This window comes from Methylocystis sp. (genome assembly GCF_050251305.1).
Taxonomy (GTDB): Bacteria; Pseudomonadota; Alphaproteobacteria; order Rhizobiales; family Beijerinckiaceae; genus Methylocystis.
Genome location: NZ_JBFWNB010000008.1, coordinates 1 through 56866, shown reverse-complemented (window position 1 = coordinate 56866; position 56866 = coordinate 1). Strand labels below are relative to the sequence as shown.

At 63.3% G+C, this 56866-nt stretch carries 51 protein-coding genes and 2 tRNA genes (1 of these 53 cut by a window edge); 25 read left to right on the top strand and 28 right to left on the bottom strand.

Annotated features, from left to right (window positions below; all coding sequences use genetic code 11):
- The 3 genes in view from AB7F41_RS04635 to AB7F41_RS04625 are tightly spaced (at most 17 nt apart) and all read left to right on the top strand, a layout consistent with a single transcriptional unit that may run on beyond the window.
- Nucleotides 1–4181, top strand: the 3' portion of a protein-coding gene (locus AB7F41_RS04635; protein WP_428383529.1) for a hypothetical protein. The gene continues 916 nt to the left of window position 1, outside the view; the window shows 4181 of its 5097 coding nt (coding positions 917–5097); its start codon lies off the left edge, out of view; its stop codon occupies nt 4179–4181.
- A gap of 17 nt (nt 4182–4198) precedes the next feature.
- A complete protein-coding gene (locus AB7F41_RS04630) occupies nt 4199–10021 on the top strand; it encodes an MG2 domain-containing protein (protein ID WP_428383530.1) in 5823 nt (1940 codons plus the stop codon).
- 4 nt (nt 10022–10025) lie between these two features.
- Complete coding sequence (locus tag AB7F41_RS04625; protein ID WP_428383532.1) at nt 10026–12260, top strand: transglycosylase domain-containing protein; 2235 nt, start codon at nt 10026–10028, stop codon at nt 12258–12260.
- Nucleotides 12261–12923: 663 nt separating this feature from the next.
- On the opposite strand, the gene AB7F41_RS04620 is transcribed toward AB7F41_RS04625, so the two are convergent.
- From AB7F41_RS04620 to AB7F41_RS04595, 6 genes are all read right to left on the bottom strand, one after another.
- Nucleotides 12924–13679, bottom strand: coding sequence for a hypothetical protein (locus AB7F41_RS04620; RefSeq protein WP_428383534.1), 756 nt, complete (start codon nt 13677–13679; stop codon nt 12924–12926).
- Nucleotides 13680–13793: 114 nt separating this feature from the next.
- The gene (locus AB7F41_RS04615; RefSeq protein ID WP_428383536.1) at nt 13794–14441 is read right to left on the bottom strand and encodes an imm11 family protein; all 648 of its coding nucleotides are present in this window, start codon (nt 14439–14441) and stop codon (nt 13794–13796) included.
- 35 nt (nt 14442–14476) lie between these two features.
- Nucleotides 14477–14773: a DUF4261 domain-containing protein gene (locus AB7F41_RS04610; protein WP_428383538.1), complete on the bottom strand. Its 297-nt coding sequence runs from the start codon at nt 14771–14773 to the stop codon at nt 14477–14479.
- A 134-nt stretch (nt 14774–14907) separates the two neighbouring features.
- The gene (locus AB7F41_RS04605) at nt 14908–15687 is read right to left on the bottom strand and encodes a hypothetical protein (RefSeq protein ID WP_428383539.1); all 780 of its coding nucleotides are present in this window, start codon (nt 15685–15687) and stop codon (nt 14908–14910) included.
- Nucleotides 15672–16055, bottom strand: a complete 384-nt coding sequence (locus AB7F41_RS04600) for an imm11 family protein (RefSeq protein WP_428383541.1) — start codon at nt 16053–16055, stop codon at nt 15672–15674. The genes AB7F41_RS04605 and AB7F41_RS04600 overlap by 16 nt, the downstream gene beginning before the upstream one ends.
- The gene (locus AB7F41_RS04595) at nt 16052–16537 is read right to left on the bottom strand and encodes a DUF4261 domain-containing protein (RefSeq protein ID WP_428383542.1); all 486 of its coding nucleotides are present in this window, start codon (nt 16535–16537) and stop codon (nt 16052–16054) included. The genes AB7F41_RS04600 and AB7F41_RS04595 overlap by 4 nt, the downstream gene beginning before the upstream one ends.
- A gap of 1102 nt (nt 16538–17639) precedes the next feature.
- Between AB7F41_RS04595 and AB7F41_RS04590 the strand changes: the two genes are divergently transcribed.
- Entirely contained in the window at nt 17640–17816 is a 177-nt protein-coding gene (locus tag AB7F41_RS04590) for a hypothetical protein (RefSeq protein ID WP_428383544.1), read from the top strand.
- Between the two features lie 97 nt (nt 17817–17913).
- Nucleotides 17914–18951 carry an AI-2E family transporter gene (locus AB7F41_RS04585; protein ID WP_428383545.1) on the top strand — a complete coding sequence of 346 codons (1038 nt, stop codon included), beginning with the start codon at nt 17914–17916 and terminating at the stop codon, nt 18949–18951.
- Nucleotides 18952–20179: 1228 nt separating this feature from the next.
- Here the strand turns inward: AB7F41_RS04585 and murA are convergent.
- From murA to galU, 4 genes are all read right to left on the bottom strand, one after another.
- A complete protein-coding gene (gene murA / locus AB7F41_RS04580) occupies nt 20180–21475 on the bottom strand; it encodes a UDP-N-acetylglucosamine 1-carboxyvinyltransferase (RefSeq protein ID WP_428383547.1) in 1296 nt (431 codons plus the stop codon).
- Entirely contained in the window at nt 21475–21675 is a 201-nt protein-coding gene (locus tag AB7F41_RS04575) for a hypothetical protein (RefSeq protein ID WP_428383549.1), read from the bottom strand. The genes murA and AB7F41_RS04575 overlap by 1 nt, the downstream gene beginning before the upstream one ends.
- A 205-nt stretch (nt 21676–21880) precedes the next feature.
- Nucleotides 21881–23101 carry a beta-ketoacyl-[acyl-carrier-protein] synthase family protein gene (locus AB7F41_RS04570; RefSeq protein WP_428383551.1) on the bottom strand — a complete coding sequence of 407 codons (1221 nt, stop codon included), beginning with the start codon at nt 23099–23101 and terminating at the stop codon, nt 21881–21883.
- 170 nt (nt 23102–23271) lie between these two features.
- Nucleotides 23272–24156, bottom strand: a complete 885-nt coding sequence (gene galU, locus AB7F41_RS04565; RefSeq protein WP_428383553.1) for a UTP--glucose-1-phosphate uridylyltransferase GalU — start codon at nt 24154–24156, stop codon at nt 23272–23274.
- A 218-nt stretch (nt 24157–24374) separates the two neighbouring features.
- Between galU and galE the strand changes: the two genes are divergently transcribed.
- The 8 genes from galE (at nt 24375) to AB7F41_RS04525 (ending at nt 29424) form a co-directional block, all read left to right on the top strand.
- Complete coding sequence (gene galE, locus AB7F41_RS04560; RefSeq protein WP_428383555.1) at nt 24375–25379, top strand: UDP-glucose 4-epimerase GalE; 1005 nt, start codon at nt 24375–24377, stop codon at nt 25377–25379.
- An 86-nt stretch (nt 25380–25465) separates the two neighbouring features.
- Entirely contained in the window at nt 25466–25822 is a 357-nt protein-coding gene (locus AB7F41_RS04555; RefSeq protein ID WP_428383557.1) for an ArsR/SmtB family transcription factor, read from the top strand.
- Nucleotides 25797–26264: an SRPBCC family protein gene (locus tag AB7F41_RS04550; protein WP_428383559.1), complete on the top strand. Its 468-nt coding sequence runs from the start codon at nt 25797–25799 to the stop codon at nt 26262–26264. Before AB7F41_RS04555 ends, AB7F41_RS04550 begins: the two co-directional genes overlap by 26 nt.
- Nucleotides 26265–26330: 66 nt before the next feature.
- Nucleotides 26331–26407: transfer RNA gene (locus AB7F41_RS04545), tRNA-Arg, on the top strand.
- 252 nt (nt 26408–26659) lie between these two features.
- Entirely contained in the window at nt 26660–26878 is a 219-nt protein-coding gene (locus AB7F41_RS04540; protein WP_428383561.1) for a hypothetical protein, read from the top strand.
- A gap of 334 nt (nt 26879–27212) precedes the next feature.
- Complete coding sequence (locus tag AB7F41_RS04535) at nt 27213–27407, top strand: hypothetical protein (RefSeq protein WP_428382063.1); 195 nt, start codon at nt 27213–27215, stop codon at nt 27405–27407.
- Nucleotides 27408–27460: 53 nt separating this feature from the next.
- Nucleotides 27461–27811, top strand: a complete 351-nt coding sequence (locus AB7F41_RS04530) for a DUF3147 family protein (protein ID WP_428382061.1) — start codon at nt 27461–27463, stop codon at nt 27809–27811.
- Nucleotides 27812–28848: 1037 nt separating this feature from the next.
- Nucleotides 28849–29424, top strand: coding sequence for a Yip1 family protein (locus tag AB7F41_RS04525; protein ID WP_428382059.1), 576 nt, complete (start codon nt 28849–28851; stop codon nt 29422–29424).
- 595 nt (nt 29425–30019) lie between these two features.
- Here the strand turns inward: AB7F41_RS04525 and AB7F41_RS04520 are convergent.
- Nucleotides 30020–30175 carry a NepR family anti-sigma factor gene (locus tag AB7F41_RS04520; protein WP_428382057.1) on the bottom strand — a complete coding sequence of 52 codons (156 nt, stop codon included), beginning with the start codon at nt 30173–30175 and terminating at the stop codon, nt 30020–30022.
- Nucleotides 30176–30527: 352 nt separating this feature from the next.
- Here AB7F41_RS04520 and AB7F41_RS04515 point away from each other — a divergent pair, with 352 nt between their 5' ends.
- The gene (locus AB7F41_RS04515) at nt 30528–30830 is read left to right on the top strand and encodes a hypothetical protein (RefSeq protein WP_428406448.1); all 303 of its coding nucleotides are present in this window, start codon (nt 30528–30530) and stop codon (nt 30828–30830) included.
- Nucleotides 30831–31414: 584 nt separating this feature from the next.
- Nucleotides 31415–32713: a hypothetical protein gene (locus AB7F41_RS04510; protein WP_428382053.1), complete on the top strand. Its 1299-nt coding sequence runs from the start codon at nt 31415–31417 to the stop codon at nt 32711–32713.
- Nucleotides 32714–33583: 870 nt separating this feature from the next.
- Here the strand turns inward: AB7F41_RS04510 and AB7F41_RS04505 are convergent.
- Together AB7F41_RS04505 and AB7F41_RS04500 are read right to left on the bottom strand one after the other, a co-directional pair.
- Nucleotides 33584–34369 carry a hypothetical protein gene (locus tag AB7F41_RS04505; protein WP_428382051.1) on the bottom strand — a complete coding sequence of 262 codons (786 nt, stop codon included), beginning with the start codon at nt 34367–34369 and terminating at the stop codon, nt 33584–33586.
- Between the two features lie 57 nt (nt 34370–34426).
- Complete coding sequence (locus AB7F41_RS04500; protein WP_428382049.1) at nt 34427–34627, bottom strand: DUF2905 domain-containing protein; 201 nt, start codon at nt 34625–34627, stop codon at nt 34427–34429.
- A gap of 570 nt (nt 34628–35197) precedes the next feature.
- On the opposite strand from AB7F41_RS04500, the gene AB7F41_RS04495 reads away from it, so the two are divergent.
- Nucleotides 35198–35881 (top strand): alpha/beta hydrolase, encoded by a 684-nt coding sequence (locus tag AB7F41_RS04495; protein WP_428382047.1) that lies wholly within the window; start codon nt 35198–35200, stop codon nt 35879–35881.
- 62 nt (nt 35882–35943) lie between these two features.
- Here the strand turns inward: AB7F41_RS04495 and AB7F41_RS04490 are convergent, their stop codons facing one another.
- Nucleotides 35944–36699 carry a class I SAM-dependent methyltransferase gene (locus AB7F41_RS04490; protein WP_428382065.1) on the bottom strand — a complete coding sequence of 252 codons (756 nt, stop codon included), beginning with the start codon at nt 36697–36699 and terminating at the stop codon, nt 35944–35946.
- A gap of 109 nt (nt 36700–36808) precedes the next feature.
- On the opposite strand from AB7F41_RS04490, the gene gloB reads away from it, so the two are divergent.
- The 3 genes from gloB (at nt 36809) to AB7F41_RS04475 (ending at nt 38963) form a co-directional block, all read left to right on the top strand.
- The gene (gene gloB / locus AB7F41_RS04485; RefSeq protein ID WP_428382045.1) at nt 36809–37585 is read left to right on the top strand and encodes a hydroxyacylglutathione hydrolase; all 777 of its coding nucleotides are present in this window, start codon (nt 36809–36811) and stop codon (nt 37583–37585) included.
- Nucleotides 37582–38037 carry a cupin domain-containing protein gene (locus AB7F41_RS04480; protein ID WP_428382043.1) on the top strand — a complete coding sequence of 152 codons (456 nt, stop codon included), beginning with the start codon at nt 37582–37584 and terminating at the stop codon, nt 38035–38037. The genes gloB and AB7F41_RS04480 overlap by 4 nt, the downstream gene beginning before the upstream one ends.
- Nucleotides 38038–38132: 95 nt before the next feature.
- Nucleotides 38133–38963 (top strand): DUF5765 domain-containing protein, encoded by an 831-nt coding sequence (locus AB7F41_RS04475; protein WP_428406447.1) that lies wholly within the window; start codon nt 38133–38135, stop codon nt 38961–38963.
- On the opposite strand, the gene AB7F41_RS04470 is transcribed toward AB7F41_RS04475, so the two are convergent.
- From AB7F41_RS04470 to AB7F41_RS04455, 4 genes are all read right to left on the bottom strand, one after another.
- Complete coding sequence (locus AB7F41_RS04470) at nt 38964–39962, bottom strand: biotin-dependent carboxyltransferase family protein (protein WP_428382039.1); 999 nt, start codon at nt 39960–39962, stop codon at nt 38964–38966.
- A complete protein-coding gene (locus tag AB7F41_RS04465; protein WP_428382037.1) occupies nt 39959–40702 on the bottom strand; it encodes a 5-oxoprolinase subunit B family protein in 744 nt (247 codons plus the stop codon). Before AB7F41_RS04465 ends, AB7F41_RS04470 begins: the two co-directional genes overlap by 4 nt.
- Before the next feature lie 5 nt (nt 40703–40707).
- Nucleotides 40708–41484: a LamB/YcsF family protein gene (locus AB7F41_RS04460; RefSeq protein ID WP_428382035.1), complete on the bottom strand. Its 777-nt coding sequence runs from the start codon at nt 41482–41484 to the stop codon at nt 40708–40710.
- A gap of 508 nt (nt 41485–41992) precedes the next feature.
- Entirely contained in the window at nt 41993–44242 is a 2250-nt protein-coding gene (locus AB7F41_RS04455) for an ATP-binding protein (RefSeq protein WP_428382033.1), read from the bottom strand.
- Nucleotides 44243–44547: 305 nt separating this feature from the next.
- Here AB7F41_RS04455 and AB7F41_RS04450 point away from each other — a divergent pair, with 305 nt between their 5' ends.
- Nucleotides 44548–44904, top strand: coding sequence for a phasin (locus tag AB7F41_RS04450; protein ID WP_428382031.1), 357 nt, complete (start codon nt 44548–44550; stop codon nt 44902–44904).
- Nucleotides 44905–44918: 14 nt separating this feature from the next.
- Nucleotides 44919–45401, top strand: coding sequence for a phasin family protein (locus AB7F41_RS04445; RefSeq protein ID WP_428382029.1), 483 nt, complete (start codon nt 44919–44921; stop codon nt 45399–45401).
- 59 nt (nt 45402–45460) lie between these two features.
- Here AB7F41_RS04445 and AB7F41_RS04440 read toward each other — a convergent pair whose 3' ends face one another.
- The 5 genes from AB7F41_RS04440 to AB7F41_RS04420 form a co-directional block, all read right to left on the bottom strand.
- Nucleotides 45461–46303, bottom strand: a complete 843-nt coding sequence (locus tag AB7F41_RS04440) for a shikimate dehydrogenase (protein ID WP_428382027.1) — start codon at nt 46301–46303, stop codon at nt 45461–45463.
- Between the two features lie 14 nt (nt 46304–46317).
- Nucleotides 46318–46617 (bottom strand): acylphosphatase, encoded by a 300-nt coding sequence (locus AB7F41_RS04435; protein ID WP_428382025.1) that lies wholly within the window; start codon nt 46615–46617, stop codon nt 46318–46320.
- Nucleotides 46614–47471 (bottom strand): pantoate--beta-alanine ligase, encoded by an 858-nt coding sequence (gene panC / locus AB7F41_RS04430; protein ID WP_428382024.1) that lies wholly within the window; start codon nt 47469–47471, stop codon nt 46614–46616. The genes AB7F41_RS04435 and panC overlap by 4 nt, the downstream gene beginning before the upstream one ends.
- Nucleotides 47468–47920, bottom strand: coding sequence for a gamma-glutamylcyclotransferase family protein (locus AB7F41_RS04425; protein ID WP_428382022.1), 453 nt, complete (start codon nt 47918–47920; stop codon nt 47468–47470). Before AB7F41_RS04425 ends, panC begins: the two co-directional genes overlap by 4 nt.
- An 81-nt stretch (nt 47921–48001) precedes the next feature.
- Nucleotides 48002–48397: a hypothetical protein gene (locus AB7F41_RS04420; RefSeq protein ID WP_428382020.1), complete on the bottom strand. Its 396-nt coding sequence runs from the start codon at nt 48395–48397 to the stop codon at nt 48002–48004.
- 338 nt (nt 48398–48735) lie between these two features.
- Here AB7F41_RS04420 and AB7F41_RS04415 point away from each other — a divergent pair.
- The 3 genes from AB7F41_RS04415 to AB7F41_RS04405 all read left to right on the top strand — a co-directional run bounded on the left by AB7F41_RS04415 (nt 48736) and on the right by AB7F41_RS04405 (nt 50910).
- Nucleotides 48736–48825 (top strand) — tRNA-Ser (locus AB7F41_RS04415).
- A gap of 425 nt (nt 48826–49250) precedes the next feature.
- Complete coding sequence (locus AB7F41_RS04410; protein ID WP_428382018.1) at nt 49251–50063, top strand: uridine kinase; 813 nt, start codon at nt 49251–49253, stop codon at nt 50061–50063.
- A gap of 13 nt (nt 50064–50076) precedes the next feature.
- Nucleotides 50077–50910, top strand: coding sequence for a molybdenum storage protein subunit alpha (locus AB7F41_RS04405; protein ID WP_428382016.1), 834 nt, complete (start codon nt 50077–50079; stop codon nt 50908–50910).
- Between the two features lie 45 nt (nt 50911–50955).
- Here AB7F41_RS04405 and AB7F41_RS04400 read toward each other — a convergent pair whose 3' ends face one another.
- Nucleotides 50956–51852: a radical SAM protein gene (locus tag AB7F41_RS04400; RefSeq protein ID WP_428382014.1), complete on the bottom strand. Its 897-nt coding sequence runs from the start codon at nt 51850–51852 to the stop codon at nt 50956–50958.
- 13 nt (nt 51853–51865) lie between these two features.
- The gene (locus tag AB7F41_RS04395) at nt 51866–52381 is read right to left on the bottom strand and encodes a superoxide dismutase family protein (RefSeq protein WP_428382012.1); all 516 of its coding nucleotides are present in this window, start codon (nt 52379–52381) and stop codon (nt 51866–51868) included.
- A 423-nt stretch (nt 52382–52804) separates the two neighbouring features.
- Here AB7F41_RS04395 and AB7F41_RS04390 point away from each other — a divergent pair, with 423 nt between their 5' ends.
- Nucleotides 52805–54922 (top strand): catalase, encoded by a 2118-nt coding sequence (locus AB7F41_RS04390; protein WP_428382010.1) that lies wholly within the window; start codon nt 52805–52807, stop codon nt 54920–54922.
- Between the two features lie 48 nt (nt 54923–54970).
- Here AB7F41_RS04390 and AB7F41_RS04385 read toward each other — a convergent pair whose 3' ends face one another.
- The 3 genes from AB7F41_RS04385 to AB7F41_RS04375 form a co-directional block, all read right to left on the bottom strand.
- Complete coding sequence (locus AB7F41_RS04385; protein ID WP_428382008.1) at nt 54971–55537, bottom strand: hypothetical protein; 567 nt, start codon at nt 55535–55537, stop codon at nt 54971–54973.
- A gap of 119 nt (nt 55538–55656) precedes the next feature.
- On the bottom strand, nt 55657–56589 hold the full coding sequence (gene speB / locus AB7F41_RS04380) for an agmatinase (protein ID WP_428382006.1): 933 nt from the start codon (nt 56587–56589) through the stop codon (nt 55657–55659).
- Nucleotides 56586–56866 (bottom strand): pyruvoyl-dependent arginine decarboxylase (locus AB7F41_RS04375; protein ID WP_428406446.1); only part of this gene is annotated, 281 nt, incomplete at its 5' end. The genes AB7F41_RS04375 and speB, both read right to left, overlap by 4 nt.

Below are 56866 nucleotides of genomic sequence, written 5' to 3'. Positions count from 1 at the left end.
GCACGCCTTCGGCAAATGTGAGGTTGTCGTCCGACGGCAGGACCAACGCGCGACTGGAGGTTTTCGGCTATGAGGGCCAGGCCTTCACGCTGCGCGGCCTGCGTCAGTCGAATCATGAGACATTCGAAGCGTCAGGACCTCATCTTGTCGGGGTCGACCTCGCCGGCGACGGCGGCGACGAAGCGCCCGCGACGGCGCTCTTCGCGCGGATCGAAAGCGACGGCAAGACGCGCGTCATCGCCTCGGATGCGCCGCGCATCGGCGCCGGACAGGCGTGGCGCGGGACATTCAATTTGTTCGGGCCAACGTCGATTCTCTTCGAGGCGACGCGCGATGGGCCGGTGGGGATTGTCGCCAAAGGCCTGAAGATCAACGCCTCGATCGAACCCGCGCTTGGCGCTCTGGCGCCCCGCGCCGACGGAAAAGACTCAACGCGCTACGATCTCCAGGCGGGCTACTATTTTCTCAACATAGCGCCGAAAGGCGACTCCGGCGGCGTTGTCGACATCACGCTCGGACCGCCCGGACTTTCTGTCTCCGCGCCTGCGACGCCCCCCTCGCGACCGAACATTTCCTTCGGGACGCAGACGCTCGACAAGAACGGCTCCTATCTCATCCTGACGAATGTCGCGCCGCAATTGCTGACCGGACCGCGCGTCGTTTCGCTTCCCGTCGAACTCGACAAGGCGCCGCTGGCGATCTGGCAGGATGCGGGCAAGGATATCGTATTGCCGGCGCGGCTCCCGAAGACCGGCACGGCCATTGCGCGCGATTCGCATGGCGCCGACGTCGCGCTGACGCTCGCCGACCAAAGGGAAGAAAACGAGCAGCGTCTCGCCACGATCAAGATCGGGACGACGGAGAAGCCACGCGCGCTCGGCCTCATCTTCGTTCCCGAGTCGGCGCCGGCGAACCCTGAAGAGTCGGGCAAGCCCGCGCCGGCGACGCTGTCCGCCGCCGTCGCGCGTCCAGCCTTCTTCGATCTCGCCCGCGACGAGACGAAACGCCTGCGTTTCGACGTGCCGCAAGGCGGACTCTACCGGGTCGAGACGCTGGGGCGCATGAAAACGGCGCTGCATGTCGGCGCCAATGTTTCGCCGCATCTTGGCGAAGGCGAAGCGAATGGGCCCGGCGCCAATGCGCTCGTAACGGCATTTCTGCGCGCCGGCGCCTATCGCGCAGCCGTCACCGCGAAGGATTCTTCCGGCCATCTTGGCCTCGCCGTGTCGCCAGCGACTCTCGCGCCGACGGCGAAACTCGTCGACGCCGGAATCGCGCGCGCAACGCTCGATTCCGGCAAGGGCGCGGTCGTGCCGATCGACATCACCGGCGACGGCGAATATCGCATCGAGCTTCTCGGCCTGAAGCAGAGGTGGCGCGCGCGACTCGAGGACGCCGATGGCTGGCCGCTCGCCGCCCCGGGCGAAATGCAGCGGCTGACGCGCAAATTTGACAAGGGCGCCTATCGGCTCGTCGTCATGCCGAGAGACGTCGAAGCCCGCATGACGGCGCGGCTGACGCCTGTCGTCGCCGCCAAGCCGCTGGACGGCCATGGTCCACATCCCCTGCCCTTCGGCAAAGCGCAGCGCCTGCAATGGCGCGAGCCGCAGGCGCGCGACGCGTCGCGGACGCCCGACGTCTGGCGCTTTTCGCTCGCTGGCGACGCGACAATCGATCTGTCGATCGGCGAGGGCATGGTCGGCGAGATCCTGAAGGGAGAGTCGGAAAGCGTCGGCAAAGTCGCTGCGGACAGGCCGTTCGCGTCGAAGCTGTCGGCGGGCGATTATCGCGTCGAGGCGCGCAGCCTCGCGCATGACGACCGTCTCGACTATGAGATTTCGCTCAACGCGCAGGAATTGCAGCCGGATGCGCCGCGCGCCGTCGAACCGCCGACGCGCGTCAATTTCTCTTTGGCGAAGGATAGCGTCGTCAATCTGGCGGGCTTCGGCGAGATCGAAACCATCGGCGCATTGAAGGACGAGAGGGGCGACGTCGTCGAGCGTCTGCAGCCGCGGGCCGACGACTGGAACGTCTCCCTGTCGCGGCGACTGCCCGCCGGGAATTACCGCCTTGAGCTTGAAACGCTTGGCGCCGAGCGGCGCGCGGCGCCGTCTGAAGAAGCGACGAGCGAGGAAAGCGAAGAGGCCTCCAATGACGATGGAGCCGCGGCGACTGAAGACGCGCCGCTGAAGGGCGTCGAATTGCTCCTGTCGCTGCTTGAGGAGAAGAATGACGGCGCTCTGCCGTTCTCGGGCGAAAAGACGCTGAGCGGCGCCGGCGCGCATATCCTTTCGCTGGCGCCGGCGTCAGCCGGACGTCTGGCGCTCGTCGCCGCGCGCTCGGACGGCGACGTCGCCATTTCGATCGAACGGCGCGGGTCTGACGGAAAATGGCGGTCGATCGGCATGGAGCGCGGTCGCGCGCCGGTCGCCGCATGGCCCGCCGCCGGCGACGCCGCATTGCGGGCGGTCGTCTGGGCGATCGGCGGCGACGCGCCGATAACGCTCTCTGCGCGCGCAATCGAAGGCCGTGCGCGCCGCCTTGGCGAGGTCGCCCTTGATCCGGTCGACGGCGTGGCCGGCGTCTGCGTCGCCAAGGTGACGACTCCCGACGCCACGCTCGTGACGCTCGCGACCCAGGCGGATCTCGCGGCCGGCTCGGTCGCCGGGAGCCTGCTGCGCGCGGCGGGCCCCGGACCGCTTGCGCCGCAGGCGCAGGAACTCTGGCTGATGAGTCGCGGCGATTGCGCGCCGCGCGTCGGCGTCGCCGCGTTCGATTGGCGGGGCGACGAGATTTCGCTCGACATCGGCGAAGGCGAGCGCGCGCATCTCGTTCCGCTCGCGCCCGCAGCCGGCAAATTGAGGTTGTGGCTGGCGCGTTCCGCCTTCGCCCAGCCGGCGCTTGACGGCGGACGCGGCGTCGGCGTGGCGAAGGGCGCCGCGCTGACGCTTGGCGGCGACGCCCCGCTCGCGCTTTGGAACGGAGAAGGAGGCGCGCCGATGCGCGTCGCGCTGGGCGCGATCGACGTCGAGACGCTGCCGACGACGAAAGGCGGCGCGCTGTTTTCCGGGATCGTCCCGCCGATGAGCGCGCTGCCCGTCGACATGGATGAAGCCGCCGGGCCGCTTGCGCTCGATCTTGCCGGAGGGCTCGCCGCCTTTACGCAGCCGCGCGTCGTCTTCGGCGACGGCGCCGCCACGTCGCGCATTCTGCACGGCGTCAAATCGCGCGCGCTTCTCGTCAATCTGACGCAGACGGCGGCGCCCGCCCGTATCGCCCGCGAGGCCGGCGAGAGTCGGCGACTCGACGCGACGCGCGCCTTCACGCGTTTCTTCCCTGCGTCGGGGCAAATTTCGCTGCCGCTCGACGCGCAGCTGAACGACAGGCTGGTCGTGAGCGGCGCGCAGGCGACGGTGATTTCGGCCAGCGGCCGGATCTCCCGCGGCGACGACATTGCGCTCGATGGCGCAGGCGAAGCGATCATCGATCACGGACCCGGGCTCGTCGCCTTCTGGATCGAACGGGCCGGCGCGACTCCCTGGCCCGCGCCTGCGGCCCGCGCGCTCAATCTGCCGCAGCGCGTCGCGCTCGAAGGCGCGGCGATGCGCTTCTCGGTCAAGAGCGACAAGCCCGTCCTGCTGAAAGCGTCGGGCGCCGCGCCGGCGATCGTCGGTTTCGCGCAGAATGGCAGGCGGGAGACGCTCGCCTTCGCCAATGGCGTCGATCTCAATCGCTATATGACCCCGGGTGAGGCGACGATCGACATTTACGCGCCCTACGACGGCGCGCTCTCCGGCGCGCTCGACGTTTCGACGCAGCCCGTCATCGAGGCGCATGAAGGCGTGAACGATGCGGTGGCGGTTTCGCCCGGCGCCAGCGCGCTGTTCAGCTTCGAGGCGAAGGAAGCGCGCGACGTCGGGCTTGGCGTGCGCGCCGAACCCGACCGCGTCAGCGCGCGGCTCACGGATGCGCAGGGCAAGACGCTCGGCGAAGGCGTCGCGCAGACGATGAAGCTTTCGCCCGGACGCTATTTCCTTGAGGCGCGGACGCCTGTCGACGCGGGCGCGACGACGGTTCGCGTCGCCATCGTCGGGCTGTCGCCGCCTGTGAATGCGCCGCCGGCGGAACTCGTCGCCGAGCTGCTCGACAAGGCCGGCATGAAGAAAAGCAAAGCGCAATGATTTCGAAAGGCGCGGCGATGAAAAAGATTCTGTTCCTGACTTTTTGCGCGTTTCTTGGCGCGGCGACGTCGCTGCGCGCGGAAACGCCGCCGGTCTTCGACCGCGTCCAACGCGCCGACGGCGCGCGCGTCGCGCCCGACAGATTTTTGCGCGCCTATGATCCGGTGACGCTCTTCTTCTCGAGAGACACGGGACCGAAGACCGGCGGCGTGGAGGATTCGCCGCAGAAATATGTGACGATGACGCCGCAGCCCGCCGGCGAATGGCGCTGGCTCGGTCCGCGCGCCCTGCAGTTTCGCCCCGCCGACGCCTGGAAGCCGCTCTCGCGCCTGAACGTCAAGCTGGGCGCTGCGGAAACGCAACTCGTCGCGCTGCTGCCGACGCCGCGTTCGACCAATCCCACTGAGAGCGCCGATCCGCAGCTCGAACTGACGCAGATCGCCCTCGCCTTCGCCGAACCGGTCGACGTCGACGCCTTGACGCGGCTGCTGACGATCGAAGTTCGTCCTTCGCCGGGCGTATCGCCGCAGGGCGGCCAGACGCTGAGCGCTTCGGCCTATGAAATCCGGCCGCTCGAGCGCGGCGCGCGCGCCGAGGATCAGACTTATGTCATTCGCTTCCGCGAAAGGATCGCCGACGGCCGCGTGGCGATCCTGCGGCTGCGCCTTTCCGACGAAGCCGGGCTGGACGACCAGACTTATGAACTGCGGTTGCGCACGGCGCCGCCCTTTGCGGCGACGGAGGCGAGCTGCGGCCGCGGCTGGAACGACGATCGCGGCGAAAACATTCTGCGCTGCGTTTCCTATCTCGTGGCGCCGGAAAGCAGCGACGAGGACAGCGCTGCGCCGCCCTACTCCGCTGCGAGCAAGCGGCAGCTCACGCTCGCTTTCAACGCGACGCCCGAGACGCTCGATATTCTGCACGCGCGCGAGGCGCTGCGGATCACGCCGCCCGTCGACGATCTTGCCGTCGAAACCGACGGCAAGCGGCTGCGCGTCGTCGGGAAATTCCTGTCGGATCGAGTCTATGAGCTGTCGATCGCCGAGGGCGCGCTGAAAGACTCGCAGGGCCGCGCGCTGGCGAGCGCGTTCGCGCAGCGTTTCGCCTTCACCCGCGACGCCCCGGCGTTGCGCTGGGACGCAGGCTATGGCGTCGCCGAGCGGCTCGGTCCGCAAATTCTGCCGCTGCGCGGCCGCGGCTATGACCGCACCGACATCCGCATCCACGCCATCGATCCTCTGTCGCGAAATTTCTTCCCCTTCCCTGCGCATGGCGTCGAGACAGGCGATTCCGACGCGCCGCCTCTGCCGGGCAACGAGCCGAAGTCCTGGAGCGAGACGGCGAACATCGAAGCCGACGCGATCAAGGAGCGCATCAAGTCGCTGGGATCGCCGGCAGTCTCGCGCCTCGTCGATCTGCCGATCCGCCGCAACGGCCCCGACGCGAAATTCGGCGTCGATCTTAAGGAGGATTTCGCCAAGATCAGCGGCCGCGATCAGCCGGGAACCTATCTCGTGGGCCTGCGCGCGGTCGACGAGGACACGCGCCGCTGGCTGCGCGTGCAGATCACCGATCTCTCGCTGTCGGCAGTCGAAGAGCCGACGCGGGTGCGTTTCGCGGTCACGTCGCTCGCGACGACGCAGCCTGTCAGCGGCGCGCAAATTCGCGTGGAAGGCGTCAAGGACGAGAAATTCGTCACGCTTGCGAGCGGAACCACCGACGCTTCGGGCTTCTACTCCTGGACGCCGGACAAGCGCGGCGGCGGCGCCGCGCGCCGGATCGTCGTCAACAAGGGATTGGACACGCTCGTCGTCGATCCGAACAGCGCGCCTTCTGAATATTCGCGGGAAATCTGGTCGAAGCCGGAATCGGAATGGCTCGCCTGGACAAGCGAGGCGGACCAGCCGCGCGCCGAAAAACCGCGAACGCTCTGCCATCTCTTCTCGGAACGGCCGATCTATCGCCCTGAGGAAGCCGCGCATATCAAAGGCTTCGTGCGCAGCTATCGCGGCGGCGCGCTGAGTCTGACCAAGACTGGCGGAACGCTCGTCGTGACAGGCCCAGGCAATCAGGAATGGCGGATTCCGGTGAAGCTCGACGCCTCCGGCGGCTTCTATCATAAATTCGACGCGCAAACGCCGGCGACGGGCGACTATTCGGCGCGGTTCGAACCGGATGCGCCTCAGAAAGCCAAGAAGCCGGAGGGGCAGAAGAGCGAAACCGACGAAGCGGCCGAGGGGGAAAGCGAAGCGGTCGAGACCGCGCAGGATGTTTCCTGCGGCCAGTTCACCTTCAAGAAAGAAGCCTATCGTCTGCCGACCTTCGAAGTCGTGCTCAACGCGCCGCAGACCGTGGCGCTCGACGGGACCTTCGACGTCGATCTCCTCGCCCGCTATTTCGCTGGAGGACTCGCGGCCGAGCGGCCCGTCAAATGGCGCGCGGCGCAATTTCCGCATGTCTTCACGCCGCCAGGTCGCGAGGGCTTTCTGTTCTCGACCGATGCGCGCTTCTCGGGCGACGGCAAGTTCAAATCGACCGCGGTGCTGGAGCGCGATCAGCGCACCGACGCAGGCGGCGCCGCGCGCATGACCTTCGACACGACGATCGAGCCGACGGCGCAGCCGCGCCGCTACTCCATCGAAGCGACGGTGACGGGCGACGATGGCGTCGAAGTGCGCAATGTGCAGAACGTGATCGCGCTGCCGCCCTTCGTGCTCGGCGTCAAGACGCCGCGCTATGTGGAGCGTCCCGGCGCCTTGACGCCGGAGCTCATCGCCATCGACGGCAAGGGCGACCCGGTCGTCGGCCTGGAGATGACGCTGCGGCTCATTAAGCGCAGCTGGATTTCGACGCTGCAGGCCTCCGACTTCGCCCAGGGCGCGGCGAAATATGTCACGCAGGCGCAGGACGACGTCCTGATCGAACGCAAGGTGACGAGCGCCAAGGAGGCGCAGAAGGTTCAACTCGAGGCCCGCGACGCCGGCGTCTATGTCGTGCAGTTGGAGGCCTATGACAGGCTCAAGCGCCGGCAACAGGTGAGCGTCGACTTTTTTGTCGGCGGCGACACGCCGGTCACCTTCGCGCGGCCGCCGGCGGAATCCGCGACGATCGCCGCCAACAAGGACAAATATGCGCCGGGCGAAACGGCGACGCTGATCATCCAGTCGCCGTTTCAGAATGCGCGCGCGCTGGCCATCGTCGAACAGCCGGGCGGCGTCTACGACTATAGTTTCGTCGACATCGCCAACGGTTTCGGCCGCTTTACGCTGCCAGTCAGGAAAGAGCAGACGCCGAAGCTCGCCGTGCATTTCCTGATCATGCGCGGACGGCTGAAGGACGCGCCGCCGCAGCCGACGGCGAGTTTCGATCAGGCCAAGCCCGTCACCATCGCGGCGACGAAATGGGTCGAGGTGACGCCGGTCAAGAACATCGTCAATGTGAAGCTCGACCATCCGTCCAAGGCGCGCCCGGGCGAGGCCATCGAGGTGGCGCTGCGGATTTCGGATGACGCGGGCAAGCCGCTGTCCGGCGAGGCGACCTTCTGGATGGTCGACCAGGCGGTGCTGTCGCTTGCGAAGGAACGGCCGCTCGATCCGCTGCCCGATTTCATCGTCGAGCGCGAAACAAAAATGGCGGCGCGCGACACGCGCAACATGGCCTTCGGCGTCATTCCGCTCGAGGAGATCGCCGGCGGCGACGGCGACGAACTGCAGGAATGGGGCGCGGAGAACAATATTTCCGTGCGCAAGAATTTCACCCCGGTGCCGATCTATCTGCCGAGCGTGAAGATCGGCCCCGACGGCGTCGCCAAAATCAAGGTGCAGCTGCCCGACACGCTGACCGTGTTCAAGCTGCGCGCCAAGGCCGTGAGCGGGCCCGACCGCTTCGGCGCCGCGGGCGGCGAAATGCTGATCCGCCAGGCGCTGGTCGCGCAGCCGGCGCTGCCGCGCTTCATTCGGCCGGGCGACTCCTTCGATATCGGTCTGGTCGCCCGTATCGTCGAAGGGCCCGGCGGCGCGGGCAAGGCGGCGATCTCGGCGCCGACGCTGACGCTCTCCGGCGACGCAAGCCGCAAGATCGACTGGACGCAGAACAAACCCGTGCGCGTCGATCTGCGCGCGCAGGCGCCGGCCCAGCTCGCAGGCGAAGCGGCGCTCGGCTTCCGCATCGAGCGCGACGCCGATCATGCGAAAGACGCCGTCGAAATCGCTTTGCCGGTGAAGGACGACCGCGAGGCGACGCGGCGCTTCGAACTGGTCGAGATCGCCCCGGGCGAAACCAAGACGCTTTCTCCCACAGGCGCGCAGGCGCGGCCCGGCACGTTCACGCGCGAGACGATCGTCGCCGCGGATCCCTCGCTCGTGAAGCTCGTCGCCGGATTAAACGCCCTCGTCGAATATCCCTATGGCTGCACCGAGCAACGCCTGTCGCTCGCGCGCGGCGGATTGGCGCTCAAGAGCTTCGCGCCGATTCTTGCCGCCGCAGGGCTCGAGGACCAGGTCTCCGCCAATGTGAAATCGACGGCGCAGATCATCGATCAGTCGATCGACGCCGACGGGCTCGTCGCCTTCTGGCCGCGCGCGCGCGGCACCGTGTCGCTCACCGCCTGGGCCTATGATTTCCTTGCGCGGGCCGAGCGCGCCGGGGAGCCGATCGACAAGAGCCTTTCGGATCGTCTCGCCAAAATCCTGAAACTGTCGTTGCGCTCCGATTATCCGCGACTGCTGTCGGGCGACGAATTGCGCGAACGCGTCGAAGCGCTTGCGGCGCTCGCCGAAGGCGGCAAACTCGACGAATCCTATGTCGCCGAATTTGCGCGCCGGGCAGACTTCTTGCCCAATATCAGCGTCGCGCAAATGGCCTCCGCCGCCGCGCTTCTCCCTAATGTCGATCAGCGCGCGCTCGCCGGGCTCGTCGACACGATGTGGAGCCGCGTCAAATTCGCCAGCCGCAATGGCGTGCAGGTCTATGCCGGACAGGCGGCGGAAAGCGCTTCGCCGATCATTCTGCCTTCTGAAACGCGCAGCCTCGCCGAAATGGTGCGCGCCGCGGCGCTGACGGCCTCCGGGGATCCGCGCGCCAATGCGCTGCGCGACGCGCTGCTGCGGCTGGGCGAAGGCGACGGCTGGGGCACGACCAACGCCAATGCGGCCGCGGTCGAAGCGCTCGCCGAAGGTTGGCGGCGGCCGGTCACGCCGATCGCCGTGACCGTCAATGACGACGGCGCGGATCGTGCGCTCACGCTCGACGCCAAGACCCCGGTGGCGCGGCATCTGTCGAACACCGACGCGCCGCTGAAGATCGCCAACGGCTCCAATGCGCCGATCGTCGCGATGATCGAGACGCGCTACACGCCGGTCGAACCTGGCGCGAAAGCTCAGCCGACGAGCGACGGCTTTGCCGTCACGCGGCAGAGCTGGCGCATCGAAAGCGGCAAGGCGCCCGAGAAGATCGAAGATCGCGACGGCGCGCTGCGGCTGAAGCAGGGCGACCTCATCGAGGAGACCGCGGAAGTGGTCAACCCCGAGGATCGCACGCATGTCGCGATCTCGATCCCGCTCGCCGCGGGCTATGAGCCGCTCAACCCCAACATCGCGACGGCGCCGGCCGAAGCGCAGCCCTCATTTGCGCCGACGCTGCAGCCGAGCTGGGTCTCCTTCGGCGACGACCGCATATTCTACGCTTACGATTCGCTGCCGAAGGGAACCTACCGCTTCGCGTTTCGCCTGCGCGCGCAAACGGCGGGCGCTTACACCCAGCCGCCCGCGGTTGTCGACGCGATGTACAAGAAAGGGCTTCGGGCGACGAGCGCCGGCGCGCGCGTGGAGATTGGGAAATAGGCGCATGTCGAGTCGATTCGCGCGAAGGATCGTCGCTGGCCTTCTTGCGGCACTGGCCGCAGGCGCCGCCTGGCTCTCGCATGAGGCGCTGTCGCGCGCTGAACTCGTGGCGCCGTGGGCAAGCGCCATCGTTTACGACCGCAACGGCGCCTTTCTGACGCAGATCGGCGAGACCTCCAAAGCCGCGCATGGCGGTTACGGCTACTGGCCGCTCGCCGCCATTCCGCAACGCGTGGCGCGCGCGACGCGCGCTCTGGAAGATCGCCGCTTCTACGATCACCCCGGCGTCGACGCGCGGGCGCTGCTGCGCGCCGCATGGCGCAATCTGACCTCGCGCGGCCGACGCGAAGGCGCGTCGACGATCGCCATGCAGGTCGCGCGGATGCAGACGGAACGGCCGCGCACCCTCGCCGAAAAGCTCATGCAGGCGGCGACGGCGTTCGCGATCGTCGCGCGTCACGGCCATGACGCGACGCTCGCCCATTATCTGCGGCTCGCGCCCTATGGCCTCAACGGGCACGGCGTCGGCTACGCCGCGCGCTTCTATTTCGACAGGCCGGTCGAAGACCTCTCCTGGGCGCAGGCGGCGTTGCTCGCCGCCATCCCGCAATCGCCGGGGCGGATGAACATCACGCGCGCGAGCGGCCTCAGACTGGCGACGGCGCGGGCGCGGCATGCCCTTGCGCGGCTCGAAGAGGAAGGCGCGCTCGACGCCGCGCAGGCGGCGCTGGCGCGCGTGGAGCTCGATCATATGCGGCCGCTCGACGCCAAGCGCCGTCCCGAGACGCTGCATCTGGCGCTGCGCTACGAAGCGCTGGCGCGCGAGGGCCTGGCGCGGCCGCGCGCGGACGACGATCGGCGCATCCAAGCGACGATCGATATGGACGTCGAACGGGACGTCCTGCGCCTCGCGCGCCGCTATCTTTCGAATTTCCGCCGCCGGGGCGCGCGACAGGTCGCCGTCATGGTCGTGGAGCGCGGAACCAACGCGGTCATCGCCGACGTCGGCTCGTCGGACTATAGCGATCCACAAGCGGGCGCATTCGATTTCACCCGCGTCCGTCGGTCGCCCGGTTCAACGCTAAAGCCCTTCATCTATGCGCTGGCGTTCGAGCGCGGCGTTCTCAAGACGACCGATCTCGTCAACGATATTCCCGAAGGCGCCTCAGGCGTCTCCAACGCCGACGGACTCTTTCTCGGGCCGCTGACGCCGCGTCAGGCGCTCGCCAATTCCCGCAACGTGCCGGCGACGAATCTGCTGCGGCGCGTCGGCCTCGAGGCGAGCTTCAATTTCCTGCGCGATCTCGGCCTGCACGATCTCGAAACGCCGGCGGAGAGTTTCGGGATTTCCATGGCGATCGGCGCGCTGCCGACCAGGCTCGAAGATGTGATGCGCGCCTATGCCGCGCTCGCCGACGACGGACTGATGCGCGAGCTTGCGTTCACGCGCGACGAAGCGCGACGTCCGGCGCGGCGCGTGCTGTCGCTCGACAGCGCGCGGCTGATCGCCTCGATGCTGGCCGACCCGCAAGCGCGGCTTCCGTCCTTTCCGCGTTACGGGCCGCTGGAATATCCCTTCGCCGTCGCCGTGAAGACCGGGACATCGCAAGGCTATCGCGACGCCTGGACGATCGCCTTTTCGCACAAATTCATTGTCGGCGTATGGCTCGGCCGCGGCGACGCCGGCCCGATGCGCGCGATGACGGGCGTTTCATCCGCGGCGCGGCTCGCCCACGCCGTGCTCGCGAAGCTGCATGACGCCAAGCCCGGCGACATCGCGCCGGAAACCTTCGCGCCGCCGCCCGATCGCATCGCCATCGACCTCTGCCGCGCCGGCGGCGCCGGCGATTGCGCGCAGACGCTGCGCGAATGGGTGAAGCCGGCGGAGATGCGGCAAGCGGAGACCCTGCAGCTCAGTCCGGCTCAGCCGCCGCGCATGGATGATGCGCCCCATTCTCAAACGGCTGGCGCCGCGCCGCTCGTGATCGCGACGCCGGAACACAACACGCATATCTGGCGAAACCCAGAGCAGCCGGCGCGCTTGAATCGTCTCGCGTTGAAACTCGCGCCATCAGGCGCGGAGGCGCAGATCGTCTGGACGATTGACGGCGAGCCCTTCGCCACGGCGCAGGCGGACGAGACCGTGTTCTGGCCGATGACGCCCGGCGCGCATCGGATTCAGGCGCGGCTGGCGCTCGCGCCGGTCGCATCGCGCGCGGTGAAGATCGTGATCGAGTGAGCTTGGGCGGCCGTCGTTGCAGAGCGCAACACGGCGCCGGAAGCCTCGTAGACGAGACTGACGGTCGCTGCCGTTCCCGTCGTCCCCATTGGTGCGCGTGGAAGTCGTCTCTCCGTCGATCGACAAGGCATCACGGTGAGGCGCTCATTAGCATCAGCATCCGAAATATCAGTATTAGAATAATGCTCGAAATAGCTAAAGGCGTCCAGAGATTCTGATAAGCGTCCACAAGCTGACAAGATAGCGCATTATTTTTACCGCATAGAAATAAAACTTTGTCTCCTGCTTTTAGGCGAAGATTCCCCGCATTTACTTTCACAGTTAACTGCTCACATCCATCAGAATACAGTACCAGCAACTCATACAAATAATTATTGTCACTGTACAATTCGCCTTTACAGTTAAGCACAACGCCTTCGCACTTTTTCCAATTGCGTAATCGAAAGGAGTATGTAACAATTCTGTACAATGACCATGTGAGACCCACTGACGCAAAAATTAGGAAAGCGACTAGTTGCAGCTCATTGGACATTTTCGATACTCTCTCATTCCGCTTTTTATCTGGCCCGCGCAGCAGCTTTTGCGGTCACTGGCCAGAGCGAGTCGGAACGCGCGCAACGAACGGCCACCTGTCTCAAGGCCGGACTTCCTAGCTTGGAAATGTCAGCCATCGTCATCCTCCAAATCAGCAGGAATTCCGGCGGAGCCATACAGCGTGGCCGGATCGCCGGCTTCGTATTCTCGAATTTTCGTTTCGAAAAACTCTGCCAAACTATTGCGCAGATCGCGCGTGTCTCGCCCGCCAACGACGTTGCGAAAATTCCAGCGTCCCGAACACGTCGTGATTTCGCCTAACAGATGCGCTTGCGTCCACATCATGTGCAGCGGATTTACGCCCCAATGGGGATTTTCGAATCCGGTCAACATGGGGCGCCAAAAGCTCAACCCAAATTCGCGCTTGCGGATGCGGGCTTCGTTGGGGCGCAGCGCTGATATCGGATCCATGTCCCATCTCAGATTCGGGCAATTGGCGATGAGGAATTCGCCAAACGCAATGCCGACATCAAACAGGACGTTGCAGCCGGCGCCGTCCCCGCGCCAAGGCGGATCATAACTGAAGTAGCTGTATTCAACCGTGCGGTTCGGAAGCAGCAGCCCTACATATTGAAACATCCACCGGTTCAGCGCTTCCACGCCTCGTTGCGTTGGCCCTATCGCCACGCCAAATTCGTCTTTGAGCCACCTCGAGAAAAACGCGACCCGTTCTTTGCGAACGCGCATGAAATACTCGAAATTCTCCTGCGCCTTCGCTTTCGGCAGCAAGCGTTCTTCAACCTTGTGCGGCGGATCGTAAAGCGGATAGTCCTTGAGCAGGCGATCCAGCTTTTTCTTTCGCAACCACATCAGCGGCAGGAGCATGGCGGCTTCTCGCGATTAGCAGCGCTGCGCACGCCGCGAAAGGAAGGGACGGGCGTCGCCCTGGGGAAGCATCGTTTTGAATCGGTCAGATCAATACGCCAATTTTCGCCAACTTCACTCGACGCCAATCTTGTAGATGTCCGCGCCTTTCAGGCCGGCCGCTTTGTAGGAATCTTTCACGAACTGGTCGCAGTAGACGCGCCCATCCATCTCGACAATTCGGAATAGATGCGCGGCGCCAACCGCTTCAGGCTTGAGGTGCACATAACGGTCTGAAATCGTCTGATACGTTGGAAAGCCGTCCGGCTCGATCCGAACCTTGACGTTCGTCGATTTGTCGACGTCGATTACGTCCCGTCCGAAAAGCACCCGGGTGACCGAACAGAGCCAATATTCCGGCCCCGCTTCGCCCGACGACCATTCGGTGTCGCATTTGCGATACTCGCAGGCCCCCGGATCGACCCGTTCCAGAAAGGCCTTCATCGCGGATGTGACGAACCAGAGGCCATCCTGAGCCTCGACGTCCCGCGCCGGGCGGCCGAACTTCTTGTCGAACAGGAGCCGCGGCGGCTCCCGATAGTCCGGAAGTCGCCAGGGGTGACGCGTCAGCTGCGCATAGCCATCCGGCCAGCCAGGCTCGGCAAGCAGCGAACCGCATGCCTGCAGACGCTCCTCGTTCACCAGCTCGAAGAATGGCGGCCGCACAGTGAGCGCCGCGCTGAACCTGTAATATTGCGGCGCCTTCGGTTTTCGTCCGCGCATGCGCCGAGTCTCCGCTGCAATTTCAGCCGCCTGCATCACGCGCCGCCCTTCCCCTGAAAATGAAGGCGATAGACCGATTGCCCGGGGATGAAGCCAGACGTTTCATGCCGCACGACGATCTTTGTCGCCGCGTCCGGCCCGATCGTATCGCCGTCCTTGATGACAGGCCCCGCTTCGATCAGGTAACCGGCGAGATCGAGCATCAAGCCGTTGAGCTGGCGCGGGTCGCCCTTAAAACCTCCGGCTTCGATTTCCATGAGGCCGAAGGCGGCGAGTCCGCGCGTCACGCCCGACACGCCGCCGTCGGCGTCGCGGCTGAGCTTGATCGCCACGCAAAACGGAACGGGCGGCTTCCGGTCGCCCGGCGCGATGTTTTCTGCGACAAGCGCCGCCGGCCAAAGCGAGTCGGAACGCGCCCAATGAATGGCAAGAGCGTCTCAAGGCAGGACTTTCTCACTTGGATATGTCAATCATCGTCATCCTCCGCGCCGTGCTCGTCTGGCAGAGCCGCTATATCGATGCCGTGATCGCGGAGATAGCGCATTCTTAGACTGCCGTTATTATAGACGTCTAACACGACGTCGAATCTCAACGCCGGATAGCGTTCTATGTTCTGAATACTCAACCCCAACTCCCCGAAATACCTCTTCCGTCCTTCGTAAGTAATCCCTTTGCGCATTTGAGCCGCGCAGTATTTAATGTCGGACAGTGGATCTACGGCAATTAATGGATCTACAAATCCCGTGATTTCTGGACGTTGCAATCCTGAGCCGAAATCGTTCTTCAATTCTTTGATGTCCTTCTCAGTGAACGCTGGCGAAGCCGGCCCCATTTCCCATCTGAGTCTTGCGCAATTCGCAATAATGGATTCTCCGAACATAACGCCAGCGTCGAACACCACATTGCAGCCCGTCCCATCGCTGGTCCACGGCGGATCATACCTGAAATAGCTGCGATATACTGTCTCAGTGGGAAATAATAGTCCGCCGTAGCGTATTAGCCATCCACCGAGCGCCATGGCGCCCTTCCGATCGGACGTGAATTTCACGTCGAAATTCTCTTCAAGCCAGATCGAGAAAAACGCGACCCGTTCTTTGCGAACGCGCATGAAATACTCGAAATTCTCCTGCGCCTTCTCTTTCGGCAGCACGCGCTCTTCAACCTTGTGCGGCGGATCGTAAAGCGGATAGGCATCGAGGAGGCCCTCGAGTTTTTTCTTCCGCAACCACATCAACGGCAGGAGCATGGCGGCTTCTCGGCGACCGGATCGACCCGCTCCAAAAAGGCTTTCATCGCGGATGTGACAAACCAGAGACCGTCCTGCGCCTCGACGTCCCGCGCCGGGCGGCCGATTTTTTTGTCGAACATAAGCAGCGGCGGCTCGCGATAGTCCGGAAGCCGCCAGGGATGGCGCGGCAACTGCGCATAGCCATCCGGCCAGGCCGGGTGGGCGAGGATCGAACCGCAGGCCTGCAAGCGCTCCCTATTCGCCAACTCGAAGAAAGGCGGCCGCACATTGAGCGCCGCGCGGAACCTGTAATATTGAGGCGCTTTGGGTTTTTGTCCGCGCAGGCGCCGAGTCTCCGCCGGAACTTCAGCCGCTGACTGCGTCATGCGCCGCCCTTCCCCTGAAAATGAAGGCGATAGACCGATTGCCCGGGGATGAAGCCAGACGTTTCATGGCGCACGACGATCTTTGTCGCCGCGTCCGGCCCGATCGTGTCGCCGTCCTTGATGACAGGCCCCGCCTCGATCAGATAGCCGGCGAGATCGAGCATCAAGCCGTTGAGTTGGCGGGGGTCGCCTGCGAACCCTGCGGCTTCGATTTCCATGAGGCCAAAGGCAGCGAGTCCGCGCGTCGCGCCCGACACGCCGCCATCGGCGTCGCGACTGAGCTTGATCGCCACGCAAAACAAAACAGGCGGCTTCTCGTCGCCGGGCGCGATGGTTTGGGCGACGAGCGCCGCCGGCCAAAGCGAGTCGGAACGCGCCCAATGCACGGCCAGAGCGTCTTTCGTCGCGTCAATGACCGCGGCGACCAGTTGCCCGAGCAACGCCGCGCGGCCAAAATCTTGCGATACAAGCGAGAGTTTCAATAGCGGAGACTCTGATATATGACGCTCTCCAGTAATTCGCTTAGCAGAACAGCATTGTTATCAGGTTACGCTAGAACTATCGTCTTTCTTGCATATTCGTACCCCTCGATAGATCGCTATAATATTCGACACAAGCACGGCCAAGATCGATAATAAAAGAGGAATCATACAAAATTCTCCTACCAGCGTTCTAATCGACCCGCTATCCAGAAATAGGCGAATATGTTGCTGAAAATCAAGAGCCATAAAGTAAAAAACGATCCCAAACAGCAGCAGCGAGCCTAGGTATACTGACGCCAGCACGAGCGCAAGCTGAGCCCGAGAAAGCCTCCTACCGCCCCTTAAGAACGACAAATACAGAGCGTCCACCCGGGAAAATATTACGCAGAGCGACAAAATGAAAGCAGCAATAAAGTACAAGACAACTGCATGATAAAAAAAATCAAAATTAACTCCTGTCCCGCCATATATAACATTGAATATATAAAGCAACATCACGAAAACAGCCACAGAACCAAAGATGCATAACTGAACCGATTTCGTATGTGAGGTATAGACGCCCACTCATCGTCCTCCAGTTTTGAATTCGGCCAGCGAGGAGAATCGAGCATGCCCTTCCTGGCGTCCCTCGCTCGCAATCTTGATGAAAGGCGGCCGCCCTGTATGAGCAGATCGGAGGTCCTACAGCGTTAGGCGGAAAATTTCGACAGGGACGCAGCCAATAACTCAAATTCATCTTTATTTAAATAGTGCCTGCACACTACATCGCTTTCACTAATAGTCATGATACCAAAATAGCCGTTTTTATTTTTACGACATTCGATAGTTAGGTGCCACTCTCCGTTCATTGAAAACTCACCTTTACTATGGATTCTTATTTCCTTTAAGAGTTCGCTATTCTCTCTTGGATCTGAGAAGATGGAGGACAGCCACCGTCTAAAGGAGAGAGCCACGTCGTTGCTCCAAGCGAATTGCCAAATGCAAACTTCATTGTCACACGCCCTCGAGCCTCTTAATCACTCAGCAGCGACCGGCGCGTGAATTCGCCCCGCAAGGAGCGCGCCTCGCGAGCGAGCCATTCGCGCACAACATTTTTACGATTGTGGAACGCCGCACGCGATCCCATGAACCATCGTCGACAAACGACGGCGAACCCTTCACGACGGCGCAGGCGAACGAGACTGTGTTCTGGCCGATGACGCCGGGCGCGCATCGCAATCAGGCGCGGCTGGCGCTCGCGCCGGTCGCGTCGCGTGCGGTGAGGATCGTGATCGAGTGAACGGACAAATCGCCAAATGCGGGAATCGAAGTAGATGGTTCTCAGTTGCAGCGCTAGTTTGATGGCGAATTAGCGATTGAACATTGACCGGTGCGCCATGGACAACAAAGTCGTGAGCATTATGGCCGGGCTCGTTATAGCGTTCGTTGTGCTTGCGGCGTCTTCCATGGCTCAGGTTGTGTTCGAGCCGGTGATCTTTGCGATATTCATCATCGCGCTGATCTGGCCGCTGCAGAAAGCGCTCGCGTCCAGAATGCCAAAAGCCTTGGCGCTCCTGATTACCATTGTCGTGACGCTTGGCGTCGTTGTCGCGCTGACGTCGATGATCGTCTGGGGCGCCGGCGAAATCGCGGACTGGATTCGTCACAACCTCGTGAAGATTGGAGCGACATTCCGCAACTCCACGAAGTGGCTGGAGGATCACGACATATTCGTGATGTCGCATGTGACGGAAAATTTCGATGCCGCTTGGTTGATCGGCTTTCTGAGAGCCGTCGCGACAAGGATCAACGTTCTTGTTGGCTTCTCGCTTCTGGTCTTCATCTTCTTGGTCATGGGCCTCGTCGAAACAGAAGATTTTCAAAATCATATCGCGACGTTGAAAGACCAGGAAACCAGTCGTCGTCTGTTGATGGCCAGCCAGTCGATTGCGCGGAAATTCCGCAAATATATGATTGTGCGCACAATTGCGAGCATCGTTACGGGCGTCGCAGTCGCCGGTTTTGCTCTGCTGATGGGACTCGAGCTTGCGGCAGCTTGGGGAAGCCTAGCCTTCGCGCTTAACTATCTACCATATATCGGCGCGTTGATCGTTACTGTTTTACCGGCGTTGTTTGCTCTTGTTCAATTCGAATCCTGGCAAACCGCGATGCTCGTGCTCGTTACCCTCGCTGCACTTCAATTTGTCATCGGCAGCTATCTTGAGCCGCTGATTTCGGGTTCGGCGTTGGCGATTTCACCATCCGTCGTGACATTTGCCGTCGTTCTCTGGACCTTCTTGTGGGGCCTCCCGGGAGCTTTCATTGGCGTCCCGCTGGCGATCGCTTTTCTCACGCTCTGCGCGCAGTTTCCGTCAACTCAGTGGATCGCCACGATGTTCTCTGGAACATCGCGAACACGGTCGTTGCCGGACTGACTGAAACGAACTGTCAGGAGGGCTCGATTTTTTGCACTCAAAAAACTTGATCCCCTTAAACGAGATTTCGCCTTAGGGTTGTTTCTTTCCGGCCCTACAGAGCTCGGCGCTTATTCCCCGGAACAGCGGGTTTCTCCCTGACGAGTCGCAGGCTTTTTCAATTTCTCGCTGGTCGAAAAAAGCATTGCCGTCTCTTGTTATGAACAAAGAGTCGTCAGAATATATGATCTCATAGGTGAGCGGATCACGTAAGGAACGCACATATTTCAGCGGCTTGCAGAACGTAAGTGTAATTGGCTCATTGGTGTTCTTGTCGTAACGCCGTCCGCACTCCGCGATCGAAAATCTATCCCCATTTATCTCGGCCCTATAGCGTGTTACATAATGATTTATATTATATGGTCTAACCGTCTCGCTCGCGTCTTTCAGATATTTTCCTTCCTCGCAATTCGACCATACCGGCCCATTGTATTGATCCTGCATCGGCCCCTCTTGGACCGCAAAGCCATTAATCGGCGCGAGACTTTCAGAATTGCCATTCCGAACAACGTGAATGTCACCCCCATGACCGACAGACTCAACAGTGGAGCCGTCGAGATTCAGAAACGTTGTGTCGTCAGGAGCGTAATAGACGCCAAAATAACTTATTATATTTCGGTTCTTTGACGATTTCTGAAAAACACATCCCACGGAGAAATGACTCCGTGACGACGACTTTCTTACATATGAGAAGAGTTCAACTTTATTGCCATTCCAACGGTACGACCATGGCTTCGCGCGATCAAAACATTCATGAAGAATGGAGTCTTGGTTAGCGCGGTAAGATTTACAGATCGAATAAAAATCCTCCGCCTGAGCGTAACTGGGCGAGCCTTGCAGCAGTAAGGCCAGGCCAGACCAAATGACGGGACTGCGCGTCATCCGGTAGACCCAGAGATTAATTCGATCTCCCGACGCCAAGGCGGCATCCCCCGGAAACTCCTCGCCGGCCCGTCATGGCGATCGCCAGCGTCGATTCAGTTGTCGGGGGTGGCAAGACGATTCTCTCGCGCGTCGTTTTCGTTTCGAGGCCGCACGGCGGCGACCGGGGAACTAATTCACGCCGCCGCGAGGATCGCGGGCGCAATGCAGTGGCACCCAGCAATCGAGCCCTTGGCGCGGAACACTTTCCAAGAAACGGATAGGAACGACTAATCGAGCTTTCCCTCACAGACGTGGAACGCCTCGCTCACCCCGGCGTGGCGATGCGCTCGATTTCCGCGCCGCAGCCCGAAAGCTTCTTCTCCAGCCGCTCGAAACCGCGATCGAGATGATAGACGCGGTTGATCGTCGTCTCGCCGCGCGCGGCGAGCGCCGCGATGACGAGGGAGACGGAGGCGCGCAGGTCGGTCGCCATCACCGGCGCGCCGTCGAGATGATCCGCCCCCGTGACGATCGCCGTATCGCCTTCCAGCCTGATCTGGGCGCCGAGCCGCGCAAGCTCCTGCACATGCATGAAACGGTTCTCGAAAATCGTCTCGGTTATGCGCGAAACGCCCTTGGCGCGCGTCATCAGCGCCATGAACTGCGCCTGCAGATCGGTCGGGAACGCCGGGAACGGCGCGGTTTCGACGCTGACGGGCGAAATGCCGGCGCCGTTGCGCGTCACCCGCAGCCCCTCATTGGTCTCCGTCACGCTGGCGCCCGTCGCCGCGAGCGCATCGAGCGCCGCCTGCATGATGTCGGCGCGCGCGCCGGCGAGAAGAACGTCGCCGCCGGTCATCGCCACCGCCATGGCGTAGGTGCCCGCTTCGATGCGATCCGGCATGACGGCGTGCCGCGCGCCGTAAAGCGAACCGACGCCCTCGATCTCGATCGTCGACTGGCCGGCGCCCTTGATGCGCGCGCCCATTTTCACCAGGCAGTCGGCGAGATCGACGACTTCAGGCTCGCGCGCCGCGTTGCGCAACACGGTGGTTCCACGCGCAAGCGACGCCGCCATGAGGGCCGTATGCGTGCCGCCGACCGTGACTTTCGGGAAATCGATCTCGGCGCCGACGAGGCCGTTCTTGGCCGTGGCGACGGCGTAACCATTCTCGATGTCGATCTTCGCGCCGAGCTTTTCCAGCGCCATCAGCAGGAGATCCACCGGACGCGTGCCGATGGCGCAGCCGCCGGGCAGCGAGACGCGCGCCTCGCCCATGCGCGCGACGAGCGGCGCGAGCACCCAGAAGCTCGCGCGCATGCGCGACACCAGTTCATAGGGCGCGGTCGTGTCGACGATCTCGCGCGCGGTGAGTTGGACCGTGCGGCCGGCGTCGACGGAATCGCCGGCGCGCTTGCCGGCGATGGCGTAATCCACGCCGTGATTGCCGAGGATGCGCTCGAGCAGCGTCACATCCGCGAGGAGCGGCATGTTGGCGAGCGTCAAGGTCTCGCGCGTCAGGAGCGACGCGATCATCAGCGGCAAGGCGGCGTTCTTCGCGCCCGAGATGGGGATCACGCCATTCAGCGTCGTTCCGCCGACGATCTTGATCTTGTCCATCACCCCTCGCTGTCGGTGTTCGGCTCCCGGCCGCTTTTCGCCTGCGTCTCCCGCAGCGCGCGTTCGCGCGCCTTGCGTCGGGCGAGATTGGCGCGCAACGCGGCGGCGAGCGCAGCCTTCTTCTGCGCGCGGCTAGGTTTCGGACCAAAATCCGCCCCTTTTTGGGCGCCCTTTCGCTGCTCGTCGTCTCTGTCGGACATTTCCCGCCACCGCGACTGGTAAGCCCTTGGGCTACTAAGGGCTTTTTCATGAGATCGGCAAGACGCGCCGCTTCAACGCGCTGCATGCTTTGTGGAGGCGGCGCCTCGGATCGCCCCGCGCGTCATCGACCCAATCGATGATCGAAACGCCGGGAAGTCGGCGTCCGAATCATGCGACTGTCTCCGCGGCAAGACGCGGGTCAGGCTACGAAATCGCCCGCACGACGAGCGTCGCATTGATGCCGCCAAAGGCGAACGAGTTCGAAAGCGCGACGCGAATCGGCATCTCGCGCGCGACATTCGGAATGGCGTCCACCTCGCATTTCGGATCCGCCTCGAGGAAATTGATCGTTGGCGGCGCGATTTGATCGCGCAGAGCGGCGATCGTCACCGCAAGCTCCAGTCCGCCGCTTGCGCCCAGCGCATGGCCATGCACGGGTTTCGTCGAGGACACCGGCGGCGGCCTGTCGCCGAAGACGGCGCGCATCGCCTGCGATTCGGTGATGTCGTTGGCGTAGGTCGCCGTGCCATGCGCGTTGAGATAGTCGACGTCTCCAGGCTCCAGTCCGGCGCTTTCGAGCGCAAGCCGCATGCAGCGCGAAGGGCCTTCAACATCGGCGCGCAGCGGGTCGAAGGCGTCGCTCGTCGTGCCGTAACCCGCGAGTTCGCAGAGCGGCGTCGCGCCGCGCGCCTGCGCCGCGTCCAGCGTCTCGAGCAAGAACACTGCGGCGCCTTCGCCAAGCGTCATGCCATTGCGCTTTTGCGAGAACGGACGGCAGAGATCCGGGGTGAGAACGCGCAGCGCCTCCCAGGAATGGATCGAACCGTTGATCACGCAGGCTTCGGCGCCGCCGACGACCGCCCGGTCGGCGCGGCCGGCGCGCAACATTTCGAAGGCTTCGCCAATCGCCTGCGTCGCCGACGAACAGGCGGAGGCGAGCGCGAAGGTCGGCCCCTTGGCGCCGTAGCGCATGCCGAGTGTCGTCGGCGCCGCGCTCGGGATGAGGCGCGGCACGGTCAGCGTGTCCGGACGGCCCTCGAGCTTGTATTCGAGATAGGCGTTGTTATCGATCGTAGTGGCGCCGCCGATGCCGGTGCCGATGATGACCGCGGTGCGCGGCCCGCCGGCCTGCTTGCGCTCGAACCCGGCCTGCGCCAGCGCCTCGTCCGCGGCGACGATCGAGAACTGGGTGAAGGGATCGCAATAGGGCAGCAGTTCGGCTTCAATATAGGCGGCAGGATCGAAATCTGGCACCTGCGCCGCTATCTTGATGCGCCCGCTATAGGGGCGCGCCGATTTTAGCGGCCGCACGCAGGACACGCCGTCGCGCGCCGCGCGCCACAGCGCCGTCGCGCCAACGCCGGCCGCCGACACCGCGCCCATTCCGGTAATGACGATTCTCCGCGCGGCGTCTTGTTGCGGCATCGGTCTTCAATCCTTTTGCTCGATGTCGATCACGCGCGGCCGCGCATCGATCTGAAATGCTCTTTCAGGTTTAATAAACGACGCGCGCCGACGTCAAACCGGGCTCGCGAATTTGCGCGGCGGCGCCGCCGCGCAAGCCCGCTAACCGCCGTCGCCTTTGGATATCCCCGCTAGCCGAGCAGCTTTTTCAGCTCGGCGCGCAGACCGTCGGCGACATCCGGACGGGCCAGGCCGAAAGCGATATTCGCCGCGAGAAAGCCAAGCTTGGAGCCCGTGTCATAGGTGCGGCCGTCGAAGCGCACGGCGTGGAAAGGCTGCGTCCGCGCAAGATCGATCATGGCGTCGGTCAGCTGAATTTCTCCGCCGGCGCCTTTCTCATGTTTTCCAAGCGACGCGAAAATGTCCGGCTCGAGAATATAACGGCCAGAAATGATGAAATTGCTGGGCGCCGTTCCCTGCGGCGGCTTCTCGACCATGCCGGTGATTTCGAATGTCGCGCCGTAATCCTTGCCGCGCGCGACAATGCCGTATTGATGCGTCTCTTCCGGCGCCACTTCTTCGACCGCAATGATGTTGCCGCCATGTTGTTCGTAGGCCGCAACCGCCTCGGCGAGACACCGCGCGGTTTTGCCGGGGGCGGCAAGCGTGATCATGTCGGGCAGAAGCACAGCGAAAGGCTCGTCGCCGATGATGTCGCGCGCGCACCAGACGGCGTGGCCGAGGCCCAGCGGCGCCTGCTGGCGGGTGAAGCTCGTCGCGCCGGCGGCCGGCAGGTCTGACATCAGAGCTTCATATTCTTTGGACTTGTTGCGCCGACGCAGCGTGTCCTCGAGCTCATAGGCCATGTCGAAATGATCTTCGATGGCCGCCTTGCCGCGCCCGGTGACGAAAACGAAATGTTCTATTCCCGCTTCCCGCGCCTCATCGACCACATGCTGCACGACCGGGCGGTCGACGACCGTCAGCATCTCCTTCGGCACGGCCTTGGTGGCGGGCAGAAATCGCGTGCCGAGGCCGGCGACGGGGAAAACAGCCTTGCGAATGCGCTTGTTCATGAACAGGCCCGTTGAGAGTTGAGACGGCGATGGCGTAATAGCGGCGAATCGCTCCAGAAGCGACTCGTCGCGCCGTCGCCGGATGGCGTCTTGAACCGGGGGCGTTTAGCACGATTTGTCCGCTGCGTAGAGTGCGTGGCGTCAGACGGCGCAAAGGCGCCGAGGCGTCAGTCCCGCCACGTCAAGATCAGGCGAAGATTCAACAGGAAGGTTGCAGCATGACGGTTCTGGTGACGGGCGGCGCCGGCTATATCGGCAGTCATACGGTTCTCGAACTGCTCGACGCTGGCGAATCGCCGCCCATCGTGCTCGACGACCTGTCGACCGGCTTCCGATGGTCCGTTCCCGACGGCGCGGCGCTCGTCGTCGGCGATTTCGGCGACGCAGACCTCGTCGCCGATCTGATCGAACGCCATGGCGTCGATGAGATCATCCATTTCGCCGCGAAGATCGTGGTTCCCGAGTCCGTCGCCGATCCGCTCGGCTATTATCTCAACAATACGGCGAAAGCGCGCAGGCTGCTCGCGACAGCCGTGGCGCGCTGCGTAAAACGCTTCATCTTTTCGTCGACCGCCGCCGTCTATGGCGATCCGTTGCATAATCCGGTGACCGAAGACGAGTCCCTCAAACCGGTCTCGCCCTATGGGCGGTCGAAGCTGATGGTCGAGTGGATGCTGGAGGACACGGCGCGCGCGCACGGGCTCTCCTATGCCGCCTTGCGCTACTTCAACGTCGCCGGCGCCGATCCGAAAGGGCGTTCGGGGCAGTCGACGCCGAACGCCACGCATCTCATCAAGGTCGCCGTGCAGGCGGCGCTCGGCCTGCGCCCGAAACTTCAGGTGTTCGGCGACGACTATCCGACGCCGGACGGCACATGCGTGCGCGACTATATTCAGGTCAGCGATCTTGCGCGCGCCCATCTCGACGCGTTGCGCCATTTGCGCGACGGCGGCGCCAATCTCGTCGCCAATTGCGGCTATGAGCGCGGCTTTTCGATTCTCGAAGTGATCGACTCGGTGAAGCGCGTGTCGGGCGTCGATTTCGAGGTCGAAATGTCGCAACGCCGGCCGGGCGACCCGGCGGCGATCGTCGCCGCAAACGCGCGCATTCGCCGGACCCTCGGCTGGACGCCGCGACACGACGATCTCGACGCAATCGTTCGTCAGGCGCTCGAATGGGAAAAACGTCTGATGGCGCGCGCGGCCGATACAGAGGCGGTTTGATCCCGCGCGCCGACCCAGACCCAATAAACTTAAGTCAACGATGAAGTTTCTATTGTCTCCCCCGCCGGGGAATGATAGTTAAGCAAATGCCTAAGCGTTCGGAGCGCCTCGATCTCATGTTCTCGGCGCTCGCCGATCCGACGCGGCGCGCCATGATCGAACGCCTTGCGCGCGGACCGGCGAATGTCAGCGAATTGGCGAAACCACTCAAAATATCTCTTCCCGCGGTCATGCAGCATTTGCAGACGCTGGAGCACAGCGGGTTGGTGACGAGCCGCAAGATCGGACGCGTGCGCACCTGCCGCATCCAGCCGAAACGGTTTGACGCGGTGCAGGCGTGGCTCGCCCGACAACGCGCGGAATGGGAAGCGCGTTTCGATCGCCTGGACGCATTTTTGGAGACAAGCGAGGAAAAGGATGAACGATCAAAGCCTCGATCTTGAAATTTCGCGCTTTCTGAACGTCCCCCGGTCGCGCGTCTGGCGGGCCTGGTCCGATCCGACGCTGCTGAAGGAATGGTGGTGCCCCCGCCCCTGGACAACGGAAGTGCGCGCCTTCGACTTTTTTCCCGGCGGCGCCTTTCACGCCTTCATGCGCGGCCCCGACGGCGGCGAAAGCGACAATCCGGGCTGCTTTCTCGATATTGCGCCGCGGGAGCGCATCGTCTTCACCTCCATGCTGCGCGGCGGCTGGCGCCCCGCCTCGCCCTGGCTCGCATTCACCGCGATTGTGACCATGGCCGACGAAGGCTCGGGCACGCGCTATGTCGCGCGGGTCATGCATAAGGACGACGCCGAGCGCCGGCGACATGAGGAGCTGGGATTCTTCGACGGCTGGGGCATATGCGTCACGCAGCTCGAGGCACTCGCGCAAAAAATTTCCTGAACGCCGCCTCCGACGCCGGCGCGACGGATTTTTTTTGTGATCCGCGACATGCTAAAGAGGGCGCACGGTCCCGTAGCTCAGCAGGATAGAGCAGCGGTTTCCTAAACCGAAGGTCAGGGGTTCGAATCCCTTCGGGACCGCCAATGAAATCAACAAATTAACGATGTTTTTCAACGCTTTGGCGATTCGTTGACGTTCGGTAAGCAATTGGGAAGTAGAAATCAAATTTTTACACTGATGAAAGCTTGGCGGATGGCCTGCGCTCCCATGATCGCCGATCTTCACTCTGAGGGAGTCGCTGGAGTTTTTGGCGCGAATGATTCGCAATGAGCGGGGAAATAGAGTCAATGAACCATAAGCATCGGACAGCTCTGCACGCCCTGTTCGCGCACCCAATGAGCAGCAACATTGATCCAAAGATTGTCAAGTCGATGTTGGAAGAGCTTGGCGCTGAAATTACTCACACCCGGCACAACCATTTAGTAGTAACGCTGAACGGCTGTACCCACGGATTTCACGACGCCCATCATAGCCTCCCAAAAGACGAGATTGCCGCCATGCGCAAATTTCTGACGGATGCCGGAATCGATCCTGCGCGCGACTACCCTCTGTAAATCCCGGACTGCCGGCCAAGAGTGTCTCTATCGCAGCTCATGAACACATTGTCTCCGACAAAGCTCGTCGAATGTCCGTTTGAAATTCGCGTCGATGGGATTTTGCACGACCGATTCTATGACGTCCGCGACGCAGTTGCCGTTGCCAGGCAGATCAAAGAAACGAAACGAGCCGCCGATGTCATGGTCATAGATGCGCGGACCAATAGACTGGTGGTTAAGGTCGACGACTGAACAAGGCTTCCTGCTGTGCGGCTCGCGGCGCCACGCACGAGAAGGCCCGGTCATTGCCGACCGGGGTGTAATTGGCCGGATATTTACAGGAGGCGACGACATGGCAAAAAAGAACCTGACCGACTACCTAGAGGAAAGACTTGCGGACGCTCGCCGGAGCCTGGCCTTGGCCGCAATCGACTTCTCGATCCCCGACGAAAAGATCCTCGAACTCCGAGAATCGATACGTCAAGAAGCCGCAGACGCTCAGCGCCTCAAAAAGAAAAAGAGCTTTCTGGGTTTCTTGGGAATCTGACGGAAGGCTGTCGCTTTCCCCGCCGTATCGATGCAGCGCGAAGTTTCTCCACCATGCTCTACTACACCATCAAGGTAGTCGTCTCTGCGCTGGTCGTCGTCGCCATCTCAGAAATCGCCAAGCGATCCGCTGGCTTCGCAGCTTTGGTCGCATCGCTTCCTCTCACCTCGTTGCTGGCGTTCATTTGGCTCCACGCCGAGGGCGCTCAACCACAGAAGATTGCTGACCTGTCCAACCAAATATTGTGGCTTATCTTCCCTTCGCTCCTCTTCTTTCTGTTGCTGCCCTTGTTGTTGAAGAACGGCGTGAACTTTTGGGCGAGTCTTGGGTTATCTGTCGCGGCAACTGCAGGTTCGTATCTGGCAATGCTGCCAGTGCTCCGCAGGCTGGGTGTTGCGCTGTAAAGTTCCGACAGGGGGTGTGCGGACGGGCTCTCCGGCGCCGACGCCAAGGCGGTCGCGCAGACAATCGCGAGGGCGCTGACGGGGGAAGCTGCTCCAAACGACTCAACGTTCTAAGGCACTGTTACGCGTCGACGTAGATGACGGACACGTCATTAGCATCAGCCCATCGACTGGACACTATGAGCGCAGATGCCTTGGAATCAAACGGCGAAGGGCGAAACACACGGGTGCCGCGGGGGCATTGGCAGACCCCGAAGGCCACCACCTTGCCTTCGACCGTTCTAATCAGAACGTAGTCGCTTTGATGTGAGACGATTTCGCCATTGCGGATGGCAACGAGTTCTGCCACGACGCGCTCCCTCTTCGCTGTAAGCGGGAGCACATCGCGTCTCTCAGCCGCCGACGGGCCTACGGTTCGGAATCCCCGACGATGTCCTTAAAATAGAGCAGTTTCGCGGGAGCGCCAGCCATGAGGGCTTGTTGCTTTCGTGGCGGCAAGGAAATGCTGCGATCTCTTGTTTGAAAACAAATGCTTCCGGCAGGCAGTTCAACGATGCCACTGCGCTGTTGTGCGTGCCGCCTGAGGATGCGTTGCAAGAATGGATCGTTTCGCCGCGGTCAATCGCTCGGGTGTCGGCGATACGGACGCGGCCTTGATCGAGCCACAAGGGCGGACGTTTACGTCGGCATAGCGCCATGAGCATACATCCAATGCAACACGGCTTGCCGGGCATGGACGCATCCTGGAATGGCAGGGGCCGAATATCACATGGATCGGCTGCGGCATTATCTGGGCGATTGTGTTGGCGATCCCGTTCTGGATGCGAACGAGTGGAGGGTAGGAGCGGTTGCCTGCCGTCAGCGTCGGAACGCTTGCGTCAAACTTGAAAGGCGAAAACTAGCAATGCTGAAGGGCCTCTTCGCTGATTCACACATAAATTTCGATCACGTTTGTCAGTGGTCGACTTGCCGTCAACGATCTAATTTCCTCAGTGGTCGAAGCGGCGGGGTGCGCCCGATCGGGAGGTAAAGGAAACATGTCATTGGCTTCCAGAGTCAAAGGCCTCATTCTTCGTCCCGACGAGGAATGGAAGATAATCGAAGCAGAATCTCCAAGTGTGCTGGAATTTTACCTGAAATATATCGTTTTTCTTGCAGCCATTCCGCCCTTCGCGAATTTTCTTGGCGCCTGGCTGTTCGGCGTTAGTCATGGCCGCGGCGTGGTCCATCCCGCCTTCGCCAGCGGAATGGCGCGGGCGGTCACGCAATATGTGCTGCTCATGCCGGCGGTCTATCTGGCCGCTTTCGTCATCTCGATGATCGCGCCGCATTTCGACGGCAAGAGCGACGATCTGAACGCGCTACGACTCGTCGCCTATTCCTATACGCCGGCCTTTTTGGCCTCGGGCTTCGGCATTCTGCCGGGGATGCGCTGGCTGGACGTGCTCGGCTTTTATGGCGTCTACATATTTTATCTCGGCATGCCGCGCATGCTGAAATGCCCCAAGGAAAACGCCGACGTGCTCACCATGATCGCGCTTTTCCTTGCGGTCGGCATCAGCGTGCTGCATGCCCGGCTCGTGGACTTTATCGCGCCCATGGCTCTGATGTGAATGACAAGTCGTGAACCTGGTTCACCGGACCGTTCGTAACCGGCCGTCGCACCTTACTGCAGAGAAAGCAGAAGAGAACATGTAGGTAATAAGCCGCAATGTCCGCACAGGGGTCACAAGCGGACGCATCTAAAGGAGCGGCGACAAAAAAATAGGACCACGTGAAGGCTGCTATGCTTGGGCGCGCGATGACCTCTGCTCCGCCTTACGCCCTGCCGCTGCGCATCCGCAAGACGCCGAGTCCTTCGTTGTCAAAATTGCCGGCTGCGGCGCGCTCGCCGATGTCAAATTTCAAAGACGATCCGGGCCGGCGCGGCCTCAATTCATTTTGTCGAGTCGCGGCGACATTGACGAGCGCAGCACGCCGGCGGCGCTGTCTGTGGCTCAATTGCGCGGCGCGCGTGGACTGTTAGGCTGATCGCAATCTCAACTCGCTGAAGCGGCCGGATTATCGCTGCCAACAATAAAGAAAACGGAGCTTGAGACAGTGAATGTCTCGTCTTCGTCGACCGCGCGAGGCGCAAGGCGTCGCCGTCGACTGACGAAGTAAATTGAGCCGCCGAGGCGCGCGCCGACGGATGCTCATGACCTCAGCTCATCTGGTCATTTCGCTCAACAGCGCGTGGATTTCATCTGGAAGCGGCTCGTGGATGACCGCATCGTAGGCGTCGCGCAGTTGCTTGCCGATCTTTTCGACGATTTCATGCGGGAGCGCCTTGCTCGCTGCGACGAATTCGATGTGGATTGTCATGTCCCCCTCCAAGTCCCTGCGGGACTGCCGATAGAGAATAGATATTGGGGGACGGTCCTCCCGCGAGACGGCAAATTGACGCGTGCAGGAATGCGGCGCGCGACCAAACGCATGCCGCGACGAGCCGCCTGCAGCAGTCCTACGCATATTTCCAGCAGACGACGGATATTTCCAGTATACTGCTAACATTTCCAATATACTGCCAATATTTCCGAAGGGTATTGCTCTACTGGACTGATAAGCCTTAGCGCCTACCTCCTGGTCTCAAGTTCTCACAAAGGAGACCTGGATGCGCAGTCTGAGAAACATGAGTTCTGCACTGGCGCTTTGCGCAGCAGTTGCAGTTTCCCTGATGCCGACCTCGTCCATCGCGGGCGTCATGAGCATCGCCGGCAAAGCGGCCGCCAGCCTTTCGGCGCCTCTCGATCGGGTCAACTGGCTGTCTCATCCGCAACGTCATCACAGCTGGCGTCATGGCTGCGCGCACTTCTCCTGCGGCATGCACATTGGGGTGAACCCGGCCAACGCGCCAGACTACTATGCTTTCGCCACGCCCTATCGCGCTCGGTGGTCGAGGAGCTACTTGCGCGCGCTGAGCCTCTACAAAGACGACGTCAACGCCCGGGAGGCCGCCGATGGTCTGCTGTCCGACTAGTCCTCCGACGGAGATTGGGAGCGAAGGCGCACGGACGTAGATCAGGCGTCGCCCCGGCGTCGTCCAAAACTCCCGTCGATCCGCTGGTCGACTGAATTTGACGGCGTCTGCTCCGCAGACCATCGGCCTTGAAACTGGATGATGGTCTGCGGGGATTTGCCACCCGTCGCGGATCAACGGGTTTCCAAAGTCTGCGATCTTGCGTGTAAGCGAGCGCCAGACCGTCATGGTCTGCGCGCCGGACGGAAAGAAATGGAGCCGTTGCGCCTGTCACCCAGCGCTGACAATGCACGCCAATATTCGCGTAATTAATTGATTTAAAAATATAAAACAGAATTGGATTTGCCCCGCCGTGTTAGGCTATGTTAGGCGCGGCGCCGCCGCCTAAACCGAAGGTCAGGGGCTCGAATCCCTTCGGGAGCGCCAATGAATTGCAACGCCTGTGGGCCTCGCCGCGTGATGACACAGCTGCGCATCGCGCAACGCGCCAATCGAACCTCGGCGGTCAACGCCGCGCGCTTTGGTTCCAATGGCTGCTCGGCGGAGGTCTTTGGCCAAGAGTTTAAGAATGGACGGGGCATTCGATGAACGACAAAGGCGAAGCAAAAGATGCGGCGAAAGCGCCGCGCCGCAGCGTTCGCATCACGGCCAACCTCATCATGATCGTGTTGTGTCTGCTGGTCGTGGAGGCCGGTTTTACGCTCTACTATTATCTATCTGAAGGAAAATTGACGGACCCGCAAACGCGCGAAGAAGCGCATAATACGTTCGTGGCGCAAATGGGGTCCAAGACCAACGCCAGATGCCGCTACATGGACACGGTCTATCCGCACCCTTATCTGACCAATGTTCACGTCGACAATCCGCCCTGCGAGAACACCAAATTCGAGTTGAACAATCTCGGCCTGTTCGGACGCGATTTCCCTTACAAGAAGGAAGGCGACGCGTTTCGCATCATGATCAGCGGCGGTTCGGTGGCGGCCATGTTTGGCCAATTGCACAAGGACAGGCCGAAATTTCTCGAAGAAGAACTCAACAAATGCTACGCGCCTCCGGAAGGCCGCAAGGCGTTCGAAGTTTATAACGGCGCCGACGGCGGCTGGAAGCAGCCGCAGCAGGCGATCATGACTCTGCTTTTCGGCGAAGTGTTCGACGGCATCGTAACGTTGGAAGGCTTCAACGAAAAAGACATGCTGCTCGAGAAATGGACGTCCTGGTCAAAGCGCTTCGAATGGCCGTCGAATAATTTCATCCTTGTGAATCCTGTCGCGTCCGGCAGCTATTTTCCGCTCCTCGGCGGCGCGGCGCTGAACTCCTTCTATTCGCTCTATTCCAGCACGCCGCTCCTGCGTTCGTCGAACGCGATCTATTTCTTCGTCGACGCGGCCCGCGCCAAGCTGAACGAATCGATCGTCAAGAACATGGCGTCGCTTCACAAGTCGCATCTGACGATCTTCTCCGTGCCCACGGCATGGAGCCGCAACGAGGTTTTCGAATACAATCTGGATCAGTATCGCAAGTATTTCAGAATGACCTCCGCGCTTGCCCAGGCGCAAGGCGCAAAAGTCGTGTTCTTCATCCAGCCCTCTCCAGTCTACGGCAAGACGCTGACGGAGGCGGAAAAAGGCGTTGTCGGCGATCTGAGCTACAAGGATCTGTATCTCAGCATGACGGAGACATTGCTCAAGCTGAAACAGGAGGGGATCGCCGTATATAGCCTGCTCGATGTTTTTTCGCAGGTTCCGGACACGGTCTACGCAGATCATATTCACTTCTTCGCCGACCCCGAGACGGGCGAAAGCATCGGCAACCGTCTTGTCGCCAAGGCGATCGCCGCGCGTCTCGCTGAGGAATGGCGGCTGAACAAGACATGTAACGACTAACGCGAATCCGACCCGCGGCGACGGCGTCGCCGCCGGCCCCTCCTGCGCCGCCGCCTCGCGACGGGAGACGTCGCCCGAACGGGTCGCGCCCGCCGGGCCAAGGCCGGTCATGCGGCCAGCGTCGCTCGCGCTATTTGCGCTGTCCGAGCGCCCTCTGACGGCGTCCGAGCGGCCCCATGGCCGCGCCTGTCCCGTGACGCCGCCGACAGCCACAAATTCCTCAACCCTGCCGCGACCGAGGCTTGGGCCAGTTTTGGCGCCAGGGTCTGGCTAGCACATAAATTATTGAAAAATATAATAATATTTACCATGCCGCCGCGCCGGCGCACGGCCATCGATAAGCTGGACCCAGCAGTTGATCGTCCCGTGGACCTTTAGCTCAGCTGCAGCAAGTGAATAATTAATGTGCAGTTTGATTAATCAATAGGCTTCTGATGATGCAGCTGAAGCCGGCTTTCCATTCAGGGACAGGGGAACGAAATGGAAAAAACAAGTCTCTTCAGGCCGGTCGCACTGGCCTTGGGCGCAATCATTGTTTTTGGCGCCTCGATGGCGCCAGCGGCGGCCGGCGGCTGGAAAGCGCAAACACACCCGCGCTACCATGAATTTTACGCCCTGGCGCCTTCGGAGTCGGAGCCGAGCGCGCCAACGCACCATGTCGGCGACTGCTATCGGACCAATAGCGCAGCGGAAGCCACGAGAGGCATCCGTCATTGGACGGGAGCCTGCGCCGGAGGCCATTGAGCCGCACAAGTTCCGTTGACGGCGCTCGTCGCACAGGTCGCAAAGGACGATAGCCTTGCGCCGTTGCGGCGAGCGCCTGACGCCATCGCCGAGCGCGCCTGCCGCGCGTCCCGACTCCGCCCCACTTCAGCGCCGGATCGTTTCGAGCGCCGATTGGAGCGGAGCCGGGCTGACCGTCAGTCCGCCGTTGAAGGGATTGTCGAGCGCCGCGATGAGAAACACGACGGAGCCGAGAAACAGGCCCATGGCGCCGCTGAGGATCAGATGAACATGCAGCTCCATGTCGAAAATGCACATCAGTCCAAGCAGAAGAATCGACCCTAGAAAGACGACTCGCCAAAGCTCCGACGGAATGCCGCTGCCGGCCGCAGCGATCAGATACCGGCGATGCTCGACGAGCGTATTCAGACGCGTGAAGGCTTCCGCCTGAATGATCTCCTCGCTTTTGAGCTTCGCCTGAAAACTCATCAGCGTCGCGAACAGCGCCTTGATCCCCGGCGAAGCGGAATTGGGATTCTGCGGCGGGCCGTCAGCCGGCGGACTGGCGGTTTGAACCGCTTCCCGGGCGTAGGCGTGCAGAGCGTTCTGCAGCGCGCCGCGCGTCGGTTGCGGAAACCCCTCGAAGTCGTGATGCAGGGCGGCGATGTTCAGCGCCTCCTTTGAAATGATGTCGTTGACCTCGGAGAAGTCCTGATAGGCTTCGACCGCGAGCAGTCCGAGAAGAATGCCGTAAATCGTCGAGAACGCCGCCAATGTCAGGCCGATCATCTCATTGGCGTTGCGGCGGCCGTGGACCCATTCATGCGCGGCCGCCCGAAAAACGAAGACGCCGAGCCAGGTCGCGGCCAGAAAGCCCAGGCAGAATAACGCCGCCATCTCGGTTGCTGACAGATATTTAAAAAACGCGGGCACCGGCGCCTCCTTCTTCGGCGGCGTTTGCTGACGCCGACGTCAGATTGTCAAAAGACGTCATCGATTGAACAGCCACAACAGCAGACTGACGACGACGCTCAAGATAAGCGACGTGGCGATCGGGACATAGAGGCGAAAATTGCCGCGTTCGAAAACAATGTCGCCAGGCAGACGTCCAAGGCCAAAGCGCTCGCCGATCATCCAAAGAACGCCGACGCCGACCAGGACGAGTCCGGCGACGATAAGAAACTTGGGCATGGCGAAAACCTCTCCTCGATTGACTGACCGCGAACGCTCGCCTCGCCGGCTGGCGCGCCGTTGAGAATTCGACCGTGGCGGCGGCGCGTTCAGCATCGTCCCCACTCGGTGACATATTGTCGCGAAGCCAGGAATTTCAGGGCCTTTCGCTTGACCGGGCGCCGCATCGAACGTTACGTGCCGGCGAAGGGTTCGGCGGTTGAATTTCGGGTTTCGCCTGCGGCGAACCGACGCAAACGAACCGACGGCGCATGGCGCGCCTCTTGCGGGAGCCTGTTGGAGACGCAGGCCGCGCGCTTCGCAAAGCAACCGTCTCGTTCGAATGTCGCTCCTGATGCGATCGCCGGCGCGCAGCGGCTGCGTGCGACTATTGAGGGTTTGATGAGGCCTGATCATATTTATCTCGCGATGACCGTGGTGAAGCACAGCACGCTGGCCGCCGCATGCATCTACGGGTTCAAGATCGTCTCATTTTTCGTCAAGACGTTCTAACGTCGCGCGCCGTTGCGCCGGCGCCGCCCTTCGCGCATAACCCTTCCACGCATTGATGCGACGGAAGGGCGCGGGTTCATGGCGGCGATTGACGGTCCGAGAGTGCAGGCGCGTTCCGGCAAGCCAAAGCAGCTTGTCGTTTTTCTTCACGGTTATGGCGCCGACGGCGCGGATCTCATCGAGATCGGCCGGCAATGGCGCTCCTTCCTTCCCGACGCCGATTTCGTTGCGCCGCATGCGCCCGAGCGATGCGCGGCGTCGCCGACCGGACGCCAGTGGTTTCCGCTCACCATGCGCGATCCGGAAGAGCGCTGGCGCGGCTGCGTTGCGGCGCGTCCGACGCTCGACGCCTTCCTCGACGCCGAACTCGCCAAGCGCGGCTTCGATGACAGCGCGCTGGCGCTCGTCGGATTCAGCCAGGGCACGATGATGGCGCTGCACACGGGGCTGCGCCGCGCGCGTGCGCCGCGCGCCATCCTCGGCTATTCCGGCCTCTATGTGCTGGGGCCGGCGCAGGACGGCGAGGAGGCTGTGGCCTATCCGAAACCGCCGGCGGTTCTCCTTGCGCATGGCGAAGAAGATGAAGTCATTCCGGTCGAGGCGCTGCTCATGTCCGCCAATGCGCTCGCCGACTCAGGCGTGCCGACGCAATGGCATCTTGCCGCCAGGCTCGGCCATGGCATCGATGAAACCGGGCTGATCCACGGGGCTTTGTTCCTGGCGCAATCCTTCGGAGTCGCGGTCGAATTCCGCCGCCGCTGAGGCGCGCGCCGCGTCGGGGACGTCTTGCGGCCCCCTTCCGGCGCAAAGCGAAAAATATGCGCCTATGCGCCTTCCAGCCCCGCCTCGGCGCCGGCGGGCTCCATCGCCGGCTCAAGTTCGAGCGGAACGCGGCGCACGGCGCGGCGCGTGATCGGGCGATAGAGCTGCTTCGTCGCCTCGACGATATGCACGCCGCCGCCCGGCAGCGAGAAGCGGCCGGCGATGCGCTCGAAAGCCGGCGCCGAGCGCAGCAGCGACGCGCGCTGGAATGGCGGCACATAGAGCGCCTCATCCCAATACAGCGGCAGGAATTGCGCCTCCTGCAGCAATTGCTGCAGCTGGCCGCGCGAATAGGGATGGCCTTGTCCGAAGGGCGTCGTGTCGACGCGCGCCCAAAGTCCGGTGCGGCTCGGCGCGACGATCAGCACGCGGCCGCCCGCCGCAAGAATGCGCCAGACCTCTTCGAGCAGATCATGCGGGTGCTCGTCGGTCTCGAGCGCATGCACGATCAGGATGCGATCCATGCTGGCGTCGGGCAGCGGCGTCATCGACGGCTCGACCAGCGCCGTGGCGGAGCGCCCGTCGAGCGGCCAGTGGACGACGCCCTGCGTCGCCGGCATGAAGGCGAGAACGCGCTGCGCCTTCTCTCGAAAACCGTCGAGATAGGGCGTGGCGTAGCCGATGCCGAGCACGCACAGGCCTGAATGATCCTGCCAGCGCGCGCGCACCAGCCGCGACACGAGACGGCGGGCCACCTCCCCCAGCGCCGTATCGTAAAAAGCGCGCAAATCGACGACGTCGAGCATGGCGTCGATCATCGGCGCAATCGATGAGTGGCGCAAGACGCTCGCGCCGCCGCCGCCCGCCGGTCGCATTTCTTGGCCAAGCCCTGTTATGATATGCCGCCTTACGAGGAGACCATGTTTCATGGCGTTGGAAGTCGCGCAGTTCATCTGCCTGAACGACAATTTCGGCCTGCTCGCCCATGAGCCGGAACGCGGCGCGACGGCAAGCGTCGACGCGCCCGACGGCGAAGCGATCGCCGATGAGGCCGAGCGGCGCGGCTGGCCTTTGACGCATCTGCTGCTCACCCATCACCACGCCGATCACGTTCAGGGAACGCAGACGCTCAAGGCGCGCTTTCCGCGGATGAAGGTCATCGGCGCCGCCAAGGACGCGCATCGCCTTCCCCCGCTCGATCGCGCAGTCTCGGAAGGGGACGTAGTCGAGGTCGGCGCCGCGCGCGCGCGCGTCATCGAAACGCCTGGCCACACGCTTGGCCACATCGCCTATTACTTCGGCGCCGATGAAATATTGTTCGTCGGCGACACGCTGTTCTCGCTCGGCTGCGGCCGCGTTTTCGAGGGCACCATGGACATGATGCGGCTGACGCTCGAAATGCTCGCCAATCTGCCCGCCGAAACGCGCATTTACTGCGGCCATGAATATACCCAGGCCAACGCCAATTTTGCGCTCACCGTCGATCCGGACAATCCCGTGCTGCGCGCGCGGGCGCAAACCGTCGCCGATCTGCGCAATCAGGGAAAATTCACCCTGCCGACGACGATCGCGCTCGAAAATGCGACCAATCCCTTTCTGAGGGTCGAGGATCCGAGCGTAAAAGCCGCCATGGGCATGCCGAACGCCAATCCATTCGCCGTCTTCGCGGCGATGCGCGAGCGCAAGAACAATTTCGCCGCATGACGAACGCGCTCTCAACGCAGGAGATCGTGCGGCTTCTCGATCTCGCTCCCCATCCCGAAGGCGGCTTCTATCACCAGACCTTTCGTGATTCCGTGTCGGTCGCCGGCGCCCGCGCCGCCTCCACGGCGATCTACTATCTGCTCCCGGGCGGCGGAATATCGCACTGGCATCGGGTCGACGCCGCCGAGGTCTGGCATTTTTATCAGGGCGCGCCGCTCGAGCTCAAGATCGCTGCGCAGGGCGCGCCGACCGAGATTTTGCGTCTCGGCCCGACGCTTGCGGCGGGCGAGCGGCCGCAAGCCGTGGTGCCTGCAGGCTTTTGGCAGTCGGCAAAAAGTCTCGGCCGCGAGCCAGATGACTGGACCCTCGTCGGCTGCACGGTAGCGCCGGGCTTCGAATTCGCCGGCTTCGAACTCGCGCCAGCCGATTTTTCGCCCGACGCGCCGGCCTGAACGCAGCCGCTTTCCGCCACGCTGGGCTTTGACCGACCCGGCGGATAGTGTATCGGGTCGCAGGCAAAATAAGCAAAATAAGAGGAAATGCCCGAATGTGCTGGAGTGGAGAGGCGTCAATGGTGTTGGCGGCGACGGGGATCGCCGGCGCGGCCTATTCGGCGCTCAAGAAGGATCCCGAACCGCTCGCTCTCTGGGTGTGCCTTCTCTATTTCGCCAGCATGGAGTCGCTTCAGGCGGTCGCCTATACGGTCCTCAACCAATGCGACTCGCCGCTAAATCAATTGATGACCATGTTCGGTTATCTACACATAACGTTTCAGCCCTTCTTTATTAACGCGGTCGCGCTGTATTTCATGCCCAAGGACAGCGCGCGCATCATCGCGCCCTGGGCCTATTTTGGCTGTTTCGTCGCGGCGATCGCTATGCTGCTCCAGCTCTATCCCTTCGCCTGGGCGGGCCACTGCGCCGCTGGACGGCCGCTGTGCGGCGACATGCTCTGCACGGTGCGCGGCGAATGGCACATCGCCTGGCTGCTGCCGACCAACGGCATCGGCAACTCAATGGCCGACAACGCCTATCTCGGACGCGGCTTCATCGAATATCCGCTGATGGCCTTCTACATCCCGTCGCTTTACGGCAGCTGGCGCTTCATCCTGTTCTCATGGGTCGCCGGTCCGTTTCTGGCGAGTCTGACGACGGGCAACATCAACGAATGGCCTGCCGTCTGGTGCCTGTTCTCGATCGGACTGGTGCTCGCCATCATCAAGACGCCGCTGCGCTACCACCTGCATGTCGGCGATCCGTGGTGGATGATGCTCTATAAATGGTGGAAGCGGCGGAGAGCGGCCGCGACGGCCGCCGCCGCCGCGCTGGAGACCGAGCCGCCGGCGCTCATCGCGGAAGTCAAAGAGCCGGCCGAGTAATCAGTCGATCGCGTTGACGACGCCGCCGACGAGATTTTCGGTCAGGAGCGACTCGGTGGTGAGTTCGGGCGACAGGGGCGCGCGCGTTGCGCCGGCCTCGATCGCGGCGACATAGGCGCAGCGGGCGGCGACGGCTTCGTCCCAATCCACGGCGCGAAACGACAGATCGTCGCCCGGACGCAATTGCGCGAGCCGGCCGAGGTGGGCGCCGATGACCGTCGCGATTTTCGGATAGCCGCCCGTCGGCTGCCGGTCGGCCATCAGCGCGAGCGGCGCGCCGTCGCCCGGAATCTGGATCGCGCCCATGGCGACGCCGTCGGAGACGATGTCATGCCCGCTAAGGTGCCGAATCGCCGGCCCCTCCAGCCGATAGGCCATGCGATCGCTGCGCGCGCCGATGCGCCACCGCGCGTTCAGGAAGGCGTCGATCTCGTCCGATGCGAAATAGTCGGCCTGCGGTCCAGGCAGCACCCCGATCGGCGCGTCGCTCGGGGCGAGCCAAGGCGCCGTCAGCGCCAGCGGCGCGAGCGGCGGCGGCCCGGCTTCGGCGAGCCTCAGCGCGTCGCCGGCAGCCAGCGGTTTGGGCCCGAGCCCCGAGCGCGCATGCGTCGCGCGAGAGCCGAGGGTTGGCGCAAGGTCGAGAATTCCCCCCACCGCGACGTAACACCAGGCCCCCGACGATCCCGCACGCAGGACGAGCCGCGCATCCGGGGCCAGCGGCAGCAGGCAGGCCGGCGGCAGCGGCCGGCCGTCGAGCCTGATGTCGAAATCGCCTCCCGCGACGGCGACGCACAGCGTCGCGCCTTCCGCTCGAAACGCCGCCCCGCCGAGCGAAACCTCGACCGCGCTGTCGGCGCCGGCGGCGCGCGTCGCGGCCAGATAGGCCCCCGGATCCATCGGCCCCGCAGGCGTGACGCCGTAGCGCGAATGTCCGAAGCGGCCCGCGTCCTGAAGAGTGACGCCGGGTCCGGCGGCGTCGATCAGCAGCCGCCCACTCATCGGAGCGCCTCCCGGCGCGCCACCGTTTCCCCCGCAAAGGCGCGCGCGTCGAGCGCCTGGAAGGTCTCGGCGTCTATCGGTTCGAAGCGTACCGCGTCACCCGGCGCGACGAGAAACGGCGGGTCGCGCCGCAACGCGAACATGCGCTCGGGCGTGCGGCCGACGACATACCAGCCGGTCGGCATGGGGCTGGCGGCGATGAGCGAAAGCGCGCCGCCGATCAGCGCCGCGCCCTGTGGCGTCGGACCGCGCGGGCTGGCCCGACGCGGGATCGCGAGCGCCTGTGGAAGCCCCCCGAGATAGCACCAGCCCGGCGCGAACCCATACATGTAGGCGCGATAGTCGGCGCCCGCGTGCAGTTCCCCCAGCGCGTGCGCCGTCCGCCCCAGCAGCGCGGCGGCCTCGACGATATCCTCCGCGAGCGCCGGGTCGTAGCAGCACGGCATTGTCCAGCGCGCAGAGGGCTGGAGCGTCTCCGGATCGGCAGGCGGATCGGAAGGCGCAATCAGCCCTTCGATCGCGGCGATCAGCGCGTCGCGGGAAATTTCGAGCGGCTCGTAACGCAGAAAGAGCGCGCGATAGGTGGGCGTGGTTTCGCGCAGTCCGGGCGGCGGCGCGGCGCGAAGACATGCGTCGAGCGCCAGAACGCGCGCATTGATCACGGGATCGACGCTGTCGCCAAACTCCACTGAAAGCGCCGCCTCGCCGCAATCGAGAAAGCGCGGCGTCTCATATTTCATTGCGATCAGGCTCCTGCGAAGGCGCGTAGCGTCCAGCCGTCGCCTTCGAGCGCCGCGCGCAGGCTTCGGGCCAGTTCCACCGCGAGCGGCGTATCGCCGTGAACGCAGACCGAATCGATCGGCGTCGGCAGAAGCTTGCCGCTGACGGTCTTCAGACCGCCGTTCGCGAGCATGTCGCGCACGCGCGCGCCGGCTCTTTCGATGTCCTCGATGACGGCGCCTTCCTGCGACCTCGGCTGCAGTCGACCGTCGTCCAGATAGGCCCGGTCGGCAAAGATCTCGTTGACGACGCTCAGCCCGGCGCGCGCCCCCGCGCGCGTCTGCTCGGACAACGCAATGGCGAGCAGCGCGAGCGACGGATCGACGCCGCGGATTGCGCGAGCGATTGCGTCGGCGACATCGGCCTCGCGCTCGGCGATATTGGCGAGCGCGCCATGCGCCTTCACATGCGTGATCCGATGTCCGCTCAAGGTGGCCAGCGCTTGCGCCGCGCCCAGCTGATAGGCGACGGCGCGCTCGATCTCCCGCGCCGTCATGGGCAACGTGCGCCGGCCGAACCCTGCGAGATCCGGAAAGGCGACATGGGCGCCGACGGCGACGCTCTTTTCCCTGGCGCGTTCAAATGTCGACGCCATGATGTCGGGGTCGCCGGCATGGAAGCCGCAGGCGACATTCGCGCTCGTCACAATGTCGAGCATGGCGGCGTCGTCGCCCATGCGCCACTGGCCGAACCCTTCTCCAAGGTCGGCGTTAAGATCGACGGCGCGTTTGGCTGGGCTCATGGACGATTCTTCGCCTCCGATGGCGGCCTGCGACATTGGCGCAACGCCGCCGCGACGGCAACGCGCGGCGCCTGGTCGGCGGCGGTTGCCCGCGATCGGTCTTCAAAGCCGCGCTTTCGCCGCATGACAGGGCTTCCGGCGCGGCGCGCAGCAGCATAAACCCGCACAAATAGGGCCTGGCGGCGCTTGACAAAGACAGTCCCCTTTGGTGAAGCTGTATCGCGGCGAAGCCGGAAAAAAGAGCCACTGGCTGGCGCAATGTGGGAGGAAATAATATGCAGTATCTGATCCCGGGACTCATGCTTGCTATCGTCGTCGGCGGCGCGATCGTCGCGATGCGGATGGGCAAGTAACCTCTGGAAATTTAGGGCGTTTTACGTCCCATACGGTCCGTTGGCGGGCAGCAGATCGGCGTGAGCGCCGGCGTTATTGCGCCAACGGACTGAGCTGATCGCGTTCAGCTCGAGCTTGGCCTGCGGCCACTCCATTCCGGAAATCGCTGTTTCGTCTACTCCGCCGCGAGCACTTGTGGCGGCGGAAAAGCGATTTCGATCAGCGTTCCCTGCCGGTGACGGCTCTCGATGCTGAAGGAGGCGTGATTCGCCTCGATCAGGGCCTTCGTCAGCGGCAATCCCAGCCCGGTGCCGCTCGCCTTGCGCAACGTGTCGACCTGCCGGAACGGCTCCAACGCCATCGCGACATCCTCGTCGGACATGCCAATGCCAGTGTCCTTGACGCGAATGACGACCGCGCCGGCGTCGTTCAGCGCGCTGGAGATGATGACCTGCCCGCCCGGCTCGTTGAACTTCACCGCATTCGAGAGAAGGTTGAGAAGAATTTGCCTGAGCGAGCGCGTGTCGGCGCGCAGCATCGGCAGATCCGGCGCAAGCGCGAGGCGCATGAGGACGCGACCCTGGTTGGCCTGCGCCTGCATGATCGACGCGCATTCGGCGATGACGGCGTTGGCGTCCACGCGCGAGAAGGAGAGCTCCATCTTCCCCGCCTCGATCTTGGAGAGATCCAAAAGATCATTGACGAGAGACAGGACGTGCTCGCCGGAGGCGTGCATGTCCTTCAGATATTCCCTGTAGCGCGGCGACCCGATCGGCCCGAAACGCTCCTCCATCATGACGTCGGCGAAACCGATGATGGCGTTGAGCGGGGTGCGGATCTCATGTGAGACGCGGGTCAGGAAATCGGATTTCGCGGCGCTGGCGCTTTCAGCCGCGCGCCGCGCCGCTTCTAGCGCGCGGTCGTCCGACACATCGTCCTCGCGCGACTCGATTGAAGCCAGAAGCATCGGCTTCCCCTCGACCTGAAGGCGCCGCAGCTTCAATTCGAGGGGCGTCCAATCCGGGGCGGCGCGGCGCACCGACAGCCGCTCGCTCGTTCCCGGCCGAGCGTCCGGCGACAGCCGAGTGAGCAATTGCGCATCGGCAGGGTTCAGCAAGGAGGCGAGACTGCGGCTTTCGAGCGCGCGCGCCTCCGCGCCGAAGAACGCCGCGAATTGCGCGCTGGCTCTCGTGATCGTCCCATCGGCCGACATGATCGCAAGCGGCGTGCGCGAGAGATCGAACGCCGCGCCGAGCAGCGCGTTTTCCGATCTCGTCCGCGCCAGCTTTTCCTCGAGCGTGCGGGCGAGCGCCAGAGCGGTTTGCTCCGGACCGGGCGCAAGCGACTCGCGGCTGCGCGGTTGCGTCGCCGGGCGCGGGCCGCTCGCCGGCTCGCGCGTCGATTCGGCGAGGGCGCCCGCTTCGGAGCCGCCAAGATCGCCTTCCGTGAGCGCGCGGGCGATTTCCTCGAAGGCCAGACGTTCGCTCGAACTCAACGCCTCCGCCGCATCCGCTTCGACATGTGCGGAGCCGGGAGCGCGGAGCCTTATCACATTGTCGCCCAGCGGCGCGTCGGAGGCTTCCTCGCCGCTTCCCCGAGGCGCAGTTTCCGCCGGCCTGGCGGCGCGCGCCCGATCGATATGCAGCACGCCATAGCCCTGATAACCGAGGAATCGCCGCTTCGCGTCGGTGATCTGCAACGCGCCGAGCGTCGTCGGCACATAGCCGGCGTTGTCTTGTAGCGGCCAGTCGACCTCGACGCCGCTCCAGGCCCGGCGCGAGGCGACGGCGCGGGCAAAAGCGGGATCGAGCGCAAGGGCGCGCGACACCTCCTGCACCGAGCGCCCCAGAATGTCCGCCGCTTGGCCCACGACGTCGGCAAGCGCGTGGGTGGCGTCGACAAAACGCCCTTCCGCGTCGGCCTTCCACAGGAAGCGCGGCGCGCGCGCGCCGTGTCGCGCGGCGAGATCGCGTCGGAGAGCCGCCGTCTCGTCGCTTTCCCCCTCCCCCGAATCGCCCGCGACGCGCCGATCTTCGGCGGCCGCATCCGCGCGGACGCCGAGCGCCGCGATAATGAAATACGCGCCGTCGTCCGCCTCGATTCTGCGGCAGAGAAAGGTGAGCGTTTGGCTCTGCCCGAAAACACGCAAGGCCAGCCGCTCAAGCCGAAGTCCGCGGCCGCGACCCAGTTCGGCGAGGCGCCGCGCGCCCGGATCGTCGCCGCGAAACAGGCGATCAGCGAGCGATTCGGCGTCGTCGCCAAAGACTGCGCGCGCCGGATCGTTCAAAAAAGCGATGCGCAGCGGATCGCCGCTCGCCGCGATCACCGGCGCGCCGGAGGCCTCAAGAGCCGAAAAAACCGGGTCTGCCGCAACGCAAGCGGCTGCGCGGGCGCCGTTTTCCAGATCCTGCTGCGAACCGTCCATTGCCTACCGCCCCGACTGACGGTCTCGCTCGCCGCGCGCTTCCAGAGGCGTCTCGTCGGCGCGACGCGACATAGCGATCAAGTTAATCGCGGGCGAATGCAACGTCTACGTTCGTCGTCGGCTTCGACGGATTTCCACCAAAACCCGGAAACCCGGCCCCTTTCTGCTGCGCCGCACAATTTTGTTGCATCGCAGCATAAAATCAGGCAATATACCTTTACTCGCCGCATCGCCATTGAGCTTGGCGCGGCGCGGGTAAAAGATAGCGCGGCGCTTGTTGATTTTTCACTGCACGGAGGTGCGCCATGGTCGAATCAATCTATCAGATCCCCACCGAGGTCCGCGATTTTGCGGAGAAAAGCGTCGAACAGGCGCGCAAGGCGTTCGAAAATTTCGCCGGAGCGGCGCAGAAGGCGCTCGACACTTCGTCGGACATGCCGTTCGGTCTGCCGGCCGCCAAGGAAGTCAGCAATAAGGCCCTGTCCTTCGCCGAGGCGAATGTCAACGCCGCCTTCGATCTTGCGCAGAAGCTCGTGCACGCCAAGGATCCGCAGGAAGTCTTCAAGCTTCAGTCGGAATTCGTGCAGGCCCAGCTGCATGCGATTCAGGAGCAAACCAAGGAGCTTGGCGCGACATTCCAGCGGCCGACCACGAAATCCTAACGGGGAGTAGCTCAATGGCCAATCCGCAGAACGGTTCCCCCAAGTCGAAGGCCCCCGAGGCCAAACGCATAACGCCGGGCGCGCCGGAAGCCGAGGCGACGCCGACGACGAGCGAATCGGTCAAGACGGAACTCGCTCCGCCCCCTGTCGAAGCGCCCAAGCCGCCGGTCGTCCAGCCGCCGGTCGTCCAGGCGCCGTCGACGGCCCTCGCCGTCGCGGTGGAAATAAAGTCGCCGGGCGCCGACGCCGGGGAATTCGACCCCGCGCTGTGGTCGCAGAAGTCGATCGACCTTTGGGCCGAAAACGCCACGGCGTTCCTCGATTTCGCCGAACGGCTCGCCAACGCGAAAACGATCGACGAGGTGACGACTCTGCAATCACGTTTCATGAGCGAGCGCCTTGACGCGCTGCTGCAGCAGTCGACCGAGCTGATGACCCTCGCGCAACGTCTGTTCAGCATGACCGTTACGCCGGTCTACGGCGCGCGCGCGGCCTGACGCGCCGTCCAGTCGCCAACCAATGAGAGCGCCGCAGCGATGGCTCGGCGCTCTTTTCGTTACAGCGTCGCGACGATCGTGGCGCGCAGCGCCGGCGTCACCTCCGGCATGACGCCGGTCCAATCGCGGAACGCCGGGCGCGCCTGATGCAGCAGCATGCCGAGCCCGTCGACAGGCAGCGCGCCATGTTTGCGCGCCGCGGCCAGGAGCGGCGTTTCCAGCGGCGCATAAACGATGTCGGCGACGAGCGCCGATTTCGGCAAGTCCGCGAGCGATAGATCGAGCGGCGCCTGGCCGACCATGCCCTGGCTCGTCGCATTGACGACAAGTCCCGCGCCGGCGAGCCCAGCCTCGCGGTCTCCCCAGCCATACGCCGAGACGCGCGCCCCGAAGTCGGCGGCGAGCGCTTCGGCCCGCCCCAAACTGCGGTTGAACACCCGAATCTCCTGCGCGCCGGCCTCGAGCAGGCCATCGACGATCGCCCGCGCGCCGCCGCCGGCGCCGATGACGACGCAGGGCGCTTGCTCCGCGCGCCAGCCGGGCGCAGCTTCATGGAGCGACGCGATGAAACCGTAGCCGTCGTAGTTGCGGCCGATCAGTTCGCCGCTCTTGCCGACGACGACGCAATTGACCGCGCCGATTCGCGCCGCGGACTCGTCCACCTGATCCAGAAACCGGAGCGCCGTCTCCTTGTGCGGAATCGTGAGATTGCAGCCCGCGAAGCCGAGCGCCGACAGTCCGCGCAGCGCCGCGTCAAGCCGGCCCGGCTCGACCGGCAGCGGCGCATAATAGCCGTTGATCGCATGTTGGCCGAACCAATGATTATGGATTTTCGGCGAGCGCGAATGCGCGATCGGCCAGCCCATGACTCCGGCGAGAACAAAACGATGGCCGTTCGTCACATTGCGTCTCCGAGTTACGCGTCGGGGGCGACGGAAAATCCGGCGCCGCAAAACTCGACGAGCGCGGCTTCATCCGCCGGCTCCTCGCGCAGCGCGTCGACTCGCGCGAACGTCGGGCCGCGCCGCGCCGCTCGGATCAGCGAGTCGAGTCCCGGACGCGGACCGGCGACGACCGCCTCGACGGCGCCGTCGCGCCGGTTGCGCGCCCAGCCGACGAGATCGAGCGCCAGCGCCTCGCGGACCAGGAAGGCGCGATAGCCGACGCCCTGCACGCGGCCTTCGATGATGAGGCGTATGATCCGGCGATCGTTCATGATGCAACCGCGATATTGTCGATGAGCCGCGTCGCGCCTAGCGTCGCCGCCGCGAGCAGGCGCATTGGCCCCTGGTCGCGCGACGCGACCGGAGCGAGCGTCTCGGCGTGGCGCGCTTCGAGATAGTCGACGTCAAAACCCGCCTTCGCAAGCGCGACTCGCGCCTCCGCCGTCGCGGCGCCGATGTCCTGGCCGTCCGCTATCCGCTGCGCCGCGTCCTTGAGCGCGCCGTGCAGAGCCGTCGCGCGCGCGCGTTCTTCGCGGGAGAGATAGACGTTGCGCGAGGACATGGCGAGGCCGTCGGCCTCGCGTAGAGTCGGCGCGCCGACAATCTCGGTCGCGATATCGAGATCGCGCGCCAGGCGCTTGATGACCAGGAGCTGCTGGTAGTCCTTTTCGCCGAACACGGCGACGTCGGCCTGCGCCTGGTTGAGCAGCTTCGTCACCACCGTCGCCACGCCTGAAAAATGCGTGGGCCGGAATCGGTCTTCGAGTTCGGCCACCGCCGGCCCTTCCAGAACGACCTTCGTGGCGAAGCCCGGCGGATAGATTTCTTCGACCGGCGGCGCGAAGACGAGATCCGCCGCGACGGCGGAAAGCTTCTCGACGTCCGCCGCAAGCGTGCGCGGATAGCGCGCAAAATCCTCGTTTGGTCCGAATTGCGCCGGATTGACGAACACCGTGACGACGACGCGGTCGGCCGCCCGCCGCGCCGCCTCGACAAGGGACAGATGGCCGGCGTGCAGCGCGCCCATCGTCGGCACGAGGCCGATGCGCTCGCCGGCGGCGCGCCGCGCGCCAACGTAGCGGCGCAGTTCGCCGATCGCGCCGACGACGGGAAGCTGTGCATTCATGGACGGCGGCCTGTGTGACGGTTGGCGGACAGACTCGACAGATAATCAATGTAATCGCTCGGCAGCGCCTGCGCGCGCGCTGCGGCGATCACCTCCTCGAAATAGCCGCGCGACGCCGCCCCGAGATCGGGCCGCGCGCCGACATAAGTGAACGCGCGGACCGAACCCGCCGGCGCGCGCAGAATGAGGTAGCTGTGCTTGGCGTAAAGGCCGCGGGCCACGTCTTCGTAGCGATCGAGCGCGGCGACGTCGCCGACCGCGACATCCCACAGCACGCCGTGAACGCTCATGCGGCGGTCCGGCGCGATGCTGACAAAGCCCGACGGCATCAGAATCGTCCTGAAGCCCGCGAGCCGCCCGCGTCCCAGGAGCCGCGACCGCGGACAGCGCGTCGCCATGGCGGTTGCGTCCATATTGGAGCCATAGGCGAAATAGAGCGGCACCCGCAAATCCCAGTCGTGAAAGCGCGGACGCGCGCGATGTCGCGTCCTGTGCGGAAGGCTTGCTCGGGGTCCTCGAACAGCCTCTCTCTATTGTTTCAACACCGCAACCTCGTCAACGACGTCGCTCTTGTCGTAGCGAACGCGGTACGCCATCTGATCGCCCGAAAAAAAGCCCTCGGTGGGCGTGCCAACCACTTCCCACAACCCTAGCGTCACCACGTCCGCAGCTCCGTGTAAAACCGCGCGTCCCGTCCTTGCGCTGGCGCTGTAGCCGTTTACGAACTTGTAGATTTCATATCTGTGGCCGTCGCGCGTTTCCGAAATCGTCGGCAAGCCAAACTCAGCCAACAACGTTTCTCGGTGCGTGCCAACTCTGAAAAGCTCAATGTTCTTTGCGTCAGGCTGTTTGGCGGCCATGTAAACGCTGCAGTTCGACAACAAAACGAAGCTCATCAGCAACACAGCGATTGTCGTAATTTGCATATGCCCCCTCCCCAGAACGGCAGTCGTTCTACACCATGATTTCTGGTCGGAAGCAATTTCATAAAATTCACATGTTAATCTCGCAGGAGGCGCAGCCCAATACATGCGACGCAGCTCCAAGGCGGCTCCTGGCGACGGGCGTTCTTCCCGAGATCGTCCAAGAACGCTCTTCGACGATCGCAATGACGCTGGCCATTGAATTCTGCGCAAGCGATGCGAAACAGGCCGACGCGGCCGTATCGCTTGACGGGGACAGCGAATGTTGGCGGCGATCGCGCGGCGCGGCTTGCAACGCGGCTTGCAAAAAGAACGAATGTTCTTCAATGATTCGAGGGTGCGGAAGGGTGGCCGAGCGGTTTAAGGCACCGGTCTTGAAAACCGGCGTGGGGGCGACTCCACCGTGGGTTCGAATCCCACCCCTTCCGCCAGAATCAATGACTTAGAAAAGAACGAAAGGCGCGCAAACGGCGCGTGTGACGGAAACCAAAGCGGTTCCCGTCGGCACAAAAGTCGGCGCAATTTATCCGAGCGTCGGTCCGCCACGCAGGCCGCTCATCGCCCACCGAAATTCGTCGCCGCACGAGACAGATCGATGTGCGTCGCCGAGCGTCGGCGCAGATGCGCTTCCGACGCGCCGGCGGCGATCGACGCAACTGGCGAGCCTTCGGGACTCTGCCTCCAAGATGCGCAAGCCCAGGCCTGAAATGCGCCAATGCGGATCGACGAATTTGGAATACACTTCGCCGACCGAACGGCGACAGGCGCCCGGAGAACGCCATTCCTGCTCGGGCGGATACGTAAACTGTGTCCCGTTACCTCGAAATGAATATCTGAAACGACGAAAGGCATTGCGATGGCCGATACGAGTTCGGAACTCGAGACGCTCTTGATGCAGCGATCGCTGAGCGATCCGCAGCTTCTGGCGGCGGCGGAGAGGGCGGCGGACTACCGCATTCTCCCGGATGCGACGGTGATCAAGATCGGGGGACAAAGCGTGATCGACCGCGGCCGCGCGGCCGTTTACCCATTGGTGGAGGAGATTGTCGCGGTCCGCAAATCACATCAGATGCTGATCGGAGTCGGCGCCGGCACGCGGGCCAGGCATCTCTACTCGATCGCAGCGGGGCTTAATCTGCCGGCCGGCGTGCTCACCCAACTCGGCGCCTCGGTCGCCGATCAGAACGCCGTGATGCTGGGACAGCTCCTCGCCAAATATGGCATCTCTGCCGTCGCCAGCGCCGGCCTCTCGGCGGTGCCGCTCTACCTCGCCGAGGTGAACGCCGTCGTCTTCAGCGGCATGCCGCCCTACAGCCTCTGGACGCGTCCCGCGCGCGACGGCGTCATTCCGCCCTATCGCACGGACGCCGGATGCTTCCTTCTCGCTGAGCAGTTCGGCTGCAAGGCGATGATCTTCGTGAAGGACGAGAAGGGCCTTTACACCGCCAATCCGAAGACGTCGAAGGACGCGAAATTCATCCCGAAGATTTCGGTCGAAGAGATGAAAGCGCAGGGGCTGCACGACTCGATCCTCGAGTTTCCGATGCTCGATCTGCTGAAAGCCGCGCGGCACATTCACGAAGTGCAGGTCGTGAACGGCCTCGTCCCTGGCAACCTGACCCGCGCGCTCGCCGGCGAGCATGTCGGCACCATCATCACCGCCAGCTGAGAGATTTCCCGCCATGACCCATACGGCCGACAGCATCAAGCACGTCGCTTCGCCGCTCGCGCGTCAGACCCTCCTCGACGGCGAACTCACCCGCCCCGTCGCGGGCGGACGCCCGATCCGGCTTCTCCCCTGGTTGCAAGTCGTGAAGATCGGCGGCCGATCCATCATGGATCGCGGCCGAGACGCGATCCTGCCGATCGTGGAGGAGATACGAAAGGTGCTGCCCGAGCATCGTCTGCTCATTCTCGCCGGCGCCGGCGTGCGGGCGCGCCATCTCTATAGCGTTGGCCTCGACCTCGGCCTCCCGGTCGGGTCGCTCGCGCCGCTTGCCGCAAGCGAGGCGGGTCAGAACGGCCATATCCTCGGGACGTTGCTGGCTCCGGAGGGCGTCTCCTATGTGGAGCACCCCACCATCGCCAGTCGGCTCGCCATCCACCTCTGCGCCGCCCGCGCCGTCGTCGGCAGCGCCTTTCCCCCCTATCACCACCATGAATTCCCCACGTCCCGCATCCCGACCCACCAGGCGGATACGGGCGCATTTCTCCTCGCTGACGCGCTCGGCGCCGCCGGCCTCACGATCGTGGAGGACGTTGACGGCGTATACACGACCGATCCGAAGGGGCCAGATGGGGAGAAGGCGCAGTTGCTCCGCGAGACGACCGCCGCCCAATTGGCGGCGCAGGAGGGTCCGCTGCCGTTCGACCGCGCGCTCCTCGAAGTGATGGGCACCGCGCGCCATCTGGAGCATATTCAAGTCGTCAACGGTCTGGTGCCGGGTCGACTGACCGCCGCGCTGCGCGGCGAGCATGTCGGGACGATCGTCCACACCAGCGCGCCCACGGTCTGACGGGCGCGCGCGCCGCCTTGCGCGGCCGCTGATATTTCTCTGACGCTACAGGCCCCGCGCCCAGGCTGGCCTCAATGGGGCCGTCTCGGGCGCGGCGATGGCCGAACGCAACTCGCGCAGCATCCTCGACTTGTCCGCGCCCAGCGTTCCCCTCAGAACCAGCCAATTCGACGCATGGTCGCTGCGGAAGATGGTCCGTTTCAACTCCAGACCGGAAACGAACAGCTCCATTTCCTGCATCAGACCGAGGACGCTGAGCGGCTCCCAGTCGGGGAAGTTTTCGCGCAGCCGCGTCTCGCCTTTCGGGAAACTCACGACCAGCGTGGCGAGATATTCGGGCTGGGCGGCGTTCATCAGCGCCGCCGAGTTCAACGCGTGCTGCCGCGACAACGCCGCGCCGCCAAGACCGTTGAGAATCATCACCGAGCGCTTGATCCCCGCCTCTTGCAGCTTTTCGAGCGCTTCTCGAGTGGTGTCGAAAGTTTCGCCCTTGTTGACTCGCGCCAATACGTCATTGTCGCCGGATTCGGCTCCGACATAGACGAGCGACAGGCCAAGGTCCGCGAGTTCACGAAGCTCATTCGCCGACTTCTTGCGCAGATTGCGCGGCAGGCAATAGCTCGACACCCGACGTACGCCGGGCAGGTTGCGGCGCATCGCTTCGAGTATGTTCGCGAGGCGGCGCGTCGACAGCGTCATGGCGTCGCCATCCGCCAGAAAGACGCGCTTGACGCCCGCTCCAAATTGTTCGCCGCAGCGCCGAATGCTTTCGAGCACCTCCTCTTCGCCGCGGGGACGGAAGCGCTTCTGCGGCGCGGTGTACATTTCGCAGAATGTGCAGCCATTCCAGGAACAGCCGTCGGTCACGGGAAGAATCAACGAATCCGCTTCGCTCGGCGGGCGGAAAACGGGTTCGACGTAGCGGATCGGCGCGTCAGTCATGGCGTGCGCGGCGCTACTTCAAGACAGCGCAGGCGACGCGCGCGCCGGCTCCGCCAATCGGCTGCGACAGGTGATCGTCCGGACTGGCGTGCACCACCACCGCCGACCCATCCGCATCAGCAAGGTTGATTTTGCCCCCGCTCAGCGACACGCCGTCGACCAGCATTTCCGTCTGCGCGGAGCCATCAGAAAATACGTAGATATTCGGCAGATCGGCCGGATGCGGCCCCTTGGGATTGAGGAATCCGTGTTCGGCGTTTCCGGGATTGATATGGCCCTTGGAGCGCATGAACTTTTCAAGGTCGGAACAATCGCCGACTTCGTGCAGATGAACGCCGTGCCAACCCGGCGCGAGCGCGCCGGGGCGCAGCATGATGCGCAGCACGACTCCATGCGGCCCCTGCGTGGCGTCGATCGAGCCGATCGCCTTGCCCTTGTTGTCGACAACGTCGGCGGTTCGCTGTTCCGCGCGCGCGACGCCCATCATCAGCGCGATTGAAGTTAAAGCGACGACAAGCTTGCGCGACATGTTTCCTCTCACGATTCCGCTGGCGGCGGCGCGTTGGTCCCAAAGAATGACGGATCGCGGCGGCCGCGCAAGCGCAGCCGGGTCCGCGATCATCAGACTGCGGGCATGACAGCACAGCTTTGGACGCGGCGACAAGAGTGGACATTCGTAATCTGACGCAGGAAAGCGAGGAGATCAGAACGTCTTTGAAAGCCATGGACGATCGCTTGCCCTTCTGACGATCGCTTGCCCTTCTCATGGCGGCCCTCTTCAACGCCAGCAACGTCGCGGTCGAATAAATTCGGCTCCCGGGAGGAACAAGTTCGGATGGCCTGAGGTTACGCTGCCGAGGCATCCCTCTTCTTCGCGGTTCCTCTGGAGTTTTTCATGGCCTCTAAGCGAAAACCCTCGTCGCCGAAATCCGCTTTGTCAGGGAAACGAAAGATGGATCAACCTGACCTTGCCGCTGCTGAGATCGAGAGGTCTTACGCGCAACCGCAAGGCGACGGGGGCGAAACGCATCAGAGCGCCAGCGCTGGCGTCGAGACGCTGACGACGCAGCAGGGCATCCCGGTGTCCGATGATCAGAATACGCTTCGCATTGGCCCGCGTGGCCCAAGCCTCCTCGAAGATTTCCACTTCCGTGAAAAAATCTTTCATTTCGACCATGAGCGCATTCCCGAGCGCGTTGTCCACGCGCGCGGCTTCGGCGTCCATGGCTACTTCGAGCTGACGAAATCGCTCAAAAACGTAACGCGCGCCGACATCTTCCAGCGCGTCGGAGAGAAAACGCCAGTCTTCGTGAGATTCTCGACTGTGGCCGGCAATAAGGGCTCGTTCGACCTCGCACGGGACGTGCGCGGCTTCGCGGTCAAATTCTATACTAAGGAAGGCAATTGGGATCTCGTCGGCAACAATATGCCGGTCTTTTTCATTCAGGACGCGATCAAGTTCCCCGATCTGATCCATTCGGTAAAGGCGGCGCCGGATCGCGGTTTTCCTCAAGCCCAGTCGGCGCATGACAATTTCTGGGATTTCGCTTCGCTGACGCCCGAAAGCTTCCACATGATCATGTGGATCATGTCCGATCGCGCCATCCCGCGCTCGTTTCGCTTTATGGAAGGCTTCGGCGTGCACACGTTTCGTCTGGTAGATGCGAAGGGAAAGTCGACATTCGTCAAATTTCACTGGAAGCCGAAGCTCGGACTGCAGTCCGTGGTGTGGAACGAAGCGGTCAAGATCAATGGCGCAGATCCCGATTTTCATCGACGCGATCTTTGGAGCGCGATCAAGGGCGGACATTTTCCCGAGTGGGAGCTCGGCGTTCAGCTGTTTGACGAAGAATTCGCCGAGGCGTTCGAATTTGACGTGCTCGACGCCACCAAGCTCATCCCCGAAGAACAGGTTCCGGTGCAGATCGTCGGCCGCATGGTTCTCGACCGGACAGTCGAAAATTTCTTTGCTGAAACCGAACAGGTCGCTTTCTGCACACAGAATATCGTGCCCGGCATCGACTTCAGCGACGATCCTTTGCTGCAAGGCCGCAACTTTTCTTATCTCGACACACAATTAAAACGGCTCGGAAGCCCGAACTTCACCCATATCCCCGTCAACGCCCCGCGCTGCCCGATGGCGCTCTTCCAGCAGGACGGGCATATGGCGATGAAAAATCCCAAGCGCCGCGCCAATTACGAGCCCAATAGCTGGGGCGCGATGGGCGGGCCACGCGAAAACCCCGAGCGCGGCTTTACGTCATTCGACGAAGAACTATCGGGGCCGAAGACCAGACTCCGCGCCGAAAGTTTCGCGGATCACTATAGCCAGGCGCGGCAATTCTACGTCAGCCAGACGCTGGTCGAGCGCAAGCACATCGGCGACGCGATCATCTTCGAACTCAGCAAATGCGAACGGCCCGACATTCGCTCGCGCGTTGTGTCGCATCTGTTAAACATTGACGCCGGGCTCGCGAGCCGCGTCGCTGACGGCCTACGGTTGGAGATGCCCGAACCGGCTAAGGCCGCGCGCCCCACGCGCCGGGATCTTCCGGAATCCGCGCCCCTCAGCATTCTGAACCATCCAAAGTCGTTCGAAGGGCGCAAGCTCGGCCTTCTCCTGACGGATGGCGCTGACGCCAAACTGGTCGAAGCTCTGATCGAGGCGGTCGAAAAGACCGGCGCGGTCTATGAAATCGTCGCGCCGAAGATCGGCGGCGTCACTCTTGACGATGGCGCTATGCAAGCGGCCGCGCAAAAGATCGATGGCGGTCCATCGGTGCTCTATGACGCGGTCGCCATCGTCGCTTCTGTGGACGGCGGAGCTGAGCTCGCCGCCGACGCCGCCGCGCGCGAGTTCGTCGCCGACGCTTTTGCGCACTGCAAATTTATCGGCTTCACCGAGGGCGCGGCGCCTTTGCTGGAAAAGGCCGGCGTCGCCGAAGCGCTGGATGAAGGTTGCATTCGACTCTCCGCGAGCAAGGACGCAACGGCGTTTCTTGCAGCCTGCGCAGAGCTGCGTCACTGGCCGAGGGAGGCCCCTGTCAATCTCGACGCTTCGCCAGCGTAGATCGATTTTTCGACTGCGCAGGCCCAGCACAAAGCGAAAGAGAGGCCGTCACGCCGTTGCGGCGGGCATGTCATGCGCATGCACGTCGCGGCCGGAATGTTTGGTGAGAATGCGCTTGGCCGCGTCCTCCAGCGCCGCGTTTCGGGTTCGCACCCAGAGCAGCAGGCCGCCATGATCCAGCTGCTCCTGGAGATATTTCGCGTGACGTTCTTCCAGGTATTCGCCGAGAACGGCGCCGATCAGGCCGCCAAATTCCGCGCCGACGACGCCGCTCACCAGAAGCATCGCGAGAGCGCCGCCCGAAGCGAGCGCCGCGCCCGCCGCCAAAGTGGCGCCCACATACACAAGGCCGCCGACGAGCGCCCCCTCCTTCTTGCTCAAGGAGTCTTTGGGCGCATAGGCGATGCGCGGGGCCGCCGCGTCGTCCTCTGCGGCCTCGACCTTTTCATATTTATGGCCGAGCTTGCCGACGATAGCCTTCTCGCCCGCGAGCAGGCTGATGTCGGCGGTGTCGAACCCCGAAGCCAGCAATTCATCGATCGCGGCTTCGAGCACATAGCCGTCTGCGAAAACCCCGACCACCTCTCGCGCCCTGCGCCCCTCCGCACTGGCCATGCCGCCCTCCCCAAGCCTTGCAAACGCCTCGATTGGTCCCGAAGCGGACCGCTGAATAGCGGCTGTTCCGCGCAGAGTGCTGCCGAAGGGCGGCCTTGGCAAGAGACCTATCGCCAGAGCTATCGCCGCTCCAGGCGAGGGCGCGGCGAGGCGGAGGCGGAGCGACCGGCCGCCCTCAAAAGACAGAGGTATTCCCAGGCCATCGTCGCGCCGGCGAGCGCAGTGATTTCCGAGACGTCGTAGGCCGGCGCGACTTCGACGACATCCATCCCGACGAAGTTCAGGCCGCCGAGCCTGCGGATGATCGACTGCGCCTGCCAGTTGGCGAGGCCGCCGATTTCCGGCGTGCCGGTCCCTGGGGCGAAGGCCGGGTCGAGCGCGTCGACGTCGAAGGTCAGATAGACCGGCGCGTCGCCGACGGTCTCGATGATCCTCGAAGCGACGGCCGCAGGCCCGATCTCATGCGCCGCCTGCGCAGCGACGATCGTGACGCCCTGCCCGACCGTCCAATCATAGACGTCGCGCTGCACGGGCGAGCGGATGCCGATCTGGATCATGCGGCGCGGCTCGACGACGCCCTCGTTGATCGCATGGTAGAACATCGAGCCATGCGCATAAGGCTGGCCGAAATTGTCGGGCCATGTGTCGACATGGGCGTCGAAATGAATCAGCGCCAGCGGTCCGCGCGTTCTTGCGCAGGCGCGCAGCAGGGGCAGCGTGATTCCATGTTCGCCGCCAAGCGTGACCAGGTGAGCATAGTTGGAGGCCTGCTCCTCAATGAGTTTCAGACTTGCGGCGATGTCGCCGAGCGCGATGGCGAAATCGCCCACGTCGGCGAGCGGCAGATCGACGGGCGACGTCCAATGGGCCGGATGTTCGCCGTCGACGAGCATGCGGCTCGCGTGACGAATGGCCGCCGGTCCGAAGCGCGCGCCGCTGCGATTGGTCGTGCCGATGTCGTAAGGGACGCCGGCGACGACAACCGCCGCGTCCGTGCGCGGCTCGACGCCGAGGAACGTCGGCCGCGCCGCGAATGTCGGCGCGCCGCTCACGGGACGCCGTCCAGCTTTGCGAAGCGGAACACCGCCGCCGCGATGGCGCAGGTCCAATCGCCGTTCGTCGCGCCTTCAGCCGCCGCGGTCAGCGACAGGCTCTCCACGATGAGCTCGCTTGTTTCGTAGACCTTCCTGCGCTCGTTCCAAGCGGCGTCGGGATCGAATTCGATCCCGCGCGGCGAGGCGAGCATCGTCGCCGCGAGGTCTTCGGCGTAATCGCCGCTTTCCCGCTCCGGCATGCCGTAGCCGGGATGTTCCGAAATATAGCCGAAGA

What these genes read in the sequence shown, in the direction of transcription:
- AB7F41_RS04630 (WP_428383530.1), top strand. Translation starts at nt 4,199, where the DNA reads ATGAAAAAGATTCTGTTCCTGACTTTTTGCGCGTTTCTTGGCGCGGCG.
- AB7F41_RS04625 (WP_428383532.1), top strand. Translation starts at nt 10,026, where the DNA reads ATGTCGAGTCGATTCGCGCGAAGGATCGTCGCTGGCCTTCTTGCGGCA.
- AB7F41_RS04620 (WP_428383534.1), bottom strand. Translation starts at nt 13,679, where the DNA reads ATGCTCCTGCCGCTGATGTGGTTGCGAAAGAAAAAGCTGGATCGCCTG.
- AB7F41_RS04615 (WP_428383536.1), bottom strand. Translation starts at nt 14,441, where the DNA reads ATGCGCGGACGAAAACCGAAGGCGCCGCAATATTACAGGTTCAGCGCG.
- AB7F41_RS04605 (WP_428383539.1), bottom strand. Translation starts at nt 15,687, where the DNA reads ATGCTCCTGCCGTTGATGTGGTTGCGGAAGAAAAAACTCGAGGGCCTC.
- AB7F41_RS04600 (WP_428383541.1), bottom strand. Translation starts at nt 16,055, where the DNA reads ATGACGCAGTCAGCGGCTGAAGTTCCGGCGGAGACTCGGCGCCTGCGC.
- AB7F41_RS04585 (WP_428383545.1), top strand. Translation starts at nt 17,914, where the DNA reads ATGGACAACAAAGTCGTGAGCATTATGGCCGGGCTCGTTATAGCGTTC.
- murA (WP_428383547.1), bottom strand. Translation starts at nt 21,475, where the DNA reads ATGGACAAGATCAAGATCGTCGGCGGAACGACGCTGAATGGCGTGATC.
- AB7F41_RS04575 (WP_428383549.1), bottom strand. Translation starts at nt 21,675, where the DNA reads ATGTCCGACAGAGACGACGAGCAGCGAAAGGGCGCCCAAAAAGGGGCG.
- AB7F41_RS04570 (WP_428383551.1), bottom strand. Translation starts at nt 23,101, where the DNA reads ATGCCGCAACAAGACGCCGCGCGGAGAATCGTCATTACCGGAATGGGC.
- galU (WP_428383553.1), bottom strand. Translation starts at nt 24,156, where the DNA reads ATGAACAAGCGCATTCGCAAGGCTGTTTTCCCCGTCGCCGGCCTCGGC.
- galE (WP_428383555.1), top strand. Translation starts at nt 24,375, where the DNA reads ATGACGGTTCTGGTGACGGGCGGCGCCGGCTATATCGGCAGTCATACG.
- AB7F41_RS04555 (WP_428383557.1), top strand. Translation starts at nt 25,466, where the DNA reads ATGCCTAAGCGTTCGGAGCGCCTCGATCTCATGTTCTCGGCGCTCGCC.
- AB7F41_RS04550 (WP_428383559.1), top strand. Translation starts at nt 25,797, where the DNA reads ATGAACGATCAAAGCCTCGATCTTGAAATTTCGCGCTTTCTGAACGTC.
- AB7F41_RS04540 (WP_428383561.1), top strand. Translation starts at nt 26,660, where the DNA reads ATGAGCAGCAACATTGATCCAAAGATTGTCAAGTCGATGTTGGAAGAG.
- AB7F41_RS04535 (WP_428382063.1), top strand. Translation starts at nt 27,213, where the DNA reads ATGGCAAAAAAGAACCTGACCGACTACCTAGAGGAAAGACTTGCGGAC.
- AB7F41_RS04530 (WP_428382061.1), top strand. Translation starts at nt 27,461, where the DNA reads ATGCTCTACTACACCATCAAGGTAGTCGTCTCTGCGCTGGTCGTCGTC.
- AB7F41_RS04525 (WP_428382059.1), top strand. Translation starts at nt 28,849, where the DNA reads ATGTCATTGGCTTCCAGAGTCAAAGGCCTCATTCTTCGTCCCGACGAG.
- AB7F41_RS04520 (WP_428382057.1), bottom strand. Translation starts at nt 30,175, where the DNA reads ATGACAATCCACATCGAATTCGTCGCAGCGAGCAAGGCGCTCCCGCAT.
- AB7F41_RS04515 (WP_428406448.1), top strand. Translation starts at nt 30,528, where the DNA reads ATGCCGACCTCGTCCATCGCGGGCGTCATGAGCATCGCCGGCAAAGCG.
- AB7F41_RS04510 (WP_428382053.1), top strand. Translation starts at nt 31,415, where the DNA reads ATGAACGACAAAGGCGAAGCAAAAGATGCGGCGAAAGCGCCGCGCCGC.
- AB7F41_RS04500 (WP_428382049.1), bottom strand. Translation starts at nt 34,627, where the DNA reads ATGCCCAAGTTTCTTATCGTCGCCGGACTCGTCCTGGTCGGCGTCGGC.
- AB7F41_RS04495 (WP_428382047.1), top strand. Translation starts at nt 35,198, where the DNA reads ATGGCGGCGATTGACGGTCCGAGAGTGCAGGCGCGTTCCGGCAAGCCA.
- AB7F41_RS04490 (WP_428382065.1), bottom strand. Translation starts at nt 36,699, where the DNA reads ATGATCGACGCCATGCTCGACGTCGTCGATTTGCGCGCTTTTTACGAT.
- gloB (WP_428382045.1), top strand. Translation starts at nt 36,809, where the DNA reads ATGGCGTTGGAAGTCGCGCAGTTCATCTGCCTGAACGACAATTTCGGC.
- AB7F41_RS04480 (WP_428382043.1), top strand. Translation starts at nt 37,582, where the DNA reads ATGACGAACGCGCTCTCAACGCAGGAGATCGTGCGGCTTCTCGATCTC.
- AB7F41_RS04475 (WP_428406447.1), top strand. Translation starts at nt 38,133, where the DNA reads ATGTGCTGGAGTGGAGAGGCGTCAATGGTGTTGGCGGCGACGGGGATC.
- AB7F41_RS04470 (WP_428382039.1), bottom strand. Translation starts at nt 39,962, where the DNA reads ATGAGTGGGCGGCTGCTGATCGACGCCGCCGGACCCGGCGTCACTCTT.
- AB7F41_RS04465 (WP_428382037.1), bottom strand. Translation starts at nt 40,702, where the DNA reads ATGAAATATGAGACGCCGCGCTTTCTCGATTGCGGCGAGGCGGCGCTT.
- AB7F41_RS04460 (WP_428382035.1), bottom strand. Translation starts at nt 41,484, where the DNA reads ATGAGCCCAGCCAAACGCGCCGTCGATCTTAACGCCGACCTTGGAGAA.
- AB7F41_RS04455 (WP_428382033.1), bottom strand. Translation starts at nt 44,242, where the DNA reads ATGGACGGTTCGCAGCAGGATCTGGAAAACGGCGCCCGCGCAGCCGCT.
- AB7F41_RS04450 (WP_428382031.1), top strand. Translation starts at nt 44,548, where the DNA reads ATGGTCGAATCAATCTATCAGATCCCCACCGAGGTCCGCGATTTTGCG.
- AB7F41_RS04445 (WP_428382029.1), top strand. Translation starts at nt 44,919, where the DNA reads ATGGCCAATCCGCAGAACGGTTCCCCCAAGTCGAAGGCCCCCGAGGCC.
- AB7F41_RS04435 (WP_428382025.1), bottom strand. Translation starts at nt 46,617, where the DNA reads ATGAACGATCGCCGGATCATACGCCTCATCATCGAAGGCCGCGTGCAG.
- panC (WP_428382024.1), bottom strand. Translation starts at nt 47,471, where the DNA reads ATGAATGCACAGCTTCCCGTCGTCGGCGCGATCGGCGAACTGCGCCGC.
- AB7F41_RS04420 (WP_428382020.1), bottom strand. Translation starts at nt 48,397, where the DNA reads ATGCAAATTACGACAATCGCTGTGTTGCTGATGAGCTTCGTTTTGTTG.
- AB7F41_RS04410 (WP_428382018.1), top strand. Translation starts at nt 49,251, where the DNA reads ATGGCCGATACGAGTTCGGAACTCGAGACGCTCTTGATGCAGCGATCG.
- AB7F41_RS04405 (WP_428382016.1), top strand. Translation starts at nt 50,077, where the DNA reads ATGACCCATACGGCCGACAGCATCAAGCACGTCGCTTCGCCGCTCGCG.
- AB7F41_RS04400 (WP_428382014.1), bottom strand. Translation starts at nt 51,852, where the DNA reads ATGACTGACGCGCCGATCCGCTACGTCGAACCCGTTTTCCGCCCGCCG.
- AB7F41_RS04395 (WP_428382012.1), bottom strand. Translation starts at nt 52,381, where the DNA reads ATGTCGCGCAAGCTTGTCGTCGCTTTAACTTCAATCGCGCTGATGATG.
- AB7F41_RS04390 (WP_428382010.1), top strand. Translation starts at nt 52,805, where the DNA reads ATGGATCAACCTGACCTTGCCGCTGCTGAGATCGAGAGGTCTTACGCG.
- AB7F41_RS04385 (WP_428382008.1), bottom strand. Translation starts at nt 55,537, where the DNA reads ATGGCCAGTGCGGAGGGGCGCAGGGCGCGAGAGGTGGTCGGGGTTTTC.